The organism is Mannheimia varigena, from assembly GCF_013377235.1.
GTDB lineage: Bacteria > Pseudomonadota > Gammaproteobacteria > Enterobacterales > Pasteurellaceae > Mannheimia > Mannheimia varigena.
Genome location: NZ_CP016226.1, coordinates 460601 through 518271, shown reverse-complemented (window position 1 = coordinate 518271; position 57671 = coordinate 460601). Strand labels below are relative to the sequence as shown.

Sequence of the window (57671 nt, the reverse complement as noted above, 5' to 3'; positions counted from 1 at the left end):
GTTCCCCAACCTTTCACGATAGCAGATGGCTCAATACCTTCTTTTACTGGGTATTCGTGATTAAGCTCAGCATATAAACCTTGTGCTTTTTCACCACTGAGGTATTCGATTAATTTCACCGCATTTGCTTTGTTCGGCGAGTGTTTCGCAATGACTACGCCGCTGATGTTTTTGTGTGTGCCGTACTCACCGCTAGGGAAGTTAATTACCGCCGCTTCAGCCCACGATTTTTGTTTTTCATCATCTAACATTTTACCGTAGTAGTAGCTGTTACCGATAGAGTAATCACAGAGCCCTTCTTTGATTGCTTTTACTTGATCACGGTCGCCACCTTGCGGTTTTTGGGCAAGGTTTGCTTTTAAACCTTCTAAGAATGCTTTGGTTTTCTCGATGCCGTAGTGTTCAATCATCGCCGCAAAGAGGGATACATTGTAAGAGTTTTTACCCGAACGAACGCAAACTTTGCCTTTATATTCAGGTTTTGCTAAATCTAAGTAATCAAAACCGGCAGGTAATTTGCCTACACGATCTTTTGAGGTGTAGATTACACGAGCACGTGTGGTTAAACCAAACCATTGGTCGTTAGAATCACGGAATTGTGCAGGGATATTTTTCTCTAATACCTCAGAGTCAATTTTTTGAGCAAGACCCGCATTCACAATTTCCATTACACGAGCGATATCCACGGTTAAAAGCACATCAGCAGGGCTTAATTCGCCTTCTTGTTTCACACGATCGACTAAACCTTTGTCAGCGAAGATCACATTCACTTTAATGCCGGTGTCTCTTTCAAAGTTTTTCAGCATTGGCTCAATTAAGTAGGGTTGGCGGTATGAATAAACATTGACCTCATCAGCCGCAAGTGCAGAAGTTGAAGCAAATGTAGCAACAGCAATGGCAAGTGCAGAAAGTGTTTTTTTCATTGAGAGTCTCCTTTGATTATTGACTTTGCATAGTAATGTTGGCAATTCTAAAGGCACTTATTTTTTTAGTCAATAATGAGAACGGTTTTTGTTTAGTGTGATTTATTAATTCTCAAATCAAAGAAGAAAGTCATTGGCAAATTGTTTGTTTTTTGGCATAATACTTGCCGTTTTTTGTCTATGAAGATAGAAAACGTAAACATTTATTATTTTTTAACACTAAAACACACACATATCATAAGCTAGAAATTGGGGTGTCTTTGAATGAAGATCGATTTTCTAGGATATGTGGAGGCTAAACCCCGTTTTGCCGTTCATAAGTGGCAAAACAAACAACTTTGAAGGAAAATTCTTATGGCACAAGTTTCTATGCGCGATATGCTTAACGCAGGCGTTCACTACGGTCACCAAACTCGTTACTGGAACCCAAAAATGAAACCATTCATTTTCGGTGCTCGTAATGGTGTTCACGTTATCAACTTAGAAAAAACCTTACCATTATTCAACGAAGCATTGGCGGAATTAACTCGCATTGCATCTAACAACGGTAAAATTTTATTCGTTGGTACAAAACGTGCAGCGTCAGAAGCAGTTAAGGCAGCGGCAGTAGAGAGCCAACAATTCTACGTTAACCACCGTTGGTTAGGTGGTATGTTGACTAACTGGAAAACAGTACGTCAATCAATCAAACGTTTAAAAGATTTAGAAACTCAAACTCAAGACGGCACTTTTGACAAAATCACTAAAAAAGAAGCGTTAATGCGTACTCGTGAGTTAGAGAAATTAGAGTTAAGCTTAGGCGGTATTAAAGATATGAACGGCTTACCAGATGCAATTTTTGTTATCGGTGCTGATCACGAACATATCGCAATCAAAGAAGCAAACAACTTAGGTATTCCAGTATTTGCGATTGTTGATACTAACTCAACTCCAGATGGCGTTAATTACATCATTCCAGGTAACGATGACGCAACACGTGCGATCCAACTTTACTTAGATTCAGCAGTTGCTGCAATCAAAGAAGGTCGTGGCGTTGAAGCGAAAGAAGTTGAAGCTGAAGAAGCTGCAGCAGAGTAATCGTACTAGGCAAACGATAAGGCATAGCCCTTAATCATTTGATTATCATTTGAGAGCAGGGGTGAAAACCTCTGCTTTTATCGTATTAAAAATCATCTTAGAGGAATAGTAAAATGGCTGAAATTACAGCATCATTAGTTAAAGAACTTCGTGAACGTACCGGCGCTGGTATGATGGAATGTAAAAAAGCATTAGTAGAAGCGAACGGTGATATTGAATTAGCGATCGACAATATGCGTAAATCTGGTCAAGCTAAAGCAGCTAAAAAAGCAGGTCGTGTAGCTGCTGAAGGTGTAATCCTTGCTCGTATTGCATCAGGTTTCGGCGTATTAGTTGAAATGAACTGTGAAACTGACTTCGTAGCAAAAGATGCTGGTTTCTTAGAATTAGCAAACGAAGTTGCAGATTTTGCAGCAGCAAATAAAGGTACAAATATCGAAGCATTACAAGCACAATTTGAAGAAAAACGTGCGGCATTAGTTGCGAAAATCGGCGAAAATATGAATATTCGTCGTGTTCAATACTTAGAAGGCGAAGTAATTGCTCAATACTTACACGGTGCGAAAATTGGTGTATTAGTAGCAGGTACAGGTTCTGAAGATGAACTTAAGAAAGTTGCAATGCACGTTGCTGCAAGCAAACCTGAATTCGTAAACCCGGAAGATGTTTCTGCTGATGTAGTTGCTAAAGAACGTGAAATCCAAATTGAGATCGCAATGAACTCTGGTAAACCAAAAGAAATCGCAGAGAAAATGGTTGAGGGTCGTATGGCGAAATTCACTGGCGAAGTTTCATTAACTGGTCAGCCATTTGTAATGGATCCATCACAATCTGTAGGTGCATACTTAAAATCAGTAGGCGCTTCTGTTTCTAACTTCATTCGTTTAGAAGTGGGTGAGGGTATTGAAAAAGTAGAAGAAGATTTTGCTGCAGAAGTAGCTAAAATTACTGGCGGTAACGCTTAATCTTCATCATTAGATGTATAAAAAGCAGGCTAAAGCCTGCTTTTTTATTTTGTTGATTTATATAAATGACTTTTAGGAATTAGTACTGCAGGGTCATCAATACTACCATCAGCTTCAATCATTTTCTTCAATCCATAATCACTTGGATCATACTTATTATTAAAGAGATCAAGCTCTTTATCTAATAATGGATTTTCAATGCCAATCCAATTTGCAATACCATTAGTAAAATTCAGCCCCGATTTAAAGGTTTTATACATATTCCTTTTGATATCATCACTTGAGATTTTAAATAGTGGAATATCGTAGTGTAATTTACTTCTATCTTTACCGTTTTGAATCACAATATTATCTTTAGATATTTCGTGGGATAAACCGTGATCAGATAAATAAATCATTGAAAAAGAGCGTTGATTTGTTTCATAATTTTTCACTAGCAGATCATATACACGTTTTAGCAATTCATCTGTTTTTTTAATGGAAGAAATATAGCAATTCACATTAAAATATCGTTTAGGTAACTTTCCATCATCAAATATTTTTGGATAATCAATTAAGCGATCACAGGTAATCGGGTGTGAGCCGTATAAATGTAAGAAAATAAAACGTTTGCCTTGTGTCGGTTCTTCAATAACTTGTCCAAAATGTGGGAGTAGCTCAAAATCGCTCACATTAGTATTTAAGGAACTGCCCGATTTAGTAAAAATTTTCACATCACTTTTATTTCCAATAGAAGAAATAGGCGTATCATAATTACCTAAGTAACCTTGATTAGAAATCCAATAAGTTTTAATACCCGCCGATTTAATTAAATCAACCAGTGTTAGCCCATAATTCGCTTCCCATTTTTCCGTATCAGGTTTAGTTAGCATTAAACGTAGTGAGGCAATCGTATTTGTACCACCAGAGGTTAAACCATCAACAAGTGTACCATTTGCCGAGCTCATAAAAGGCGTGTTAGGAATAGGGTAGCCGTAGGCATGGTGATAATCCTTCCTCGCACTTTCACCCATAATTAGCACGTAATCATCATATTTTGCGTTTTCACCAAGCTTGGATTCTCCCCATTGGGATTCTAAGGTTAAATTATTTAATTGCTCCAACTCTTTTGCGACTTTGGTGCCTGAACTGACAAACTCTTGGAAAAATTTAAATGGAGCAAGTTGAACTAACATTAAAAGAGAAGCAACTATGACGAAAGTTTTATTTTTCAAAAAATGGATCTGATAAGTATTGGTAATTTTTTTGAAAAAAAAGACCGCTAGCACAATCACTATTCCTGCGAAAATATGCAAGATGGAAAGTTGAGAGAGAAACTCTTTACTCTCCATCATATCGGTTGCGAATACAGAAGCAATATATTCATAGGTCGGCTTGCCAAAATTAAGCCCAATAGGCGTGTAAAAGGCATAAGCAATACTAATTGGTAGTAGTAAAGCATAATAAGTCCATCTGGAACTGGCTAGGATAATAATTAGGAATACCCCGAACAGAATTTCAAAAAGGGTAGGTGTAGGAAAAAAGCCTGAGCCAATAAGCATTAAATAACTCGCAATAATGGCGAGTAAAAGTGCAATAATGATGCCAAAAATTTGTTTTTTTCTCATTTTTGTTAAAATTTTTCGGTTTATCGTTGGAATGGATTGTTCTATAATAACGTAATTTTGTGTTTAGTCCATACAGTTAAGAGGCAAAAAAATGAGCAAACCTATTTACAAGCGAATTCTACTCAAATTAAGCGGCGAAGCCTTACAAGGCAATGAAGGTTTTGGTATCGACCCATCGATTTTAGATCGTATGGCACTAGAAATTAAAGAGTTGCTTGAAGAAGGCGTTGAAGTCGGTGTTGTACTTGGCGGCGGTAACTTATTTCGTGGGGCGAAATTAGCAAAAGCGGGTATGAACCGTGTAGTAGGCGATCATATGGGAATGCTGGCAACCGTGATGAATGGCTTAGCAATGCGTGATGCTCTACATCGTGCAGAGGTGAATGCAAAATTAATGTCTGCATTCCAATTAAACGGAATTTGCGATACTTACAACTGGTCTGAAGCAATCAAAATGTTGCGTGAAAAACGTGTTGTGATCTTCTCAGCGGGTACTGGTAGCCCATTCTTTACCACGGATTCAGCGGCTTGTTTGCGTGGTATTGAAATTGAAGCAGATGTAGTGTTAAAAGCAACAAAAGTAGATGGTGTTTACGACAAAGATCCGGCAAAATTTGAAGATGCTAAACTGTTTAATCAATTAACCTATGCTGAAGTTATCGAGCAAGAATTACAAGTAATGGACTTAGCTGCATTTACTCTTGCTCGCGATCATGGAATGCCAATCCGTGTATTCAATATGGGAAAACCAGGTGCATTGCGTAAAGTGGTATTCGGCACCGAAGAAGGCACAACTATTTCTGAATAATTTATTTCCCCATTTTAACTCTGTTTTAAATAAAAGGATAAACAATCAATGATTAATGAAATCAAAAAAGATACACAAGATCGTATGGAAAAAAGCCTTGAAGCATTAAAAGGTCATATTGCTAAAATTCGTACAGGTCGTGCTCAGCCGTCTTTATTAGATGCTATTCAGGTAGAATATTACGGTTCTGCAACGCCATTACGTCAAGTTGCTAATGTAGTAGCAGAAGATGCTCGTACTCTTGCGGTAAATGTATTCGACAAATCATTAATTTCTGCGGTAGAAAAAGCAATTTTAACCTCAGATTTAGGCTTAAATCCATCATCTGCCGGCACAACTATCCGTGTTCCACTTCCACCATTAACGGAAGAACGTCGCCGTGATTTAATTAAAATTGTGAAAGCAGAAGGCGAGCAAGGCAAGGTTGCAATCCGTAACGTACGCCGTGATGCAAACGACCAAATTAAAGCGTTGTTAAAAGATAAAGAAATCAGCGAAAACGAACAGCACAAAGCGGAAGAAGACATCCAAAAAATTACTGATACTTACATCAAAAAAGTGGATGAAGTATTAGCTGCAAAAGAGAAAGAGTTGTTAGATTTCTAATTTGTAAAATTTCCCCAAAAAATAACCGCTTGTATCACTACAAGCGGTTATTTTTTATCAAAACTTTACAAATTATAAGTAACGTTTGCTGATCACTTTTAAGTTGTCATCCAGTTCGTACACTAACGGTTGACCGGTTGGGATTTCTAAATCCATAATGTCCGCATCAGAAATACCTTCGATATGTTTTGCTAACGCACGAAGTGAGTTACCGTGTGCAGTTACTAATACGGTTTTACCTGAAATTAACGCCGGAGCAATTTGGTCTTCCCAGAATGGTAATACACGCTCAAGGGTGATTTTTAGGTTTTCTGCATTTGGAATTAAATCTTTCGGTAAGTTTGCATAACGTCGGTCGTTATGAGCAGAATTTGGATCTTGTGGGTCTAAGTCCGGAGGAGAAATATCGTAAGAACGACGCCAGATGTGAACTTGCTCATCACCGTATTTTTCCGCAGTTTCTTTTTTATCTAAACCTTGTAATGCACCGTAGTGACGTTCATTTAAACGCCAGTTTTTGATTTGTGGAACCCATAATTGGTTAGATTCTTCTAACACTATGTTACAGGTTTTGATCGCACGAGTTAAAACAGAAGTGAATGCGATGTCAAATTCAAAACCTGCTTCTTTTAATTTTTGCCCGGCAGATTTTGCTTCTTCAATGCCACGTTCTGTTAAATTTACATCACGCCAGCCTGTAAATAAATTTTTTGCATTCCATTCACTAAAACCGTGACGGATAAAAACTAATTTCATAACAACTCCTTATTTTGAGTAAAAAAGTAATGGATTAAACTGCGTTATTTATAACAAAATTTGCTTCATTTTTAAATAGATAGTTAATTTCTTTCACTAAAAAGCTGATCTTAAGCAAATAACCGATTAGAATATAGCCTTATTGATGTTTTGGATTAAAAGGTATGTTTGTGAAACGCATAAATTCTTACGCTTGGGCGGTCATTTTCGGTGGAGTGATAGGCTCTGCCGTGCCACTTTCTTTTGCGAATAATCTCAACCAGATTCAGCAAAAAATTCAACAACAAACCTCAAAAATTAACGAGCAGAAACAAAAACGTAAAGAGCTGCAATCCACTCTTAAAACGCAAGAAGTTGAGATGGGCAAAGTGTTAGATAAACTACAAAAAACGGAAATGTCGTTAAGTGAGGTGCGTCAAACTATCAAAAATACTGAAGCTGAAATTACTCGACTTGAAAAACAAGAAACAGAACAAAAAGAACGGTTAAAAGAGCAGTTAGACTCTGCTTATCGTTCGGGCGTAAATCCATCAGTGTTAGAGCGTTTAATGTCGGAAGATGCCAAGAATGCAGAAAGAATGGCGGCATATTATGAGCATATGAATAATGTGCGACTTGATGCCATTAATGAAATTAGGAAAACACAGGATGAATTGAAGGCAAGACGTAGTGAATTAAAAGGTCAGCAAAAAGATCACCAATCTCAACTGAATGAGCAGAAAAAACAAGAGAAAGATTTAAAGAAAGTACAAAGTCAACGTGAAAGTACTTTACGTTCACTAAATAAAACCCTTGAGCAAGACGAAAGTCGTTTAGAAAATTTACGCAATAACGAAGCAGCGTTAAAACAACAATTAGAAAAAGCGCAAAGAGAAGCCTTACAAGCGGAAAAGCGAGAGCAGCAGCGTGAGAAAACATCAGGTGCTAATAAAACGCAAAAAGTTGATCGTACGCCTATTAATGCAGGTAAATATATGATGCCTGTTTCAGGTAATATCATTACTAAATTTGGTAATAACTGGCACGGTGTAGTGATTGGGGCTGCGGCTGGAACGTCAGTAAAAGCAATGGCTAGTGGACGTGTGATTATGGCACAATGGCTAGCAGGTTATGGCAATATGGTGGCGATTGATCACGGCAATGGAGATATTTCCCTATACGGTTATAACCAGTCTATTTTGGTGAGTAAAGGTAATCGTGTTATAGGTGGGCAGGCGATTGCAAAAGTGGGGAATACAGGTGGACAAAGTCGCCCGGCCCTCTATTTTGGCGTAACTCGCAAAGGTACACCAGTTAATCCGTTAAATTTGGTGAAATAGATGCTAAAACAAATTTACAAGCGGTTAAATTTTACGACTTTTTTGCAAATTACGCTGATTTTGCAACTCTTTCTGCTTTTTGCACCACTTGCACAAGCTGCAAAAATCGCTATTGTTATTGATGATGTTGGGTATCGGGTAAAAGAAGATCGGGAAATTTTATCGCTGCCTAAAGAAGTGAGTGTGGCAATTATTCCTGATGCTCCTTATGCGACAGAAAGGGCCAGAGAGTCTTATGCACAAAAGCGTGATATTCTAATTCATTTGCCGATGGAGCCTAAATCCAGACAGTTTATTGAGAAAAATAGTATCAAGATTGGTGATGGTGAAGAAAAAATTAGGAAACTTATTGGAGACTCTCGTGGTCAAGTACCTTATGCGATTGGTTTAAATAATCACACAGGGAGTGGGGCAACTGCGGATGTTGCTACTATGCAACCTTTAATGAAGGTATTGAAAGAACAGTCACTTTTCTTTTTAGATAGTAAAACGATTGGTAATAGTATAGCAGCTAAAACTGCACGTGAATTTGGCATACCAACATTAGAGCGAAATATTTTCCTTGATGACAGTGATGAGTTAGCTGATGTAAAAAAGCAATTTTCACAATCTATTCAGTATGCGAGAAGAAATGGTGTTGCGGTGGTGATTGGTCACCCTCGCAAAAATACCATTGCCATCTTGAAGCAACATTTAGCTACTTTACCTGCTGATATTGAATTAATTGGTATAGGTACTTTATGGCGTAATGAAAAAGTAGTGCCGGAAAAACCGCTTATTATGCTGTTTGAGCAAGAACCTGCATTAAGTTCTATTCCCCCTTATGAAAGTATTCCGTTATTACGTGGTATTCCAAGATAAAAGGCGATTATGAAAACAAAACTACATTTTTTAACTATTTGTTGCTTAGTGGCGTTTGCATCTATGGCTCAGGCTGAACAACCACAAACTAACGAACAAGCTCAGAATAATCAACAAGATAGAATTACTGATGTTGATCAAGAAAGAATTGGTGAATTGGAAGATACACTCTCAGACGATCTTGATGATGAAGAAAAACTGGAAGCCTTAGTAGATTTAGAAGTCAAAGGCATTCACGATAAAGAAGCAAAGAAAAATGTTGATTTGTATTTAGCCCAAATTTCGAATGAATATGCTGATGGGTCAGAACGCCATCAATATTTAGTACAGACAACAGTGGATAAAGCCCTGCGTGCGTTGGGTTATTATAATAGCCAATATCAATTTGTGCAGCTGCCGAGAAGTGGCAAGAAGCCTTTATTGGTACTGAATGTAGAGCTAGATAAAGAGACTGTCAAAATTGATGAAACCGACATTGTGTTACAAGGCGAGGCGAAAAATGATGAGGATTTTATGGCTCTTATCAAAAAAGCCCCCAAGCAAGGCTCTCGTTTAAATCATAAAACCTATGAAAACTTTAAAGGTAATATTGAAAGTAATGCCTTCAGCAAAGGTTATTTTGACGGGCATTGGCTCTATCATCGTTTAGAGGTTTACCCAACTGATCATAAAGCCGACTGGCGTTTAGGCTATGATAGTGGCATTCGCTATCGCTACGGGCAAATTAATTTTGTAGATAGCCAAATTAAGGAGGAATATTTACGCAATATTCTGAAGATTAATTCAGGAGAGCATTACTTTGCCAATGATCTTTCAAACTTAACCCAAGATTATTTATCCAGTAACTGGTTTTCATCGGTAATGGTTGAACCACATCTCAATGAACAAGATAAAACGGTAGATTTAAACGTGCTGTTCCAACCGAAAAAGAAAAATGAGGTTGAAATTGGTATCGGTTACGAAACTGAGGTAGGGCCTCGTCTTCAATTTAACTGGAAAAAACCGTGGCGAAATAAAAGGGGGCATAGTATTGATACCCGAACTTATATTTCCGCCCCTGAGCAGAGATTTGAATTCGGTTACAACATTCCACTAAAAAAAGATCCGCTTCACTATTACTATCAAATATCAGGTACGGTTGAAAATGAAGATCAGAAGGATACTAAATCAACAGCAGCAAGCTTTTCTTTACAACGTTTTTGGACTCGAACAACAGGTTGGTCATTCTCTGCTGGTGTAAGAGCTCGTTATGATTCCTTTACGCAAGCGAATGATAAATTTAAAACCTTATTAGTTTATCCAACCGCCTCATTAAACCGTACTCGTACTGATGGTAAGCCTTATCCGCTTTGGGGGGATAGTCAAAAACTTACTGTAAATTGGGGCAGCAAAATATTTGGCTCTGATGTTAACTTTTATAGCTATAAAGCCTCTACTTCGTTTGTGAGAACTTATGCAGGTAATCATCGTTTCTACTTAAGAGCAGAATTAGGTTATTTGAAAGCAAACCAATTTGAACGCATACCGCCTGCCTTACGCTTTTTTGCGGGGGGCGATATGAGTGTACGTGGTTTTGGCTATAAAGATATTTCACCAAGAGATCCGGCAAATGGAAAGCGTGTGGGTGGCTCTCATTTAGCTACTGGTACTCTTGAATACCAATACCAAGTTTACCCGAACTGGTGGGGAGCGGCATTTTATGATGTGGGCTTAGCAGCTAATAAATTTGAGACAAAGCAACTACATCACGGGACAGGTTTAGGTGTTCGCTGGGCTTCGCCTATTGGTGCAATTAAATTTGACGTGGGTATGCCTGTAAAATCGCCAGATAATAAACGTGGTTTCCAAATTTACATTGGTTTAGGCTCAGATATTTAATGCAAGCGGTACGATTTTACTAAAATTTTACCAATGATGATTTTATTACGCAGTAAATATTCAAAATGATGAATGAAAAAAAAGAAATAATAGATAGTCAAGAAATTCAAGCTCAACAAGAAAAAACTCACAAGAAACTTAAATCAAAATGGCGTTTCTTGAAATGGGGTATTTGCATTTTTTCAATACTGCTCTTGGTACTTATTTTATTTTTGTGCACAGGCGTTGGGCAGCGTAAAACCGTTCAATGGGTTGATCAATTCGTTGAACCTTTGCAAATTGGAAAAGTTGAAGGCAGCATTCAAGATGGTTTACAACTTTTTGATACGCAATTCATTACTGATGGCGTTAATATGCAAGTCGGCAAGGCAGACTTACACATTGATTTTAATTGTTTGATTAAGTACGAGGTTTGCCTAAACCATTTTAATGTGAAGGATACCAAAGTTGTTATTGATACAAGGAAGCTTCCGCCTTCTCAAGAAAAAGAAGATAACACACCTTTTACTGAGCTAAATTTACCGCTCGGCATTTCTGCGAAAAATATCACATTAGAGAATATTGATGTCAGCGTTGATGATATGGATATTCATCTCAATCATTTTACTACTTCAATTTCTGGCAAAGGGCGCGAGGTTATTGTTAATCCTACCACCTTAGATGGCTTAAAGCTGCTATTAGCTTTAAAAGTGGAGGAAGAGCTAGAACCACAAGCGGTCGATTCTGATGCAGAAAATGCAAAAGTGGCAGTAACGAGAAATCCGGCTAATGCACAAGAAGCTGTGGATCAGGTTGTCCAAGAAGCGGTAGAAAAAACCGCTGAAAAAGTGGTGGAAGAATTTCATCAATTACAAGGCAAAACCACCGCAGAAGCCGAGCAACAGCCGCATAATAAAGTGGATTGGGCAGAAATTAAAGCTCAGTTAGAGCAACCGATCTTAAATAAAGATATCCGCCTTTCTTTACCCTTAGATTTAACCATTGAGCAGATTGATATTGCCAATGTTTCAGTTGCTCAAAAAGCACAAGATGAAAAAGGCAACTTAGTTGAGCCGATTTCACTCATTAACGTCAATGCTTTACAGCTTCAAGCACAGGCGAAAGATGAGCTAGTAACTTTGCAACGCTTGGATTTTAAAAGTGATCAAGGCGATCTCACTGCAACAGGTACACTTTCCCTTAAAGATAATTATCCATTAAATTGGCAGTTAGAAGGCGTTGAGGTAAAAGATGCTAAAGTGAAATTACCCTTTAGCCATATTGATGCTACGCTTTCAGGCGAGTTGTATAATAAGACAATGCTCAATGTAAAAACTGAAGGAGCAATTAAAGCGACCTTAGATGGTCACATTGAACTTGCAACGCCAAAGGTTCCTTTTGATCTGATGCTGAAAAGTGAATCAGCGAAGTATCCTTTCGCTCCACAAGCAGGTGATGATGTTTTAACTTTAGAGAATATTGATATTCACTTAAATGGTAGTCCACTTGCTTACAATTTAGCTGCAAAAGTTAGCGCTAAAGGAATGGGCATTCCGTTAAGCGCTGCGGATTTAAAAGGTAATGGCGAATTAACGCATTTTAATATCCATGATTTATTGCTAAATACGTTGGAAGGAAATGCTCAACTGGCGGGTCTAATTGATTGGACAGAAGGGGTTGAATGGAATTCAAGATTTAAGCTAAACAATATTAATACTAAAGCCTTGGTAGCAGATTGGGCTGCGGTATTATCAGGCTCTCTTTCTACTCAAGGTTATGCGGGGCGTGGTAACACGGGGGCAGATTGGAAGGCAGATGTTTCAAATATTGATATTAAAGGCTCACTGCACAAAAAAAATCTGCAATTAACAGGGAATTTAAACGCTAACAATCAACAACTTTTAGATGTGCCAGGGTTATCGCTGGTTTATGGCGAAAATAAAATTGATCTAAAAGGGCTTTTAGGCGAAAAATCAGACTTTTATGCCGACATCAAAGCCCCAAATTTACAAGGTTTAGTGCCGAATTTAAAAGCGGGTATAAATGGTAATGTGAAATTATCAGGTAAACTTGCTGAGCCCAATGTGGATTTAGATTTAGTTGCTTCCAATGTGAGCTATGAACAATTCAAACTCCAACATTTAACCGCAAAAGGCAAAATTACGACCGAGCAGACCATTCAAGGTGATGTGGAATTAGGGCTACGCCAATTTGCCTATAATGACATTAAAGTAGAAAGTGCTACCTTATTGGCAAAAGGAAATGAAGCAAACCATAGCTTGAAATTAACCTCAAAAGGTAATCCGGCTGGAGCAGATTTGCAAATTTCCGGAAAATTTGACCGCTTGCAACAGATTTGGGAAGGGCAGTTAAGCCAAGTGGCGATTCAATCCACCGAGTTTGGCAGATTCAAAACGAACAAAGCTGTTAATGTGAAATATGACAACAAGGCGATTAATGCCAATGTATCTGCCCACTGCTGGCAAAATCCGAAAGTTCATCTCTGCTTCCCAGCGGCATTTAATGCAGGGCAAGAAGGGAAAGTCCCTTTCGATATTCACAATTTTAACTTAGCAGTGTTGCAAGATTATCTTGATAATACCAGCCAGATTTCAGGGATTGTGAATGCCAAAGGCGATGCGGCATGGTTTAAAAATAAACAGTCACAGGTTAATTTGGATCTAACTTCCAATTCCATCAAATTTGTGCAGAAAATGGGAGGCGGAAAAACCTTTCCGCTTACGGTTTCGCCGTTAAAAATTAATTTGAAAATGTCAGATAACAATTTAGCCCTTAAATCGAATTTAAGAGTTGAAAATAATGGCACACTAACTACCGATATTGTGATGCGAGATTTAAATAATGCGAGAACGCTATCGGGTAATATTAATATTGACCAATTAACCTTAAAGCTCATTCACCCACTGCTTGAGCGAGGTGATGTTGTTGATGGCAGAATTAATGCTCGTTTAACGGTAAGTGGTCAAGCAACCTCGCCATTGTTACACGGAACCTTGAATTTAACAGGCTTAAAAGCACGTTCTGTTACGATGCCATTTGATGTAACAGGTGGTAATTTAGCGATGAACTTTCACGGCGCAACTTCTACACTAAACGGTAAGCTTCAAACAAAAGAGAGTGAGCTACGCTTAGAAGGTGACGCTGACTGGCGAAATATTAATGCGTGGAAAACCAGAGTTCACGCTCAAGCAAATCGTTTCAGAGTGGATATCCCGAACTTAGCGAGAGTAGAAATTAGTCCTGATATTCAAGTTGTGGCAACCTCTACACTTTTAACCTTGAGCGGTAATATTGATGTGCCGTGGGCAAGAATTGAGGTAGAACAATTACCAGAACAAGCGGTGAGCGTAAGTGGCGATGAAGTGATTATGGATGGCTCTGCAAGAAATAAAGTGCCATTTAATCAGAGAAATATTCCAACTCAAACAGCAGGCGGAATGGCAATTGATGCGGATATTAAAATTAACATTGGCAACGATGTTAAGCTCAAAGCATACGGTTTGAATAGTAATCTAAATGGATTGCTTTCGGTACGTCAAGGAAAACAGGGGCTAGGGCTTTACGGGCAGGTTCGCTTAGATGAAGGGCGTTTTGCCGCTTATGGGCAAGACTTATTGATCCGTAAAGGTAATATCAGCTTCGCAGGCTCGCCTTCACAGCCATATTTAGACATTGAAGCAGTGAGAAACCCAGATGCCATGGAAGATCCAACTATTACCGCAGGAGTACGAGTAACAGGCTTGGCTGATGCACCAAACGTGAAAGTGTTCTCAGATCCTGCGATGTCGCAAAATGAAGCTCTCTCTTATATCTTAACAGGACGATCTCTTGAAAGCAGTGGTGATGCAGGTTCGAGCAATGCGGTGGCTGCTGCCTTGTTGAGCATGAGCTTATCAAAAAGTAGTAAGTTAGTGGGTGATGTTGGCAGTGCCTTTGGCCTAAAGGATTTAAGCGTGAGTACCGCAGGTATTGGTGATAACACTAAAGTGGAATTTAGTGCTAGTCTATCACCTCGTTTCCGAGTGAAATATGGTGTAGGCGTATTCGCCCCTTTAACCGAACTCACATTGCGATACAATTTAACCCCAAGACTCTATTTACAATGGGTTTCCAACGTAAACCAAGCGGTAGATTTAATGTACCGCTTCCAGTTTGATAAACTATTCTAATTCAAAAGGTTGTTAATCAGAGCGTTAACAACCTTTTTGCTTTATAGTAGAATGGCTACTTTCATTTACAAGCGGTCAGAAACGTCAAAAAATTTACAAATTATGGAAAAACAACGCCAACGGGAACTACAAAAATGGCTTAAAAGTCAGCAGAAGGTCATCAAAAAATATATGCATTTAAATGTTCTGCTGGGGCTGATTGGTAGCCTCGCGATGATTGCTCAAATGTGGCTGCTGGCGACAATGTTGCATAAAATGATTGTGCAGAAACAAAGCCCGAGCATGTTTCTGACGGAAATCGGGTTGCTATTCCTCTGTTTTGCTATTCGTGCTTGTGTAATTTTTATGCGTGAACGGGTTGGTTTCAAAGCAGGGCAAACGTTGCGTTTACATTTGCGTGAGCAGATTTTAGCGAAAATGGAAGCAGTCGGGCCAATGACGATTCAGCAAAAACCAGCTGGTAGTTGGGCTGCGTTGATGTTAGAACAGGTGGAAAATCTACACAATTTCTATGCTCGCTATTTGCCACAGCAGTTTTTATCGTTACTTGTGCCGTTGGTTATTCTCTGTTTTGTTTTCCCAACTAACTGGGCGGCAGGATTGATTTTATTGGCAACAATGCCTTTATTACCACTATTTATGATTTTAGCCGGGCTGAAAGCGGTGGAGGCTAATCAACGCAATATCGGTATTCTTTCCCGTATCAGCGGACAATTCTTAGATAAGTTGAAAGGCTTGGAAACTATTCGTTTGTTTGGACAGGCGGAAAAGCAAACCGAGCAAATTTACCAAAGCACGGAAGATTTCCGCACCAGTACGATGGATGTGTTGAAAATGGCGTTTTTGTCGTCTGCGGTGTTAGAGTTTTTTACTTCTGTATCCATTGCGGTGATGGCGGTGTATTTCGGCTTTATCTTTTTAGGTGAGCTGGATTTCGGCTATTACGGCACCGGCGTTTCACTGTTTATTGGCTTTTTCTGCTTAATGCTTGCTCCGGAATTTTATCAGCCGATGCGAGAGCTTGGCGTGTTTTATCACGACAAAGCGGCGGCGATTGGGGCGGCGGACAGCATCGAAAAATTTTTAAACGAAGAGGTTAAAACGCAACGCAGCCATTTGCAAAAATCAATGGAAAATCAACCGCTTGTGATTGAAGCTAATGCGTGTGTGATCCTTTCTCCGCAAGGCAAAGCCCTTACTCAACCGTTGAATTTCAAGCTAAATGCCAATCAACATATTGCTTTGGTGGGGCAGAGCGGGGCTGGCAAAACTTCATTAATGAATATGTTACTCGGCTTTTTGCCGTATGAAGGCTCGGTTAAAATTAACGGTGTGGAATTGCGTGAGCTGAATTTAACCGAATGGCGAGCCAAATTGGCGTGGGTAGGGCAAAATCCGCAGTTAATGCGTGGCAGCCTCAAAGAGAATATTTTGCTGGGCAACGCAACGGCTACTGAAGCCGAAATTGCTGAAGCCTTACGTTTATCAAAAGCGGACGAATTTGTGAGCCGCTTAGGTTTAGAACACCAAGTGCAAGACAGCAATATCGGCATTTCGGGCGGGCAGGCTCAGCGAATTGCGATTGCCCGTGCGTTGTTACGCCGTTATGAATTGTTGCTGCTTGATGAGCCGACTGCCAGCCTCGATATGGAATCCGAACAGCAAGTATTGGAAGCCTTGCACCATTTAAGCCGTGAGCAAACCACCTTGATGATCACCCACCGCGTGGAAGATTTAGCCAAATGCGATGAAATTTGGGTGATGAAACAGGGGCAGATTATTCAGCAGGGTAGCTTCGCCGAGCTGGAGCACACAGGCTTTTTCGCCGAATTATTACGTAATGAATTAGTACATCAGGGAGAAATCTAATGAAATCGCTGTTCCCATTCTTTTCTCTCTACCAAACGCATTTCGGGCGTTTGTTATTAGGTATTGTACTGGCAATTTTAGGCTTGGCTGCCAGCATTGGCTTGTTGAGTTTATCCGGCTGGTTCTTAGCGGCTTCCTTTTTAGCCGCCAATGCGATCATTTTTAACTTTTTCTACCCAGCAGGTGGCGTAAGGGGCTTGGCGATTTTCCGCACCGCTTCACGCTATTTTGAAAAATTGGTTACGCACGATGCCACCTTCCGAGTGTTGGCGAACTTGCGTGTGACGGTATTTAAAAAACTGATTCCACTTAGCCCAAGCGGTCTAAATCGTTTCAGAAATAGTGAATTGTTGAACCGTTTAGTGGCAGATGTAGACACGCTCGATACCCTTTATCTTAACCTGATTTCTCCTTTTGTCAGTGCGGTGATGATCATCACTTTTATGGCAATCGGGTTGTCGTTTGTTTCTGTACCGTTAATGCTGATTATTTGTGGCACGCTGTTGGCGTTGCTGCTGATTATTCCTGCGGTTTTTTATCGACTAGGGCTGAAGCTCGGCAAAAAGGCGGTGCAAAGTCGAGCCAATTACCGCAGCCAATTTATTGAGTGGGTGCAACTGAATGCGGAATTTTTGCTGTTCGGCAATTTACGCCAAGCGGCTGAGAAATTACAACATACCGAGCGAGAGTGGCTGAATGCACAAGGTCAGGAAAGCCGACTTTCCGGACTTTCAAGCGGCTTATTAATGCTTTCAAACGGTATTTTAACTTGTGTTGTGATCTATTTAGCTTCCACTGCAATTAATGTACCAACAGCGAAATATCCTGAAGCCTTAATAGCGTTAGTGGTTTTCTGTGTAATGGCATCGGCTGAAATACTTACGCCAATCGGCATTGCGTTTTTACATTTAGGGCAAGTGATTACTGCGGCAGAACGTATTAATGAAATAACTGAACAGCAGCCCAATGTGCAATTTAACGGTTCGGCAAAATGGCAAACTTTGAGCCAAAATCAACCGCTTGTACGTTTTGAAAATGTGGATTTTGCGTATTTGAATGGTGAGCAGCAGGTATTAAATAATCTCTCTTTTGAAGTATTAAAAGGGCAAAAGGTTGCGATTTTGGGTAAAACAGGGAGCGGAAAATCAACCATTTTCCAATTATTAAACCGCAATTATGACCCAGCAAGCGGTCAAATTTGGTTAAATAATTGCAAAATTGAAGATTTTCCGGAACAAACGTTACGCTCAAAATTAGTTACACTTAGTCAACGAGTGCATATTTTTAGCCAAACACTCAAAGATAATTTATTAATGGGCAATGCAACTGCGACCGATGAACAGATGATCGACGTCGTTCAAAAAGTGGGTTTAGGTTACTTACTCGAAATCGAAGGATTAAAACTTTGGCTCGGCGAAGGCGGAAGACCGCTTTCCGGCGGTGAACAACGCCGTTTAGGGCTTGCCCGTTTGCTATTAAGTTCAGCCGAATTAGTGTTACTAGATGAACCAACCGAAGGGCTAGATCGTGAAACCGAGCAGCAGATCTTAAATCTCATTCTAACCCACTGTGCAGAAAGAACATTGCTGATGATTACCCACAGGCAAAGCGGCTTAGATAAATTTGATGTATTTTATCGAATGGATAGTGGAAGGTTGTTGAATTAAGTTAAGCCCAAAAGCATTTATCTTTTTTCTCTCGATAAATGCCTTTTAGCATTCAAAACAGTGCTAAAAAATGCTATATTTCCCTTCAATTTCGAAATAAAGACTGATTTTATAAAATGGCAGATTATCACGATATTACCATTGCGTATGCAGGCGTATGCCAAGCGGCGAATTTAGTACAGCAATTTGCACATAAAGGCACGGCTGATAGAAATGCGTTTAGACAATCTATCCGTAGCTTATTAGTTACTCAGCCTGAATCCACGCTAAGTGTATTTGGCGATGACCTTTCCCATATCCAAATGGGGTTGGAAACGGCGTTATCTCAAACAGGTGGTGGCAATGGTAAGTTAGATACTGAAGTCGGGCGTTATTGGATAAGCCTGATTGCCCTCAGCCAAAAATTAGATAAAAATCCAGAAGCCAAGCAGCAACTGGCTCAACGTTTGCAACAAATTGAACGCCAATTGCCATTATATGAAGATGATGTTTTAGCTGATCAGATGATTGCCAATTTAGCCGCAATTTACAGCGATATTATCAGCCCATTAGGCACGAAAATTCACGTGATGGGAATGCAAGATTACTTGGTTCGCCCTGATATTCAACATAAAATTAGAGCTTCCTTGCTTGCCGGTATTCGGGCGGCAATTTTATGGCAACAAGTGGGTGGTAGTCGTTGGCAGTTTTTATTTTCACGCAAGAAAATTTTCAACCAAGCTCAACAGCTTTATCGTCAAATTTAATCGAACATTTATTATTTTGGAGAACATTAAACAATGGAACTTACTGCTTTAACTGCGTTATCCCCAATTGATGGACGTTATCAAGACAAAGTGTCTAGCCTTCGTCCGGTTTTCAGTGAATTCGGATTATTAAAATTCCGTGTAGAGGTTGAGGTTCGTTGGTTACAAAAATTGGCATCTCACGCACAAATTAAGGAAGTTCCAGCTTTTTCAGAAAAAGCAAACGATTACCTAAATCAAATTGTGGCTAATTTCTCGTTAGAAGATGCCAATTGTATTAAAACGATTGAGCGCACTACCAACCACGATGTGAAAGCAGTGGAATATTTCCTAAAAGAAAAATGTGAAGCCTTGCCAGAACTACAAGCGGTGAGCGAATTTATCCATTTTGCGTGTACTTCGGAAGACATCAATAATACTTCGCACGCCTTAATGCTAAAAACGGCTCGTGCAGAAGTGCTATTACCTGAATGGAAAAAATTGATTGATGCGATTGTGGAATTAGCGAAACGCTACCAAAGCATTCCGTTACTTTCTCGCACCCATGGTCAGCCGGCAAGCCCAACAACCATCGGTAAAGAGATGGCAAACGTTGCCTACCGTTTACAACGTCAATATAAACAGTTAGAAAATTTAGAGATTTTAGCCAAAATCAACGGAGCAGTGGGCAACTACAACGCCCATTTATCGGCATATCCTGAAATTGATTGGCACACTTTCAGCCAAGAATTTGTGGAATCTTTAGGTGTTACTTGGAATCCGTACACTACGCAAATTGAACCGCACGACTATATCGCTGAATTCTTTGATTGTGTGGCACGTTTCAATACAATCATCATCGACTTTGACCGTGATATGTGGGGCTACATTGCGTTAAATCACTTCAAACAACGTACAGTTGCCGGCGAAATCGGCTCAAGCACAATGCCGCACAAAGTGAACCCGATTGACTTTGAAAACTCAGAAGGTAACTTAGGCTTGGCGAATGCGGTAATGGCTCACTTAGGGCAAAAATTGCCGATTTCCCGTTGGCAGCGTGATCTAACAGACTCCACTGTATTGCGTAATTTAGGCGTAGGTTTAGGCTATGCGTTAATTGCTTATACCTCAACCTTGAAAGGCATTAGCAAATTAGAGGTGAACGAGCAGCATTTACGTGATGAACTCAACCAAAACTGGGAAGTGCTTGCTGAGCCAATTCAAACGGTGATGCGTCGTTACGGTATCGAAAAACCGTACGAAAAATTGAAAGAATTAACGCGTGGCAAACGAGTAGATGAAGCCGCAATGCGTGAGTTTATCGAGAAGCTCGACATTCCAGAGCACGAAAAAGCTCGCTTAAAAGAGATGGCTCCGGCAACCTATATCGGTTATGCTGTCGAGCTCGTTGATAAATTGTAAAATTTAATTAAAAAAAGACCGCTTGTAAGCGGTCTTTTTCTGATCGTTTTTTGCAAAGGAAATAATATGAAACAGGCAAATAGACATAAAAGGATTATTGATCTTGTTAATCTGCTAGGTTATGTCAGCACGGAAGAGCTAGTAGCTCAAATGAATGTTAGCCCACAAACAATTCGTCGTGATTTAAATGAGATGGCAGAGAATAATCTCATTCGTCGTCATCACGGTGGTGCAGCAGCTCCCTCTAATACTGAAAATAGTGATTATACGCATCGCAAACAGTTTTTCTCTCAAGAAAAAAATGCAATTGCTCAACAAGTCGCAAAGCTTATTCCAAACGGAGCATCTTTATTTTTAGATATTGGTACAACATCAGAAGCGGTTGCATTGGCACTACTTTCGCATAAAAATTTAATAGTAGTAACGAATAATTTGAATGCAGCACATATTTTAATGAAAAATCCGGATTGTCAAATTACCGTTGCAGGGGGGCATTTACGAAGCGATGGCGGATTAATTGGCGAAGAAACAGTACGTTTTATCAATCAATTCCGTTTAGATTTTGGTATTTTAGGTATCAGCGCAGTGGATTTAGATGGATCAATGTTGGATTATGATTATCACGAAGTTCAAGTGAAAAGAGCCTTAATGGAGTGTTCTAGACAGGTTCTATTGGTTACTGACCACTCAAAATTCAGCCGTAATGCGATTGTGCGCTTAGGAAATGTTAAAGAAGTAAATTATTTGTTTACAGATACTGATTTGCCGTTAGAATTACAAACTCATTTAAGTCAATCAGACGTTATCGTTAAAATTTGTAATGAATAAAGGCAGTTTTTTCTCTAAACAAAAATGGACGGCATACGCTCAATTAATGCGCTTCGATAAGCCCATTGGCACACTATTATTGCTTCATCCAACGTTATGGGCGTTATTTGTGGCGGCCGACGGAATGCCTCCGGTTTCTATTTTGCTGATTTTTACACTTGGCGTAATTGTAATGCGTGCAGCAGGTTGTGTAATTAATGATTATGCCGATAGAGAGATTGACGGACACGTTAAACGCACATCACAACGCCCACTTGCAACTGGCAGGGTAACTACGACAGAGGCAAAAATTATTTTTGCTGTGTTGCTGCTGTTCGCCTTTTTGCTTGATTTAATGTTAAATCGATATGCCTTTTTGTTGTCGTTTGTTGCAGTATTTTTAGCGGTGATTTATCCCTTTATGAAACGCTTTACTCATTTGCCACAAGTGGTTTTAGGAATGGCGTTTGGTTGGTCAATTCCAATGGCATTTGGTGCGGTAAGTGAAGCTCTTCCATTCGAATGCTGGTTACTCTTTTTGGCTAACCTTGCATGGACGGTCGCTTATGATACCCAATATGCAATGGTCGATCGTGATGATGATTTGCGAATTGGGGTAAAATCTACCGCGATTTTATTCGCTCAATATGATAATAAAATCATCGCACTCTTACAGTTTATTACCTTGATATTATTGAGCTTAGTTGGTGTTGTACAAGAATATAATATTGGCTATTTCATTGTATTAGCACTAAGTGCAACACTGTTTATCTATCAATGTTGGCTTACCAAGAAACGAGAGCGCAGCGAGTGCTTTAAAGCCTTTTTAAATAACCACTATTTTGGCTTAGGCGTATTTATTGCGATTTTAGTTGGGATTTATTTCTGATACAGTAGAGGCTAAAGCTTTTAGCCCTGATTTATTCTCTACAAGCGGTTAAATTTAAGAGGAAGTTTGCAAATCTCCACTGAAATTTAACCGCTTGTTTTACGATACTTTCTCGCATTTTTCTGCTATAATCGGCATAATTTTTTTGATTTTAAATTAGTAGGAATAACAATGTCTGAACAAACTCAACTAACCAGTTATGATTCTTCCAGTATTAAGGTGTTACGAGGCTTAGATGCGGTACGTAAACGCCCGGGGATGTACATCGGTGACACCGATGACGGCACGGGTTTGCACCATATGGTATTTGAGGTGGTGGATAATGCGATTGACGAAGCATTAGCCGGACATTGTAAAGACATTATTGTTACCATTCATTCGGATAACTCGGTTTCCGTGCAAGATGACGGACGTGGAATTCCGGTCGGCATTCACCCTGAAGAGGGCGTTTCTGCGGCTGAAGTAATTATGACCGTTCTTCACGCCGGCGGTAAATTTGACGATAACTCTTATAAAGTATCGGGCGGTTTACACGGTGTGGGTGTGTCGGTTGTAAACGCACTTTCCTCTAAATTGCAGTTGACCATTCGCCGAGAAGGCCACGTGCACGAGCAGTTCTATAGCCTTGGCGAAGCTGACGCTCCATTAGCGGTGATTGGTGACACGCAAAAAACCGGAACCTCGGTTCGCTTCTGGCCAAGTTTAGACATCTTCAAAAACAAAACTGAATTTGAATACAAAATCCTTTCAAAACGCTTGCGTGAGTTGTCATTCTTAAACTCCGGCGTATCGATCAAATTAATTGACGAGCGTGACGGCAAAGAAGAGCATTTTAAATACGAGGGCGGTATTAAAGCCTACGTGGAATATTTAAACGAAGGCAAAACTCACATTCACAACACGCCATTCTATCTTTCGACCGAGAAAGACGGCATTGGGGTGGAAATTTCATTGCAATGGAACGACAGCTACAACGAAAACGTGTACTGCTTCACTAACAACATTCCACAACGTGATGGCGGCACGCACTTGGCTGGTTTCCGTGGGGCATTAACTCGTGCCTTGAAAAACTATATGGATAACAGCGGTGTGCTGAAAAAAGCTGACGCCAACATTGATGCTTCAGGCGATGATGCTCGTGAGGGCTTGGTAGCTGTGATTTCGGTGAAAGTGCCGGATCCAAAATTTTCATCACAAACTAAAGATAAACTGGTTTCTTCTGAAGTGCGTGGGGCAGTGGAAAGTTCAATGAACGAAGCCTTAGCGGATTACTTGGCGGAAAACCCGGACGATGCAAAAAATATTGTGACCAAAATTATTGATGCCGCTCGTGCCAGAGAAGCGGCTCGCAAAGCCCGTGAAATGACACGCCGCAAAGGGGCGTTAGATTTAGGCGGCTTGCCGGGTAAATTAGCGGATTGTCAGGAAAAAGATCCGGCATTATCTGAGCTTTACTTAGTGGAGGGTGACTCTGCGGGTGGCTCGGCGAAGCAAGGTCGTGACCGTAAAAACCAAGCGATTTTACCGTTAAAAGGGAAAATCTTGAACGTAGAGAAAGCGCGTTTCGACAAAATGCTCTCTTCGCAAGAAGTGGCAACGCTCATCACCGCACTTGGCACAGGCATTGGGCGTGATGATTACAATATCGAAAAATTGCGTTATCACAAAATCATTATTATGACCGATGCGGACGTGGACGGTGCTCACATTCGTACGTTGCTATTGACTTTCTTCTATCGTCAAATGCCAGAGTTGATCGAAAACGGCTACATTTATATCGCTCAACCGCCGCTTTACAAAGTGAAAAAAGGCAAACAAGAGCGTTATATTCAAGATAACGATGAAATGTCGCAATATGAAATCGACATTGCGTTAGAAGGGGCAGGATTATACGTCAGCGAAGATGCACCTGCGTTGAGCGGCGTAGCGTTAGAGAACCTGATTTCGCAATACAACAACGTGCAAAAATTGATTGAACGTTTAAATCGTCGTTACCCAACGTTATTGTTGAATGAATTGATTTACTCCAAACCGCTTTCGGTGGAATTTGCAAAAAATGAAGCAAATGTCACCGTTTGGAGCGAGGCATTTGTAGCGAAATTAATGGAAAAAGAAGTGAGTGGCAGTTTCTACCGTGCAAGCGTTGAATTTAACACCGAACGTCAAATTTACGAGCCGGAAATTGTGGTAACTACGCACGGAATGGACACCACTTACCGCATCGATTATAACTTTATCAGCAGCAATGAATACGCTCGCATTGTGGCACTTGGCAACGAGTTGAACGACTTACTCACTGATTCTGCCTACGTTGTGCGTGGTGAACGCCGTCAAGAAATCAGCAGCTTTGCCGAAGCCTTGGATTGGTTGGTGAAAGAGTCTCGCAAAGGCTTAACCATTCAACGCTATAAAGGATTAGGCGAGATGAATCCGGAGCAATTATGGGAAACCACAATGGATCCGGTTGCTCGCAAAATGTTGCAGGTAAACATTACCGATGCTATCGCTGCCGACAAACTTTTCAGCACCTTAATGGGCGATGAAGTTGAACCACGCCGTGATTTCATCGAGACTAATGCGTTATATGCCCAGATTGATGTGTAGTTTAAAATTGAGATCCTCTATTGAGAAATAGAGGATTTTTTATGAAAATTATCTAAGTATCCTACAAACACTATTGTAATATATGGGTTCGCTAACCTATAGTTCTCATTAAAATTGTAGTAGGTTAGCGATTTTACTTATTCTTTTATAATCAATATGTTATAAATTTCACCTTAAATAATTCTGATTCTGTTATACTAGAGCAACTCGTTGTATAAGAGCTTAGCGAAAATGGTACTAATAGGCCTTGTAGCACAATGATTTCTTATATAGGGAGCAGCTACCTTCGCGTAGCTGTGAGTTGAAACCCCTAATGAGGACGACGATATACGTCACCACGCGTTGCAGCTACCTTCGCGTAGCTGTGAGTTGAAACCGCGGCTGGCAAGTTCCGGAAAACGAAAATCCATGCAGCTACCTTCGCGTAGCTGTGAGTTGAAACAAAGGTGAGTTCGTGGAAGACCTTAGTAAGACCGGCAGCTACCTTCGCGTAGCTGTGAGTTGAAACTCCGCATCCGTGCCGCCGACAATCTCACGCAATGGCAGCTACCTTCGCGTAGCTGTGAGTTGAAACAACCTCAATTTGAGAGCTGAAATCTATACTTTCGAGCAGCTACCTTCGCGTAGCTGTGAGTTGAAACAAACTAGACAAACTGTTGATATGGGCGGCACAAAGCAGCTACCTTCGTGTAGCTGTGAGTTGAAACTACGCAAATGCACAAATGCGATCTTTACAAGCTGCAGCTACCTTCGTGCAGCTGTGAGTTGAAACGATGACTTTTGCCTCTTTTGCGGTAACCGGACGGGCAGCTACCTTAGTGTAGCTGTGAGTTGAAACATCATAAAATGGCTGGCAAAAGTATGGCGTAAAACGCAGCTACCTTCGTGTAGCTGTGAGTTGAAACACTTTAAGTAAAGAGAGACCGGAGCAAGATTTTGCAGCTACCTTCGCGTAGCTGTAACTTAAAATTTCCTATTTCTACCCCTTCTAAAATAAAACAAGGATTTTTGTTTTTCTATCCAAAATGTTACACTTCATTGAAATGAATCACTAAGGATTTTCAAAATGAGTAGTACAGAATTATTAGTCAATGTTACTCCAAGTGAAACAAGGGTTGCGTTGGTTGAAAATGGGCTATTAAAAGAGTTGCATATTGAGCGTGAGGCCAAACGTGGCATTGTGGGGAATATTTACAAAGGGCGTGTAACTCGAGTATTGCCCGGAATGCAATCTGCTTTTGTGGATATTGGTTTAGAAAAAGCGGCTTTTTTGCACGCCTCCGATATTGTTTCTCATACTGAATGTGTTGATGAAAATGAGAAAAAGCAGTTTGTAGTAAAAGATATTTCAGAGTTAGTGCGTGAAGGGCAAGACATTGTTGTTCAAGTGGTAAAAGATCCGATTGGCACAAAAGGTGCGAGGCTAACTACTGATATCACCTTGCCTTCTCGTTATTTGGTTTTTATGCCTGAAAATAGCCACGTTGGCGTTTCACAGCGTATTGAAAGTGAGACGGAACGTGAACGTCTGAAAGCATTGGTTGAGCCTTATTGTGATGAGCTCGGGGGCTTTATAGTTCGTACTGCAGCGGAAGAGGCACATGAAGAAAGTTTAAAGCAAGATGTAGCATTTTTAAAACGTTTATGGCGTAAAGTGTTGGAACGTAAGACGAAGTATCCTGCTAAATCAATGCTTTATGGTGAATTGGCATTGGCTCAACGGGTGTTAAGAGATTTTATCGGTACACATATAAATGCAGTTTGGATAGATTCAAAAATAACCTGTGAGCAAGTCAAAGAGTTTTTAACTGAGTTTATGCCAGAGCTCACAAACTCTGTGAGTTTATACACCGGAGCAAAAACCTTATTTGATGCTTATGGCGTAGAAGAATCCATTCAGAAAGCACTCAATAAGCGAGTAAATTTAAAATCCGGCGGTTATCTGATTATTGAACAGACTGAAGCGATGACAACGATTGACATCAATACAGGGGCTTTTGTTGGGCATCGAAACCTTGCTCATACCATTTTTAATACGAATATTGAAGCAACGCAGGTAATTGCGCATCAGCTACAATTGCGTAATTTAGGTGGCATTATCATTATCGATTTTATTGATATGCAAGAGGAAGAACATCGCAATTTGGTGTTACAGTCGTTACAAAACGCATTAAAAGGCGACCGAGTTAAAACTAATGTAAACGGCTTTACCCAACTTGGTTTAGTTGAAATGACACGTAAGCGTACGCGTGAAAGTTTAGAACGCATTCTTTGCTGTGATTGTCCTGAGTGTCAAGGGCGTGGCACGGTGAAAACGGTTGAAACAGTCAGCTATGAAATTATGCGTGAGATTGTGCGAGTTCATCATCTATTCAAAGCAGAGAAAATGCATGTTTATGCATCTAAAGAGGTAGCGGATTACTTAATTAATGAAGAAAGCCACGCAATGTTAGCAGAACTTCAAGCCTTTATTGGGGCAAAAATTGAGATAAAAGTTGAGCCGTATTATCATCAAGAACAATTTGATGTAGTGGTAATGTAATGAACAGTAAGATTGAGAGTATTTAACCTCAATCTTTTTTTGCAAAATTTATCAAAAATATGACCGCTTGTTTCCTACCAAAATTGCCTAAAATAACGTATAATCGCTCAGTTTTATTTATCCAAATTTTGAAATCTAAGGTAATTCAATGTCTGCAGTAGAAAATCAAGAATTAGATCTTAATGGGGAAATGTTAGCCCGTCGTGAAAAATTAACTAAAATTCGTGAGCAGGGTAACGCTTTTCCAAATACCTTCCGCCGTAATGCGTTAGCAAAAGATTTGCATGCTCAATATGATGAAGTAGAAGGCGAAGCATTAAAAGAACAAAATATTCAAGTGAAAGTTGCTGGCCGTATTATGCTAAAACGAGTGATGGGCAAAGCTTCTTTCTTTACTATTCAAGATGTCAGTGGTGCTATTCAGCTTTACGTGGCTCGTGATAATTTGGCGGAAAGCGTTTATGAAGAAAAAGTGAGCCTTTGGGATTTGGGCGATATTATCGGCGTGGAAGGCACATTATTCAAAACCAAAACTGGTGAATTAACCGTTCGTTGTTCTGAAGTTCAGCTTTTAACTAAAGCGTTGCGTCCATTGCCGGATAAACACCACGGCTTAACCGACCTAGAAACTCGCTATCGTCAGCGTTATTTAGATTTAATTTCTAACGAAGAATCTCGCCGTACCTTTATGATTCGCTCACAAGTGGTGTCAGGCATTCGCAAATTCTTCCTAGAGAGAGATTTTATCGAAGTAGAAACCCCAATGTTACAAGTGATCCCGGGCGGTGCAGCAGCAAAACCATTCGTGACTCACCACAATGCGTTAGACGTGGATATGTATTTGCGTATCGCTCCTGAACTTTACTTAAAACGTTTGGTTGTGGGTGGTTTTGAGCGTGTGTTTGAGTTAAACCGTAACTTCCGTAATGAGGGCGTTTCTGTTCGTCACAACCCTGAATTTACGATGATCGAATACTATCAAGCCTATGCGGATTATCACGATTTAATGGATAACACCGAAGAGCTATTACGCCAGTTAGCCTTGGATATTCTTGGCACAACTGACGTGCCTTACGGTGAATACGTATTTGATTTCGGCAAGCCATTTGAGCGTATCACAATGCACGATGCGATTGTGAAATACGGCAACGGCATTAAGCGTGAAGATTTAGACAGCTTTGAAAAATCGGTGGAAATTGCGAAAGGTTTAGGCATTGAAATTCAAAAATCGTGGGGCTTAGGCTCGGTGATTAATGCGATTTTTGAAGAAGTGGCAGAACACCAGTTAATTCAGCCGACGTTCTTAATGGCACATCCTGCGGAAATTTCACCGCTTGCTCGCCGTAATGATGAAAATCCGGAAGTGACAGATCGCTTCGAGTTATTCATTGGCGGTCGTGAAATCGGTAACGGCTTCTCAGAATTAAATGATGCAGAAGACCAAGCGGAGCGTTTTGATGCTCAAGTGGCTGCGAAAGATGCAGGCGATGATGAAGCGATGTTTAAAGATGAAGATTTCGTGGTTGCCCTTGAACACGGCCTACCGCCAACAGCAGGTGAAGGTTTAGGGATTGACCGCTTAGCAATGATTTTTGCTAACGCTCCGTCAATTCGTGATGTGATTTTATTCCCTGCAATGCGTCAGAAATAATAAAATGTAAAATGACAAAAAGCACACTTCGGTGTGCTTTTTACAATGACAAGCGGTCGTTTTTATTGTAAAAAATGCAAATTACTTTTCCAGCCCTTTTCTAATCATTGGTTCGAAGAAATCGTAATCGACTAAAAAAGCATCATGCCCGAAATCAGAGTGAAATTCGTGAAAATCTAAATTTACTCCCGCTTGTTCTAATTTTTGTTTACTTTTATATACATCAACTTGCTTGAAAAGCTGATCGCTGGTTACCGTTATAAACACATAATTGGCTTTAATACGTTTTAACGCAGCTTCTTCATTTTCATATCCAAGTGCAGGGTCGTATAAGTCTAATGCACGCAATAAACGTAAGTAGGTATTGGCATCAAAGCGACCTAAAAATTTAGTGCCTTGATAGCTTAAGTAAGATTCCACTTGGAAATGGTCGCCCCAAATTTGCCCTTGTTGCTTGGTTTCTCGTCCAAAGGCTTTGGCTAATTGCATATCGGTACGGTAGGTTAGCATTCCTAACATTCTTGCGATTTTTAAGCCATTATCGGGTGCAATACCATCATAATAATCACCATTGTTAAAGTATGGATCGTTAATAATTGCCTGGCGCATAACGTGGTTAAAACCGATAGCTTCCGCACTTAATGTGAGTGATGAGCAAAGATTAATGATATTACGCACCTTATCAGGGTAGCTTATTCCCCATTGTGTGGCTTGCATTCCACCAAAAGAACCACCAATAACGGCGTGGAGAGTCGGAATTTCTAAGTAATCAATTAAGGCTTTTTGTACATTAACGATATCTTGAACTGTAATAATTGGAAATTGGCTGCCATAAGGTTTATTTGTTTTCGGATTAATTGAGGCAGGGCCTGTTGTGCCTTTGCACCCTCCCAAAACATTGCTGCAAATAAAGAAATATTTTTCGGTATCAAAGGCTAAACCTTTACCGATAAAATCTTGCCACCAACCTTTCTCTGTTGCGGTGTCATAATAAGGTTCTGCATCGCCAGTCAGGGCATGGCAGATTAAAACAGCATTGCTTTTATCTGCATTTAATACGCCGTAAGTTTGGTAAGCCACGTTAATAGGGGAAAGTTCGCCGCCTAATGAAAGGGATAAAGGCGTTTCCCTAAAAAGAGTGATATGCTGAGCCATAGAATCCTTATTTGCAAAAAAATCAGCTTTTTTGACCGCTTGTTATTGTTGTAATGGTTATAAATTAGCGATGTTCCTTTTAATTGTCAAGAAATTTTAGACGTCTAAACGTCTAGATTTTTAAACGGCTAAAAATAAGAAAGATTTATTGAACATTTTAGTTATTTTTCTTGTCTTTGAAGGGATAATTAGCATACATTAGAGTATGTAGAAATTTAGAAGAGAGTGAGTTATATTGTTATTATTTCAGCGTATTAATCGGATGGTTATAAAAGTATTTAAATGCCTATCTGTACTAGTATTATTACTTATTTTAGGCTTGTTAGCAGTAGATGCAATAACAAGCTATATTATTCGTGATAAAATTTATACTGATGTTAAGAAATTACCTCATCGTGAATATGCGGTTGTATTAGGTACAGCTAAATTTTATTCAAAAGATGTGATTAATAGGTATTATAAGTATCGACTGGATGCAGCAAAACAATTAGTGCAAAGTGAAAAAGTAGATTTACTTTTACTGAGTGGTGATAATAAAACTCCGTATTATAATGAACCTAAAACAATGACCAATGATTTACTGAAAATGGGGGTTCCTCAGCGACAAATTAAGCAAGATTATGCAGGCTATACCACTTTTGATTCGATTATAAGAGCAACTGAAGTTTATAAATTACCTCCTTTTACAATTGTGTCGCAGAAGTTTCATTGTGAAAGAGCATTATTTATTGCTAAATTTAAAAATATTGATGCGATTTGCTATGCAGCGAAATATCCTGAAGGGGCTTATCAAGTAAGATTGAGGGAGATTTTAGCTAGAGCGGTAATGGTATTTAATTTGTTAGTGGGTAAAACTCCTGAAACATTGGAAGATATTCCTTCTAAAGAAAAATAGCCAGTTTTAATGACTGGCTATCTGTTTTATAAAATAATCGTTTTATTTTTATATACGAAGACTTTATCAGAAAGGACTAATTCTAATGCTTGGCTGAGAACGGTTTTTTCTACATCTCGCCCTGCACGCATCATTGCTTCTGCGGTATAAGTGTGATCCACATTGATCACATTTTGCATAATGATTGGACCTTCATCTAATTCATCATTTACAAAATGAGCAGTTGCACCAATAATTTTTACTCCACGCTCATATGCACGTTGATATGGCTTAGCCCCAATAAATGCGGGTAAGAAAGAATGGTGGATATTTACAACACGATTTGGATAACGTGCTACAAATTCTGGGTTAAGTACACGCATATATTTAGCTAATACAATATAATCTGGAGCATATTCATCAATTTTATCTGCTAATAATTTATCATGTTCAACACGCGTTAGATTTTCATGGCTAACTAAGTGGAATGGTACATCAAAGCGTTCCGCTAATTCCTTTAATGTATCGTGATTACCAATTACAGCAGCAATTTCTACATCTAATCCACCGTAATAGTTTTTCATCAATAAATCACCTAAACAGTGTGCTTCTTTGGTAACTAAAATAATAATACGTTTTCTCTGTTTTGGTAATAATTTATAAATAGAACCCTCAGGCAAAGTAAATTCTAAATCAGCTAATAATGTATTGTCGTTAAAAATACCATTTAATTCTGTACGCATAAAAAAACGTTTTGTTTCGTTATCAACAAATTCAGAATTCTTAATAATATTTAATTGGTGTTTGTAACAAATATTGGTGATTTTTGCGACTAAGCCTGTATCATCAGGGCATTCAGTTAATAATATTTTATGTTCAATCATTTCATTTCCTATTATAAAAATAAGAGAACTCAATAGAGTTCTCTTATATCTCATCTCTATTTAAATAAAAATTAAATAGCAAAATCTTCTAATTTTTTACCTTTATCAAGTGCCTTTTGCAACGCCTTAGGTGTTCTGCCCTGACCAGTCCAAGTTTTCTCATTACCTTCTGCATCAACGAATTTATATTTAGCAGGGCGAGGGGCTACAGTTTTACGTGCTTTCGCCGTTTTACGACCTTTAATTACTTTATCAGCTAATAATTGAGCTAATTCATCAATAGAAAGCCCATCCTGCTTTAACATTTCAGTATATTTATTTAAACTTTCTAATTGCTTTGCTCTTTCTTGCTCTTCTTTTCTAATTTCTTCTTCTTTTTCAGCAATAATAGTATCTAATTTTTCAGCAATTGTTCTTAATTGCTCAAGAGCTAAATCTTTAGCTAATGCACGTAAGGTACGAATATTTAAAAGACTTTTTAAATCTGACATTTTCTTCTCCTAAATGGGGGTTGATAATGGATGAATTTTCTTCTTTTTTATAATATCTTAAAATATATTTAAGGTAAATAAATATAAATAAAAAGAGGGCTTTATATCTTCTAATATTCATGTTATCTTTACGTGGTCCTACAACTTGTAGAGGTGCAAATTCAATAAGTATTTTTTCTGAGTGGAAAACGATGAAGGAAAAGGAAAGGTGAATTTGCCGAAATCAATTAGGCGTCATCTTAATTGGTTGGGGTCGTTATCGAAAGAAACGACACTGTCGTAGTAAATGCTACGGAGTGCTACTGTTAGGGTGGGTTTTAAGTTTTTCATATTTCCTTCCTTCATATTTACTTTTGTAAATATCTCAGTACGTCTCTTGTTTGGCTGTTATTCTTATATATACAAATTATACAAAGTCATTTTAGAGGTTTTATGAATCTAGTTGATTATTCCACTTCACTTTGGTCTGTGTTACCAGCTTTAATTGCCTTAATTTTGGCGATTGTGACGCGTAAAGTGATAGTTTCCTTGAGCATTGGTATTGTTTTTGGCGCCTTTATGCTTACTAATAGTAGTTTTCTCGATGCTTTAACTTATATTAAAAATAGCGTTGTTTCATTAGTTTATAAAGGTTCTGAAGAGGGGTTAAATACGAATAATGTGAATATTATTCTATTCCTTATTTTATTAGGTGTATTAACTTCTTTATTAAGTATTTCAGGAAGTAACCAAGCCTTTGCGAATTGGGCTCAGAAAAGAATAAAAGGCAAGCGTGGTGCAAAATTAATGGCAGCAGGCTTAGTATTTTTTACCTTTATTGATGACTATTTCCACAGTTTAGCTGTAGGGGCTATTGCTCGACCTGTAACGGATAAATTCCACGTTTCTCGTGCAAAATTAGCTTATATTCTTGATTCAACCGCCGCGCCAATGTGCGTATTAATGCCAATTTCAAGTTGGGGCGCTTATATTATTACTTTAATTGCTGGTTTGTTAGCAACGCATTCAATTACAGATTATTCACCCCTTGGAGCATTCATGACAATGAGTGCGATGAATTTTTATGCAATTTTTGCAATGATTATGGTATTCTTTGTGGCTTATTTTTCATTTGATATTGGCCCAATGACTCGTTTTGAGCGCCAAGCTGAACATTTAGCTGAAGTAGAGGAAGAAACTATTGAGGTCAAAGGTCGTATGCGTAATTTAGTATTCCCGATTATTGCTTTAATTGTGGTTACGGTTGCGATGATGATTAAAACCGGTGCTGATGCATTAGCAGAATCAAACACACCGTTTTCAATTTTAGGGGCTTTTGAGAATACCACGGTAGGTATTTCGTTAGTGGCAGGTGGGATTGCAGCACTGATTGTTGCCACCATTTGCATTATGGCAAGCGGTCATATTTCACTAAAAAATTACGTCCGTGCCTATGGTTTAGGTGTAAAAATGATGTCTGGTGCAATTACCATTTTATTCTTTGCGTGGACAATTAATGGCGTAGTAAGCGATATGCAAACAGGTAAATATTTATCAGGCTTAGTGAGCGAGCATATTGCAGCAGGTTTCTTACCAGCAATTTTATTTGTATTAGCCGCATTTATGGCATTCTCAACAGGTACAAGTTGGGGAACGTTCGGTATCATGTTACCAATTGGTGCTGCAATGGCGGTTCATTCTGAGCCTGCATTAATCATTCCTTGCTTATCGGCAGTTATGGCAGGAGCAGTATGCGGAGACCACTGTTCGCCAGTATCAGATACTACTATCTTGTCTTCGACAGGAGCTCAATGTAACCATATGGATCACGTTATTTCACAATTACCTTATGCGTTATTGGTTGCTGCTGCCTCTATTGTTGGATACTTAGTGGTAGGTTTCACACAATCTGCTTTATTAGGATTTGTAACAACATCTGCTGTGATGGCAGCCTTAATTTTAATCTTTAAAGCAAAAAAGCAGAAAAAATAAAGGCTCATTTCTAAAAATGTGAAGGGAGTCACAGAATTAAATTTATTTATGGTATAGAATACAGCTTGAGATATGGATATCGAATGTTGTGTTATATAAATCTTAAAATAAGATCCTCCTATGTATTTAGCGTACCTTTATGGTACGCTTTTTTCGTTTATAGGCTATATTATTTCTTGCAATTTTTGAATTTTGTACTACTATAATAGTACATTTGTATTTTGGGAGAAGAAAATGAAAACAGCATTAGTGACTGGAGCAACTGCAGGCTTTGGGTTAGCCATTTGTAAATTATTGATTCAATCTGGCTATAAAGTGATTGGTACAGGCAGACGAGCAGAGCGTTTGGCGGAATTGCATTTGCAATTTGGCGAGCATTTTCGACCGCTTGCATTTGATATTCAAGACCCACAAGCTGTAAAAACTGCATTGGAAAGCCTTCCTCAAGATTGGCAACAGGTTGATTTATTAGTAAATAACGCAGGGTTGGCGTTAGGCTTAGAACCTGCCCACAAAGTGGATTTGAACGATTGGTATCAGATGATCGACACCAACATCAAAGGCTTAGTCACAATGACACGTCTTGTGCTGCCGCAAATGGTTGAACGCAATTCGGGGCATATTATTAATATTGGCTCGATTGCTGGTACTTATCCTTACCCGGGCGGCAATGTTTATGGCGGCACCAAAGCGTTTGTGAAGCAATTTAGCCTCAATTTACGCTCCGATTTAGCCGGCACCAAAGTGCGAGTTTCCAACGTTGAGCCGGGGCTATGCGGTGGCACGGAATTTTCCAACGTCCGCTTTAAAGGTGATGACGAAAAAGTGGCTAAAATCTACGAAAACGTGGAATTTGTCCGCCCTGAAGACGTGGCGAATATCGTGTTATGGCTCAATCAACAGCCTGAACACGTTAATATCAACCGAGTGGAGATAATGCCGGTGGCACAATCTTCGGCAGCCTTGAATGTGGCTAGAAATTTATAATTTAATACCCCTCTCCCACAAGGGGAGAGGGGTAAAATATAAAAGGAAATATTATGTCAGACACACTTCTCAACCCTTATTTTGGTGAATTCGGCGGAATGTACGTTCCCGAAATTTTAGTGCCGGTGCTCAAACAGCTTGAACAAGCCTTTGTAGAGGCTCAACAAGATCCTGAATTTCAGGCGGAATTTGCCGATTTACTGAAAAACTACGCCGGTCGCCCGACCGCACTGACCCTTTGCCGCAACCTGACCAAAGGCACGAAAACTAAACTTTACCTAAAGCGTGAAGATTTATTGCACGGCGGAGCCCACAAAACCAACCAAGTGTTAGGGCAGATTTTGCTTGCCAAGCGAATGGGCAAAACCCGTATTATTGCTGAAACCGGAGCAGGGCAGCACGGTGTGGCAACCTCACTGGCATGTGCAATGCTTGGAATGCCGTGCGTGGTTTATATGGGGGCGAAAGATGTGGAACGCCAATCGCCAAACGTATTCCGTATGCGTTTAATGGGGGCGGAGGTGATTCCGGTCGAAAAAGGATCTTGCTCTCTGAAAGATGCCTGCTGCGAAGCAATGCGTGATTGGGCAGCAAATTATGAAACTACCCACTATTTAATCGGCACGGCGGCAGGCCCGCACCCTTTCCCGACAATGGTGCGAGAGTTCCAAAAAATGATTGGCGAGGAAACCAAACGCCAAATTTTGGAAAAAGAAGACCGCTTGCCGGATGCTGTCATTGCAGCGGTTGGCGGTGGCTCAAATGCGATTGGAATGTTCGCTGATTTTATCGAAGAAAGTTCGGTGAAATTAATCGGCGTAGAACCGGCAGGCAAAGGCATTGAAACCGGCGAGCACGGTGCTCCGCTCAAACACGGTACAACCGGCATTTATTTCGGTATGAAATCGCCGATTATGCAAGACAAAGACGGACAAATTGAAGAGTCCTACTCCATTTCCGCAGGTTTAGATTTCCCCTCCGTTGGGCCGCAACACGCCTATTTGAACGCGACAGGCAGAGCCGATTATGTCTCGATTACCGACCAAGAAGCCTTAGACGCCTTCCAAGCGTTAGCCAAAAACGAGGGCATTATTCCGGCATTGGAATCTTCCCACGCGTTAGCCTACGCTTTAAAACTGATTGCACAAAACCCAGACAAAGAGCAGCTTTTGGTGGTGAACTTATCAGGACGTGGCGACAAAGACATTTTTACTGTTGATAAAATCTTAAATGGAGGCAACTAATGAGCCGTTTTGACACCTTATTCACCGCATTAAAAGCGAAAAACGAAGGGGCTTTCGTGCCATTTGTGACCCTATGCGATCCCGATTTTGATCGCAGTTTTGAAATTATCGAAACAATGATTGCAAACGGTGCAGACGCTTTGGAACTCGGTTTTCCGTTTTCCGATCCTTTGTTAGACGGCCCCGTGATCCAAGCAGCGAACAAACGTGCGTTAGATGCCGGTTACAGCACCGATGCGTGCTTTGAACTTATCGGTAAAATTCGGGCGAAATATCCCGATATTCCTATCGGCTTGCTCCTTTGTGCCAACCTGATTTTTGTGCCAACGGCGGAAGTATTCTTCAAGCGTTGTAAAGAGAGTGGGGTAGATGCGGTGCTGATTGCCGATCTCCCATTGCTTGCGGCGGAAGAGTTTGTGCCGATAGCGAAACAACACAGTATTCAGCCGGTGTTTATCTGCCCACCGAATGCTGACCAAAACACAATCGAACGTATTGCCAAGCTTACCGAGGGTTACACCTATTTAGTTTCCCGAGCAGGCGTCACCAGTGCGGAAAACCAAGCCCACGCCAGCAATTTAGACAATTTGGTGGAAGGCTTAAAGCGGTCAAATTCCGCTCCAATTTTGCAAGGCTTCGGCATCGCCAAACCAGAGCAAGTGAGAGAAGCCCTAGCGTTAGGCTGCGATGGGGCAATTTCAGGTTCCGCCATTGTGAAAATCATTGAGCGGAATTTAGCTAACCAAGCAAATTTACTGAAAGAACTGGGTGAGTTTGTTAAAGCAATGAAAGAAGCAAGCAGAAGAGAATAGCAAGCGGTTATAATTTCAAATAATTTTGCAATTATAATATTTATTGGGGCAGATAATCTAACTGCCCCAATATTTCTTAGAAATCTGACATCTATTTTTAAAGTTGAACAAATTCCAAAAAATGGTAATCTAAATGACAGAAATAACTATTTTTTAATATATTAAGGAAAACTATGAAATTAAGCAAAATTGCCCTTTCAGTAGTCACAGTTATCGGTGTAGTTGTAGTTGGTGGTAGTTGGTATACAGGTAAACAAGTTGAGGAGAAATATCAAGATTTAGTGGTACAAGCAAATAATCAACTTAAACAACTTAGTGGTGAATTTGGGGCAAATATTGAGCTTAAAGATGTGCAGATAGATCGCCATTTCTTTAGCTCTGATGCGAAATATCGTTTAGAGGTGGATTTTGGCGATGGCGAAAAATTAGATTTTATCGGTAATGATAAACTTCATCACGGGCCGTTACCACTTAATCGCTTAGCGAAACTTAACCTTGCACCTGTGATGATGAGTGCAGAAAGCAAACTCCAAGCCCCTGAGCCATTTAAAAAATTAATGGGCGAACATATTGGTTCTGGTGTGGCTAATATCAGCTATTCGGGCGATGTGAAAGGGCATTTTGATGTTTCTCCAATTAAATATAGTGATGAAACAGGTGTTCTTGAAACAACGCCAATTAAGATGCAATATAGCTATGACCAAAAAGCGAAAGGAATTGATAGCAGCGTTGAGTTAGATAATGTCAAAGTAACAGCAGAAGAACTTGATTTGCAAATTCAAGGTGTTTCTTATGAAATGCAAACCGAGAACAATGAAAACTATCCACATCTAACTTTAGGAAAAGGTAACGGTAAAGTTAAAGCCATTGAATTTAAGTCTAAAGAGGGCGAGTTATCGCAAATTAAAGATATTGTGGTTAAAGGCGATAGCTTATTAAAAGGTGATCGTGTAGTGTCTACGGGCGATTTAGAGGCAGCATCTTTTAACATTGAAGGTGTTGAAATGGGTAAGTTAAAAATGGATATGGCATACGATTTCGATGCTAAATTAACCAATGATATTACCCCACTATTATCTAGACCTGAAGGATTTGAAGATCCGCAAACAACAGAGCTTTTAATGCAGTTGCTGGCAAAATCGGTGAAGTTCCATCTTAATAACTTCTCGCTTGAAAATGGCAAAGGTAAAGTTGATTTAGCATTATTATTGAATATAGCACAAATTGATCCGCAAAATATCGGTAATACGCAAGAGGTATTAAAAGCACTTTCAACGAGTAAATTTACTTCAAATATCAACCGTCAATATGCGGAAGATATTATTCGCCAAATCTCAATGGTAAAAGAGAAATTAAGTGAAGAAGAGGCAAAAGCCGCTGCCAAACAACAAGTTGATGCCATTTTTCTCAATGCAGGGGCTGAACAGTATGGCTTAAGAAAAGTAGATGAAAATAACGTGAAGATTGAATTATCGATTAAGAATGAGAAATTAATCTTAAATGGTCGTGAATTAACTGAAGATGAAATCCAAATGGCATTATTTGTAATTATGATGGGAGCAGGTTCGCTCGGTCAATAAATCACGAAATATGAGTAAGGGGCTGTATGAAAATTCATACAGCCCCTTATTTTTTTAAATCGCTTGAGTTGGAATAATTGCTTTGGAAGCGTCCCAGAAATCGACTACAGGGTTGATAACAGGGGTAATAATACCTTTTCGGATAACAAAATCACCAAAGGCTTCGTTTGTTTCTCGCTCTTTTGCCCATTGCCCGATCAGTGGATCAAGTTCATTGAGTATTTCCGTAAGCGTGATATTTTCACGATACAAACGGGGAATTCTGGTACCCGCAATGTTACCGCCTAAATGAAGATTGTAACGCCCAACCGCTTTTCCAACTAAGCCAATTTCTGCCAACATCGCACGTCCACAGCCGTTCGGGCAACCTGTAATACGAGTAACGATGGTTTCATCAGACACACTGTGATCCGCTAAAATTTTATCCAGCTCATCAATAAAGGCAGGTAAAATCCGCTCTGCTTCTGCCATTGCTAACGGGCAAGTTGGGAATGCCACGCAAGACATCGCATTTTCACGCAGTTTAGTAATGTCTCGCATTAAGCCGTATTGGCGAGCGATATTTTCAATTTGGGCTTTATCTTCTTTTGCCACATTTGCAATAATGATATTTTGATTCGCTGTGATACGGAAATCCCCTTTATGCACTTTGGCAATTTCTAGCATACCCGTCATTAGTGGAAATTCAGGGGTATCAACTAAACGCCCACTTTCAACAAAACAAGTTAAGTGCCATTTATTGTCAATGCCTTTTACCCAGCCGATACGGTCGCCTCGCTCGGTAAATTCAAACGGACGGCTTGGCTCGAACTTAAAGCCCATTCGTTCTTCCACTTCGGCTCTAAAACCATCTAAGCTCATATTCTGCACAGTATAGCGAACACGGGCATTTTTACGATCAGCTCGGTTACCGAAATCACGCTGGGTTGTAACAACACATTCTGCCGCTTTAAGCGTATGTTCTACAGGTACAAAACCAAGTTCTAAAGCAATATTCGGGTAAGTTTTTGTGTTACCATGTTCAAACGAAAGCCCACCGCCAACTAACACATTAAAGCCTGCTAACTTACCGGTTTTTTCATCTTTAATGCCGACAAAGTTCATATCGTTACTGTATAAGTCTACATCATTGAGAGGTGGTAGAGCGACAGCAGTTTTATATTTTCTAGGTAAATAGGTTTTACCTAAAATTGGCTCATCTTCTTGCAGTTTTAATAGATCTTCAGAACTTTCAATTTTTTTACCATCAATCCAAACATCTAAATAGCCACGAGTACGGGGCAGTAAATGCTCGGAAATGCGTTTTGCCCATTCATACGCCTCTTGATGTAGTTCAGATTCCACCGGGTTGGAAGAGCAGAGTACATTACGGTTCATATCAGCCGCTGTTGCAATCGAGTCTAAACCTAATTTATGTAGCAAGCGATGAACATCTTGTAGTTTAGTTTTAGGAACGCCGTGATATTGGAAAGTCTGGCGGTTAGTTAAACGAATAGACTGATAGTGATTATGCTCACGAGCGAATTTATCAATCTCAATCCACTGCTCAGGTTTGATGATCCCACCTGGTAAACGGCAACGCAACATCATAAATTTGAGCGGTTCTAATTTCTGATCCAAACGCTCGGCACGAATATCTCGGTCGTCTTGCTCATACATACCGTGAAAGCGAATAAGCTGGAAATTATCGCCCGTAAAACCACCGCTGAGCTGGTCTTCTAAATCTTGTAAAATCGTTCCACGCAAGTAGTTACTTTCGGTTTTTAAGCGTTCGTTGTCAGACAATGGTTTAGCTTTCCACTCTAAGCCTTTTTGTTCTTTCTTCGTCATAGGTTACTCCGATAAAAAATTTAATAAATATCACGTTGGTAGCGTTTTGCTTCAGCTAATTCGCTCAGGTATTCTTCTGCATCATCACGGCTGAATTTGCCTTGCTGTTCAATCACATCAAGTAAGGCTTGTTCCACATCTTTTGCCATACGAGTGGCATCGCCACATACATAAACATAAGCCCCTTCTTGTAACCAAGCCCAGATAGCTTCTGCGTTTTCACGGATTTTGTCCTGCACATAGATTTTCTCTGCCTGATCACGAGACCACGCAAAACTATATTTGTGCAAGTAGCCATCTTTTTTAAACTGCTGCCATTCTGTTTGGTAAAGGAAATCTTTCGTGAAATGCTGATTGCCAAAAATCAGCCAATTTTGACCGCTTGCATCATCATTAGCACGTTGTTGAAGGAACGCTCGGTATGGGGCAATGCCTGTGCCAGAGCCAATCATAATAATCGGCTTGGTATTATCTTGCGGTAGGCGGAAATTATCGTTGTGTTCTACGAAAACACGAACTGTACCATCTTCTTCCACACGATCTGCCAAATAGCTTGATGCTGCACCTGAACGAACCTTGCCGTTATGTTCAAATCGCACGACTCCCACGCTTAAATGTACCTCATCACCCACTTCTGATTGTGATGAGGAAATTGAATATAAACGAGGTGTGAGTGGACGTAATAGACTAACTAATTGTTCTGCTTTTAGTGTTGTCGGATATTGCTCGATAATATCAATAATGGCTCGAGTTGCTATTAAATTAGCTACTTTGTCATTATCAGCTACAATGTCAGTTAATTCTGGGTTGTTGGCAAATTCAGCATAACTTTTTACAAATGGAAGCGATGCTTTGGTTAAATCTAAGTAGGTTAATAAGGCAGAGCGTAAACTTCTTGTTTGTTCTGCAACAATCACCTCTTCTTCGCCATTTAAGCCCACAGCATTTAAGAAGGCTTGCACTAATTCAGGATCGTTATCAAACCACACGCCTAATGCATCGCCTGCTTGATAGGTTAAATTTGAACCTGATAAATCAAACTCAAGATGGCGAACATCTTTCTGTGCAGTTGAATCCGTAATTCTCTGATTGGTTAATAATGTTGCAGGAAATGGATTTTCTTTCATAAATTTAGAGCTAACAACGGCTGTTTTTTGTGTACTTGATGTGATAGCAACGCTTTTCTGAGTCGATTTTTCTTTTAACACCGCTGTGATATGTTCAATCCAAGAGTCAGTGGTGGTTTGAAATTCCAAATCGGCATCGGTACGATCTAATAATCGGCTTGCACCCAATTTAGCTAATTGGCTATCAAAGTCCTTACCTGCTTGGCAGAAATTAGGATAGGAACTATCACCTAAACCAAGCACGGCAAATTGCAAGCGGTCTAATTTTGGTGCTTTTTTACCATTTAGGAATTTATATAGTACCATGCCTTCTTCTGGTGGCTCACCATCTCCTTGTGTAGAGGTAACTAAAATGACAATGTCTTCATCACTAATATTTTTAGCTTTATAGTTACTCAGTGAATGGTGTACCGCAGTAACCCCAGCGGTGTTCAATGTTTCCGTTAATTTATTGGCAACCAATTTTGCATTACCTGTTTGTGAAGCTGAAAGCACCGTAACTTTTAATGCCTTTGCTACCTCACTAGTTTGATTTTGAACAGGTACAGTAAAATCGTTACTACCATCTTTTGCTTTTGCCCAAGCATAGCCTGATAGCCAAGCTAATTGAAGGTTATCTAGCCCCTGAATTAAATGTTCTAAATCGGGTGATAACGGAATGTCAGTTGTGTTTGTCATTTAATATTCCCCACAGTAAAAACAGTTACTTTATCTAATGAAAATTAATCATTTAAAATCATACCCGCAGCCACAGTGTGATAAGTGGCTTCATCAATTAAAATAAATGAGCCTGTTGCAATGTTTTGCTCGTAACTGGTTGTGGTGATGGGCTTTTGTAATGAAATTTGTATTTTGCCAATATCGTTTAAGTTGAGTGTATCGGCTTCAGAAGAACGACTGAGCGTTTTAACGTCCAATACATAATCGATGCTGATTACTTTTGCGAACACGGTTTGGGTTGTGTGTTTTAGCAAATATTTACGAGCAAGGCTAAGCGGACGATGATCGAACCAGCAAACCGTTGCACTAAGTTGTTTGATAGCCGTAATAGCGTTATTTTGTGCAACAAGCGTATCGCCACGAGAAATATCAATATCATCAGTTAAGCTAATAGTTACTTGTTCGCCAACGGTAGCTTGTTCAACTAAACCATTCGGGGTATAAATTTGAGCAACTTGGGAAGTATGGCCATTCGGCTCAATACGAATCGTATCACCTACTTGTACTGAACCAGCTTCAATTCTTCCTTGATAGCCACGAAAATCATTGGCTTTGTCTTGGTCTAAGCGGCTGACTAACTGAACAGGGAAATGGAAATCTTCCGCTTTTTCTGAAATTTTCTCGACACTCGGTAGGTTTTCTAGAATAGTCAGCAACGGTTCGCCTTCATACCACGAAGTACGCTCGCTTTTATGCACAATGTTATCGCCTTGCAGGGCGGAAACCGGCACAAAAATTACATCATTTAAGCCGAGTTGTGTGGCGAGTTTGTTGTAAGCGGTCGTAATTGCCTGAAATTTTGCAAAATCGAAATCAAACAGATCCATTTTGTTTACTGCCACAATAATGTGAGGCGTGTTCAAATGCTTTAAAATGGCTGAATGGCGTTTGGTCTGTGGTAATAGCTCTAGCTCTGGCTGGCTAAAGTCAAGGCGAGTTGCATCAATCAATACAATCGCTGCATTCGCCGTTGAAGCTCCTGTTACCATATTGCGTGTGTATTGTTCATGTCCGGGCGTATCGGCAATAATAAATTTACGTTTTGCCGTTGAAAAATAACGGTAGGCAACGTCAATGGTAATGCCTTGTTCACGTTCAGCTTCCAAACCATCAGCAAAATTGAAAAATCAATAGTCTCATTATTATTTTTTGATTTATTTAGGCTTAATAATTGGTCGCTTAAAAGGGCTTTACTATCATAAAGTAAACGCCCGATGAGAGTGCTTTTTCCATCATCAACACTCCCTGCAGTAATAAAACGAAGTGGGGCAGATTGGTTAATATTGCTCATATCTTGTTCCTTACTTATCTTAAATTAGAAATAACCTTGTTTTTTACGTTGTTCCATTGCAGATTCAGATGTTCTGTCGTCCATTCGGGTTGCACTACGTTCTGAAATTTCCGCAACAGCGGTTTCTTTGATAATATCAGCAGGAGTAGCTGCCGTACTCGCAACAGGGCAAGTACAACTAATATCGCCTACAGTACGGAAACGCACCGAAACGAGCTTACTTTCTTCGCTTACCTGTTTTGGCGTAAGTGGTGTAACAGGCACTAATAAACCATTGCGTTCAACAACCTCACGTTCGTGAGCGTAATAAATACTCGGTAGTTCAAGATTTTCTCGTTCGATATATTGCCAAATGTCCAATTCCGTCCAGTTAGAGATTGGGAATACACGCATATTTTCGCCTTTATGCAATTTAGCATTGTAGAGAGACCACAATTCAGGGCGTTGAGCTTTAGGATCCCATTGTCCGAATTCATCACGGAATGAGAAAATTCGTTCTTTAGCTCGGGCTTTTTCTTCATCTCGTCGAGCTCCACCCATTAGGGCATCAAATCCTTGTGCTTCAATGGTTTCTAATAAAGTAACCGCTTGGGCAGCATTGCGAGAATCGGTCTCTTTACGCAAAACTACAGTGCCTTTCGCAATAGAATTTTCAACGTGTCCAACAACTAATTTTGCTTTTAATTTTGCGACTTGCTCATCACGAAATTGGATCACTTCTGGATAGTTATGACCTGTGTCAATATGCACTAATGGAAAAGGCAGCACCAATTCACGCCCTTCTAATTGGAACGCTTTACGAGCAAGGGCAAGCAATACCACAGAATCTTTACCGCCCGAAAAGAGCAGAGCAGGATTGCTGCACTCGGCTACAACTTCACGGATAATATGAATTGATTCTGCTTCAAGCCAATCTAAATGACCGTTTTCAATCTTATTGTTTACTGACATAGATTTCTTCCTTAATTTAAATGTTGAATTATTTATGTAATCCGCACTCTTTGCTGTCTTTGTTTTCCCACCACCAGCGACCGGCTCGAATATCTTCCTCTTGTTTTACAGGGCGAGTACAAGGCTCACAGCCAATACTTGGATACCCTTGTTCATATAAACTGTTATAAGGAATGCGATGTTTTAAGATATATGCCCAAACATCGATTTCGGACCAGTCAAAAATAGGGTTATATTTGGCAATACTGCGTTCTTTATCTTGTTCTTCAAAAGGCAAATAGGTTCTTGTTACCGATTGCTCTCTACGTTGCCCGGTGAGCCACGCATCTGCATCATTTAATGCGTGATTAAGTGGCTCGATTTTACGGATAAAACAACATTCACGGCGGCGTTCTATACTTTCGTAAAAACCATTACGCCCATTCTCTTGTTCATATTGTTCAACCTTTTTAGGATCAGGATAGTAGAGCTGAAAGTCTAAATGAGGGTAGTGCGTTTTAACCTTATCAACCAATGCAAGAGTTTCTGGGTTCAGACGTTGGGTTTCAAGGGTAAAGACGGCAATGTTCGCCTTTTGTTTGGCAATCACATCAGTAATTACCATATCTTCAACTGCCAAACTGCTGGCAAATTTAGCATTGTGATATTGCTGTGCAATCTGTTGAATACGTTCGATTAAAGCGGTCTCTTTTTCCGAAAGTTTTGCAAAATCACTTTCGCTTGGCTGTGGAATTTCCCACAAAGTCGGTTTAATAAAAAATGACATATTTTCCCCACTGAGCAAAGCTCATAAAATCAATGAATGTATTTATAAAGGGAAAATATAAAACTTAAAAATAATAACAACGCATATTTAATATTATTTTGGAATATATAAATTAAATAATTGGCTTTTTATGAGCTTTAAATGCTAAATGTTTATTTTTATAATTTTATGGAATGCTAAATAATATTTTATTATTTATTTAAGATAACAATAAATAAAAGAGCCTATTTATTAAAATAGGCTCTTTATACTATTTAGTTATTAAATAGATATTTAATTTATTTAGGCACATTTTTCTAATTGATTATTCCATAATGTTTCTTGGGTTGAAATAAATTGCTGGGCTTGTGAGCCGAACCACGCAAGTTGCGGTTGTAATTTTACTACCTCGCCAATCACAATGAGTGCAGGCGTTGGTGCATTCGCAGCAAGTTCTGGCAATTCACTTAACGTGCCGATTTGTGTGCTTTGATTTGGTAATGTACCGTTACTGACAATAGCGACTGGCGTGTCGGCAGGTTTGCCATATCTCTGTAATTGGCTTGCAAGCTCCGCAGCTTTAATTGTACCCATATAAACCACTAATGTTTGATTACTTTGAGCAAGGGCTTCCCATTTTAGGCTTGTGCCATCTGGCTTGATATGCCCTGTAATAAAGGTTGCATTTTGTGAATAATCACGATGAGTAAGCGGAATACCAGCGTATGCCGTCGCACCTAATGCGGCTGTAATACCAGGTACAACATTAAATGGAATATTCTCCGCTTTTAAAACTTCCAGTTCTTCGCCGCCACGTCCAAACACAAAAGGATCGCCCCCTTTTAAGCGAACAACACGCTTTCCTTTTTTCGCATATTTCACTAAAAGAGCATTGGTTTCTTCTTGTTTTACACAGTCTTTACCTGCTCGTTTGCCAACAAATACTCGGTCAGCATCACGGCGAACCAACTCTAATACGCTTTCAGACACTAACGCATCATAAAGCACGACATCAGCTTGCTGAATGGCTTGTAAGCCTTTAAGTGTTAGCAAGCCAGCATCGCCCGGCCCTGCTCCTACGAGTGAAACTTCGCCAATAATTGGGTTGTCAGCTTCTAATTCTTGTTCTAATAATGCTTCTGCTTGAGCTGTTTGGTGGGTTTCGGTTAAACGTTGAAAATGCAAATTAGTGAACAGCTTTTCCCAAAAGCGTCTGCGTTGAGTCATATGCGGGAATTTTGCTTTTACTGCATTTCGCCATCTGCCTGAAATACTTGCTATTTCGCCCACATTTTGTGGAATTAAGGCTTCTAATTTTTCACGCAATAGACGAATTAACACAGGGGCTGCACCACCGCTTGAAATCGCAATTTGAATCGGCGAACGGTCGATCACAGAAGGGAAGATATAGCTGCAATGCGGTTGGTCATCCACTACATTAACCAAACGCTGTGCGGCTTCGGCACTTTTAAATACAAAGTTGTTAAGTTCATTATCATCGGTGGCAGCAATAATGAGATAGGCTTGATTAACTTGCTCTGGCTCGAATTCTGTTGCGAACCATTCCACTTTTCCTTCCTCAAGTAGGTTATGCAAAGGGCTATCTAATTCACGAGCCACAATTTTCACGTTAGCCCCCACTTTTAATAACGCAGTAATTTTGCGAGTGGCAACGTGTCCGCCACCTACAACTAAAACAGGGCGTTTTTTTAAATCGACAAAAATAGGTAAATAACTCATTGCATATCCTTTTTAAATAAATGTAGTTTTATTGCGATTAGTTATAAATGAAATTATTGAAGGGTAGAAATAACGACATTTTATAGATTATTCCATTTAGGAATAAATTAATGAAAGAATAGGTTGTTTTATATGAGTTTTAGCTTTTTATTCTTTTAAAGAATATTAAAAAATTTTTGGTTCTTTTACCAATTTATATTTAACCGCTAGATTTTATGGCATTCATAAATAATAAGTTGGAGAAATGTTAAATGAGGTTATTTGCAAAAAATTTTATAAAAACGACCGCTTGTAAAGCAGTATTCATTGCAATGATGGGCAGTTTTATTTCGAGTAGTGCAATGGCTCAAACCTTATTAAATGTTTCTTACGATCCAACTCGTGAACTCTATAAAGAATACAACCCGTTATTTGAAAAGCATTGGCAATCTTTAACGGGAGATACTTCTCTTGCAGTTAAAACATCGCACGGTGGTTCGGGCAAACAAGCTCGTGCTGTGATTGATGGTTTGCAAGCTGATGTAGTTACTCTTGCTTTATCAAGCGATATTGATGCTTTAAACCGCAACCAGCAGCTTATTGATCCAAATTGGCAGAAGCGACTAGCAAATAACAGCTCGCCTTATACGTCTACCATTGTTTTTTTGGTTAGAAAAGGCAATCCGCATCAAATTTTGGATTGGCAAGATCTGTTGAAAGAGGGCGTGGAGGTTATCACGCCTAATCCTAAAACTTCTGGTGGGGCAAGATGGAATTTTTTTGCGGTATGGGTTTATGGCAAAACAGCTTTTGGTAGCGATGAGAAAGCTCTTGAATTTACTACCAACGTTTATCGCCAAGTACCAGTGCTAGACACTGGAGCAAGAGGGGCAACAATGAGCTTTATTCAACGTGGCTTAGGCGATGTTTTGCTTACTTGGGAAAATGAAGCGCACTTAGCTCTAAAAGAAGAAGGCGGCGAAAATGTTGAAATTGTAGTGCCTCCAACCTCTATTTTAGCTGAGCCACCTGTTGCAATGGTAGATAGCGTAGTGGACAAAAAAGGCACTCGCCAAGCAGCAGAAGCCTATGTGAAGCATCTCTATAGTGATGAAGCACAGCATATTATTGCGAAAAATCATTACCGACCAGTAAATCAAGCCATTTTAGAACAATATCGGGAGCAATTTCCTGTATTGAATTTACGCAAACTTGATGAAATTTTTGGTGAGAACAGTTCACAGATTCAAGCTCGCTTTTTTGATGATGGCGGTATTTTCGACCAAATATTAGAAAAAATTTACCAATAAAATGAATAACAAGAGAGCATAAAATGTCTGCAACAACACGCCTTATCCCGGGATTTAATTTAAGTTTAGGCTACACGGTTACTTTTTTAAGTTTGGTTGTGCTTATTCCATTAGCCAGTTTATTTGTCTATTCCGCCCAAATTTCAGCAGAGCAATTCTGGAAACTGATAACCAGTCGCCAACTTTTAACTGCATTGAAGCTATCACTTAGCACCGCATTTTTTGCGGCACTCATTAATGCTTTTATCGGCTTACTATTAGCTTGGGTATTAGTGCGATATCAATTTTGGGGAAAACGCTGGATGGATACCTTTATTGATATGCCGTTTGCTCTGCCAACTGCCGTTGCAGGCATTGCATTAACTGCGATTTACGCCCGTAACGGTGTTATAGGGCAGTTCTTTGATTTCAAAATTGCCTACAGTGCATTAGGCATTATGCTTGCTTTGCTCTTTGTTGCTTTGCCTTTTGTGGTAAGAACGCTACAGCCCGTGCTAGAGGATTTGCCAAAAGATGTGGAAGAAGCCGCTGAAATACTTGGGGCTTCAAGCTGGCAACGTTTTCGTTATGTGATTTTTCCAGCCATTCTGCCCGCTTGGATTACAGGCTTTACCTTAGCTTTTGCTAGAGGTTTAGGCGAGTATGGCTCGGTGGCCTTTATTTCGGGTAACTTGCCTTTTAGAACGGAGATTTTACCGCTCGTGATCGTCTCAAAACTTGATCAATATGATTATGTAAGTGCAGCAACCATTGGGGCGATGATGCTCATCATCTCATTTATCTTGATTTTTGTGATTAATTACATTCAACGCTATTTTGCAAAACGAACAGGGAAGTAGGAGAAAATATGCAAAAAATCATAAAAAAACGACCGCTTGCAGAATATTTTCTGATTGCTTCAGCGTTAATATTATTCGCATTGATTTTAGTGTTACCCCTTTTAACCGTGATTGCACAAGGATTTGCCAAAGGATTTATTTTCTTTTGGGAGGCGATTAGTGAGGAAGATACCCTCTCCGCCCTAAAATTAACCTTACTCGCTGTGAGCATTGCTGTGCCGTTAAATGTGATATTTGGCATTGCGGCGGCTTGGGTGGTAACAAAGTATCAATTTAGGGGCAGACAGCTACTTTTAACGCTGATTGATTTACCGTTTTCCATTTCGCCTATTGTGGCTGGTTTGATTTATGTGTTGCTATTTGGGGCGCAAAGTTGGCTCTATCCGCACTTACAAGCGGTCGATTTTCAAATAATTTATGCAATTCCGGGTATTATTTTAGCCACATTATTTATTTCTGTGCCTTTTGTGGCTCGTGAAATTATTCCTGTAATGGAGGCTCAAGGTGTGGCGGAGGAAGAGGCGGCTACTGTATTAGGGGCAAATGGCTGGCAGATTTTTTGTTATGTAACACTCCCTAACATCAAATGGGCATTATTACACGGTGTGGTGCTTTGTACCGCAAGAGCATTAGGCGAGTTTGGGGCGGTGTCGGTGGTGTCTGGGCATATTCGAGGAGTGACGAATACCTTACCGCTACAAATCGAAATTTTATATAACGAATATAACGCCGCAGCGGCATTCAGCGTGGCAATTTTACTGCTGTGCTTATCGTTAATTTTGCTCTTTTTGCGTCAATGGACAGAGCATAAATTAGTCCGTGAACTTGCTTAGGAATAAATTGGGGGAACAATGACAATCAGCATACATCATTTGAATAAACAGTTCGGGCAAACACAGGTACTGCACGATATCAACTTAACAATTAACAACGGCGAGCTTACGGCTTTGCTCGGGCCATCTGGCTGTGGTAAAACTACCTTACTACGCATTATTGCTGGGCTTGAAACCGCTAGTAGCGGCAAGATCTTGTTTGATCAAAATGAGGTCACGCAGTTATTTGCCAAAGAGAGAGATATTGGCTTCGTCTTTCAACATTATGCTCTTTTCCGCCATATGACGATTGCTGATAATATTGCCTTTGGATTAAGAATGAAACCCAAATCAGAGCGATTGAGCGAAGCGGAAATTCAAGCCAAAGTGAAGTACTTGCTAGAACTCATTCAGTTAGAACATATTGGTAAGCGTTACCCGGATCAACTTTCGGGCGGACAGCGACAACGGGTGGCATTAGCAAGATCGATTGCAACCGATCCTAAAGTCTTGTTACTTGATGAACCGTTTGGGGCGTTAGATGCAAAGGTGCGGAAAGATCTCCGTCGCTGGTTACGAGATTTCCATCACGAAATGAATGTAACAAGTTTGTTTGTAACCCACGACCAAGACGAAGCCTTAGAAGTCGCTGATAAAATTGTGTTGATGAATAAAGGAAAAGTTGAGCAGATAGGTTCGCCTGAACAAGTATATAAGCAACCAAGAACCGCTTTTGTGGCAGATTTTCTTGGCGATGTAAATTTACTGCAAGGCTATATCTTCAACGGCACGCTACATATTGATAAATTCCAACGTAAAGTGGATAGCTATTATTCAGCAGAAGATGTAGTGGTTTATGTTCGCCCACACGAAATCGCAATAAGCAAAAATAAAACAGATAATACGATTGTGGGGCGAATTCAACGAATTCATACCGCAGGTCCGACAGTAGAAATCGAAGTGTTATCAAACGTGAGCGATTTGCCTATTGATGTTTCTGTCAGCTACAACCAATTCCTTCAAGAAGGCTTCACATTAGGCGAAGAAGTGTATTTAGAACCTCAGTTACTCAATTTCTTTATTCAAAATGAGTTAATTGAATATATGATCTAATACTTTAAGCGTATTTTGGCTATGGCTGAAATACGCTTTTTTTGCCCCTTTCTTTCGCTATTCTTGTATAATACCGCCTATATTTCCCCGAATTTCAAGAGATTTTTTATGGCAACTATCGCAAAAAATCCACTGGTACTGGTGGATGGTTCATCTTATCTATATCGAGCATTTCACGCATTCCCTCCGTTAACCAATCGCAATGGTGAGCTGACAGGGGCGATGTATGGCGTGTTGAATATGCTCAAAAGCCTGATTTCGCAAGTTGAGCCGAGCCACATTGCTGTGGTGTTTGATGCGAAAGGCAAAACTTTCCGTGATGAACTTTTCGAGCAATATAAATCGCATCGCCCACCAATGCCCGATGAGCTTCGTTCGCAAATTCAGCCGCTGCACGCCATTATCAAAGCCCTCGGCATTCCGTTGATTTCGATTGAGGGCGTGGAGGCGGACGATGTGATCGGAACCCTTGCCGTGCAAGCTGCCAAAGATGGCAAAGACGTGTTAATCAGTACAGGCGATAAAGATATGGCACAACTGGTGAACGATCACATTATGTTGATTAACTCGATGAACAACACCCTACTTGACCGTGAAGGCGTTATCGAAAAATATGGCATTCCGCCTGAGTTGATTATCGATTTCTTAGCCCTAATGGGCGACTCGGCGGATAATATCCCTGGTGTCAAAGGCGTGGGCGAGAAAACGGCTTTAGCGTTATTGCAAGGGATCGGCTCGCTTAAACATATTTATGAAAATTTAGATCAGATTGCCACACTCTCATTTCGTGGTGCAAAAAACTTCGCACCGAAGTTAGAAGCAGAAAAAGAGAATGCAGATTTATCTTATCTGTTGGCAACGATTAAAACCGATGTGGAATTAGAGGTTACTCACGATCAGCTTTTAATGCAGCCACAAAATCGTGCAGAGCTTGCTACATTATTTGAGCATTATGAATTTAAGCGTTGGTTAAATGAAGTAAATAACAATGCGAACCCTGTTACACAAGCCTCTGCTGAAAAAGTGCCGAATAATTACCAAGCTACACAAGCGGTTAAAAAAGTGGAAAATCTTGCAAATATCATACAGATTGACCGTAGCAAATATGAAACTGTGGACAGCGAGCCGAAATTCAACGAATGGCTGGCGAAATTGCAAGCCGCAAAATTGATTGCGGTGGACACCGAAACTGACAGCCTTGAGGCGATGTTGGCAAATTTGGTAGGCATTTCATTCGGTTTGGAAAACGGTGAAGCGTGCTATATTCCACTGGGGCATAAGCAGAAAGCCCAGCCAAAACAAGCGGATATGTTTGGCGGCGATGATGAAACAGAAGGCGAAGCAGCAGACGAATTGGTAAAAAATCAGTTAAATTTGACCGCTTGCTTAAGCCAACTCAAGCCGATTTTAGAGAATGCGGAAATCCAAAAAATCGGACAGAACATCAAATACGATTTAACCATTTTCGCCAACCACGGTATTGAACTGCAAGGCTTGGCGTTCGATACGATGATCGAATCCTACACACTCAACAGCACCGGTCGTCATAATATGGACGATTTGGCGGATCGCTATTTAGGGCATAAAACCATTCCGTTTGAAGAGCTGGCTGGCAAGGGCAAAAATCAGCTGACTTTCGATAAAATCGAGATCGCCAAAGCGGCGGAATATGCAGCGGAAGATGCGGATGTCACAATGAAGCTCCACCAAGTGCTTTGGGAAAATTTAGCCCAAGAGCCGGAGTTGGTGAAATTATTTAATGAAATCGAGATGCCGCTTGTGGGCGTGCTTTCTCGCATTGAACGCAACGGCGTGCTGATTGACCCGAAAAAATTACTGGCTCAATCGGCAGAAATTGAACAACGTTTAGCGGAAATTGAGCAAGCTGTTCACGCTGAGGCTGGGCAGGTGTTCAATTTGGCGTCCACCAAGCAGCTGCAAGAAATTCTATTTGATAAATTAGGCTTGCCTGTGCTGAAGAAAACCCCGAAAGGAGCTCCATCAACCAATGAGGAAGTGCTAGATGAACTGGCTCAACAAGGTCATCTTGTGCCGAAATTATTAATGGAGCATCGTGGCTTAAGCAAGCTGAAATCGACTTACACGGACAAACTACCACAGCTTATTAACAAAAAAACAGGGCGAGTGCATACCTCTTACAACCAAGCAGTAACAGCAACGGGGCGGCTTTCCTCCAGCGATCCGAACTTACAGAATATTCCGATCAGGAATGAAGAGGGCAGACGCATTCGCCAAGCCTTTGTGGCTCGTGAGGGCTACAAAATTGTTGCCGCCGACTATTCGCAAATTGAGCTACGCATTATGGCTCACTTAGCCGATGACGAGGGAATGATCAAAGCGTTCGCAGAGGGCAAAGATATTCACCGAGCCACCGCTGCAGAAATTTTCGGCGTGGCGTTAGAGGACGTGACTAGCGAGCAACGCCGCAGTGCTAAGGCGATCAACTTCGGACTGATTTACGGAATGTCGTCATTCGGACTTTCCAACCAACTGGGCATTGGACGTACGGAAGCTCAAAAATATATGGATCTCTACTTCCAACGTTACCCGGCAGTACAGCAGTTTATGACGGATATTCGTGAAGTTGCCGCAGGAAAAGGCTATGTAGAAACTTTATTCGGTCGTCGTTTATATTTACCTGATATTAAATCAAGCAATGCTATTTTGCGTAAAGCGGCAGAACGAGTGGCAATTAATGCACCAATGCAAGGCACGGCGGCGGATATTATCAAAGTTGCGATGATTGGCATTGATAAAGCTATTCACGGCGATGATGAAATCAAAATGATTATGCAAGTACACGATGAATTGGTGTTTGAAGTGAAAGCAGACAAAATCGAGCATTACAGCCAGCTAATTAAAGCGGAAATGGAAAAATCGATCTCGCTCAAAGTGCCGCTCATTGCGGAAGTCGGCGTAGGTGATAACTGGGACGAAGCTCATTAATCTAACGCTATACAATTCCCTCTTTTTATTGTATTGTTGTAGCAGTTCATCAATATGAAACTTTTAACTATTTCGTTGTCAAAGAAACACAAATCTTCTTTGAACAATAAGGAAAACAGATGAAAACATTATTCAAAAAATCAGTATTCGCTTTAACATTATTAGGCTTTGCAGGCACAGCGTTTGCTGATGCACAATCAGTTGCCGAATTACAACGCCGTTTAGAGCAAGTCAGCCAATACAGTGCTGATTTCGACCAAACTGTCCGTTCAAGCAAAGGGAAAGAGATCCAAAAAGGCAAAGGTAAATTCCAAGTAAAACGCCCGAATTTATTTAGAATGGATACCAAATCGCCACAGGAAAATTTAATTGTGTCGGACGGTAAAGATTTATGGTTTTACGATCCGTTCGTTTCGCAAGTAACAGTGAATACGGTGCAAGATGCGGTGAATAATACGCCGTTTGTGCTATTAACCAGTAGCGATAAAAACCATTGGAATCAATATGATGTGACACAAAATGCGGACACTTTCGTATTAAAGCCAAAATCGAAAAAAAGCAATTTAAAACAGTTTGATGTGCGAATTGACTCAAACGGCTTACTCAAAGGCTTCAGTACGATTGAGCGTGATGGGCAGAGTAATTTATATGTATTGCGTAACATTACCACAGGCGGTGTTTCAAACGATTTATTCAAATTCAGCGTGCCAAAAGGGGCGGAATTAGACGACCAACGTGGTGGCAAGAAATCGAAAAAATAATTGAATAACAAGCGGTCTTTTTCTTGCAAATTTTTGCAAAAAATCTACCGCTTGTTTATTGAGAGGGCGTGATGAAAACACTTTATAACCAACGAGATCCAAAAGAATGGGAACAATTCTTAGATTTACTCAAACAAGCAGTAAGTGAAGATAAGTTAGAACCTCTGTTCTCTATGTTTCTGACAGCGGATGAACGAGGATCATTAGGATTACGCTTGCAGATTGTGCAGTCATTATTAAAAGGTGATGTATCCCAACGTGAGATTCAGCAAAATTTGAACACCAGTGCGGCAACTATTACTCGTGGCTCAAATATGCTCAAAACACTAGACCCGAATTTCTTGCAATGGGTGAATGCGAAACTTAACGGTATGAAGTAAATGGCAAAGCATAAGAACCGTTTTCTAAGCTCTCTTTTGAAGAAAATAGGGCTTTTTTTTATTCCTCGAAAAATAAGAACAAAATCAAGCTGGTTTTGGTTTGGTTTTAGTCGTTTATTTACTTTTTTCGGAAGTTTATTCTTGATAGGCACTTTACTTTTTTCTGTTTTGCCTGTGCCGTATTCAGCTTATATGCTACAGAAAAAAGTAGAGAATACACTAAAAGGCAATTCATATAGCATCAAGAAGAAATGGGTAAGCCTTGAGGATATTTCTTGGCAAATGCAAATGGCGGTAATTGCTTCGGAAGATCAAAATTTTGAGAGTCATTTTGGTTTAGATCTTGGTGCAATAGAAAAGGTGTTAAAATTAAATGCGAAATCAAGAAAAATACGTGGTGGCTCTACGATTTCTCAACAAACCGTAAAAAATCTTTTTCTATGGCATGGGCAGAGTTGGGTGAGAAAAGGTATTGAAGCCCCCCTGACTATTTTGGTTGAGCATATTTGGACGAAATCACGCATTCTTGAGGTGTATCTTAATATTGCAGAATTTGGGCAGGGGATTTTTGGTGTTGAAGCCGCAGCTCAACATTTTTTCAAGAAATCCGCAAAAAATTTGAACTTGCAAGAAGCTGCATTATTAGCCGCCTCCTTACCTAACCCTCTAGTCTTTAAAGTTGATAAGCCCGGTTCAAGCATGCGAAAACGGCAAGCGTGGATTATCCGACAAGTTAATTTGCTAGATGGTAAGCATTATTTAGATAAACTTTAAAAGAGCATTAATATGAAAATACAAAGCAAAGCAACACTTGACACGATATTATCTCATCGTTCTATTCGTAAATTTAGCGAACAACCTATTTCAGAAGAGATTTTCCAAACCTTAATTCATGCTGGAAAAGTGGCGTCTAGCTCGAATCACTTACAATGCGTAAGCGTTATCCGTGTCACGGATAAACAAATTCGTGAAACCTTAAGAGAGGTTTCAGGTATGCAATATGTGGTGGACTGTGCAGAGTTTTTAGTGTTTTGCATTGATTTTAATAAACACAAACAGCTTGTACCAGAATCCCAATTAGAATGGGCTGAAGTGTCGATTATTGGAGCGGTTGATACGGGAATTTTTGCTCAAAATGTACTGTTAGCAGCAGAGTCTTTAGGGTTAGGTGGTGTTTATATTGGTGCATTGCGTAATGATATTAAACGTGTATCCGAAGCATTAAATTTGCCTGAATACTGTGTACCATTAGTCGGAATGTGTTTGGGCTATCCTGCACAAGATCCTGATTTAAAACCTCGTTTACCAAACACTTTGATTTGTCATACTAATCAGTATCAGCCTTTTGATGAGCTAGAATTTGCAAAATATAACGAAAATTTGACCGCTTACTACCAAGCGAGAATTGGCGAACCTCAGCAATGGCAAGTCGCAATTCATAAAACTTTAGACAAACCCGTTCGTCCACATATTCTGCCGTTTTTTAATCAGAAAGGATTATTGAAAAAATGAGATGGCTAATGCTATGCCGTGAGCCTCGCTTATATAGTTGCAAACGAATTAAAGAAGCCTGTGTAGAAAGAGGGATCGAACTGGATATTTTAGATCCTAACAGAATGCTACTTTCTCTAAAAAATGGGACCTTTGAGATTTTTTACCAAGAAGGAGAAAGCTACGAGAAACATCGCCCAGAGCCTGTTTTATTGAAGGATTACGATGGTATTTTGCCTCGTTTTGGTACAAGTAGTACGGAAATGGGCTGTGCTGTGCTACGCCATTTTGAAGCGAAAGGTATTCCTGTTTTGAATCACTCTGAAGCATTTGCTTTAGCCCGAAACAAATGGCGATCGTTGCAAAAATTATCCGAACATACTTTACCTATACCACATACCAATTTTGCAGGGAATTTAGTTTCGGTTAAATCGCAATTAGATCATTTCTCTTTCCCTACCATTTCAAAAGT

44 protein-coding genes, 1 pseudogene, 1 CRISPR repeat array and 1 riboswitch (2 of these 47 running past the window's edge) are annotated in these 57671 nt (G+C 40.0%); of the genes and pseudogenes, 33 read left to right on the top strand and 12 right to left on the bottom strand.

The annotated features are described in order from the left end of the window. Positions 1 to 923, bottom strand: the 5' portion of a protein-coding gene (locus A6B40_RS02260) for a Fe(3+) ABC transporter substrate-binding protein (RefSeq protein ID WP_176671427.1). The gene continues 106 nt to the left of window position 1, outside the view; 923 of the gene's 1029 nt are visible here — the first part of the coding sequence; its start codon is at positions 921 to 923; its stop codon lies off the left edge, out of view. Positions 924 to 1277: 354 nt separating this feature from the next. Here A6B40_RS02260 and rpsB point away from each other — a divergent pair, with 354 nt between their 5' ends. Both rpsB and tsf read left to right on the top strand, forming a co-directional pair. Next, complete coding sequence (gene rpsB, locus A6B40_RS02255; RefSeq protein ID WP_025247832.1) at positions 1278 to 2000, top strand: 30S ribosomal protein S2; 723 nt, start codon at positions 1278 to 1280, stop codon at positions 1998 to 2000. Between the two features lie 113 nt (positions 2001 to 2113). Continuing rightward, positions 2114 to 2965, top strand: coding sequence for a translation elongation factor Ts (gene tsf, locus A6B40_RS02250; protein WP_138317040.1), 852 nt, complete (start codon positions 2114 to 2116; stop codon positions 2963 to 2965). 44 nt (positions 2966 to 3009) lie between these two features. Here the strand turns inward: tsf and A6B40_RS02245 are convergent, their stop codons facing one another. Continuing rightward, a complete protein-coding gene (locus tag A6B40_RS02245; protein ID WP_176671426.1) occupies positions 3010 to 4572 on the bottom strand; it encodes a phosphoethanolamine transferase in 1563 nt (520 codons plus the stop codon). Between the two features lie 91 nt (positions 4573 to 4663). On the opposite strand from A6B40_RS02245, the gene pyrH reads away from it, so the two are divergent. Both pyrH and frr read left to right on the top strand, forming a co-directional pair. Then, the gene (pyrH, locus tag A6B40_RS02240) at positions 4664 to 5380 is read left to right on the top strand and encodes a UMP kinase (RefSeq protein WP_025247829.1); all 717 of its coding nucleotides are present in this window, start codon (positions 4664 to 4666) and stop codon (positions 5378 to 5380) included. A gap of 48 nt (positions 5381 to 5428) precedes the next feature. Further along, positions 5429 to 5986, top strand: coding sequence for a ribosome recycling factor (gene frr, locus A6B40_RS02235; RefSeq protein WP_025217486.1), 558 nt, complete (start codon positions 5429 to 5431; stop codon positions 5984 to 5986). 72 nt (positions 5987 to 6058) lie between these two features. Here the strand turns inward: frr and A6B40_RS02230 are convergent, their stop codons facing one another. Beyond that, positions 6059 to 6742, bottom strand: a complete 684-nt coding sequence (locus tag A6B40_RS02230; protein ID WP_025217485.1) for a 2,3-diphosphoglycerate-dependent phosphoglycerate mutase — start codon at positions 6740 to 6742, stop codon at positions 6059 to 6061. A gap of 164 nt (positions 6743 to 6906) precedes the next feature. Here A6B40_RS02230 and A6B40_RS02225 point away from each other — a divergent pair, with 164 nt between their 5' ends. The 13 genes from A6B40_RS02225 (at position 6907) to lysS (ending at position 29145) form a co-directional block, all read left to right on the top strand. Further along, positions 6907 to 8061, top strand: coding sequence for a murein hydrolase activator EnvC family protein (locus tag A6B40_RS02225; protein ID WP_025217484.1), 1155 nt, complete (start codon positions 6907 to 6909; stop codon positions 8059 to 8061). Next, positions 8062 to 8922, top strand: coding sequence for a divergent polysaccharide deacetylase family protein (locus A6B40_RS02220; protein ID WP_025217483.1), 861 nt, complete (start codon positions 8062 to 8064; stop codon positions 8920 to 8922). It begins immediately after the preceding gene. Between the two features lie 9 nt (positions 8923 to 8931). Further along, positions 8932 to 10800, top strand: coding sequence for an autotransporter assembly complex protein TamA (gene tamA / locus A6B40_RS02215; RefSeq protein WP_025247827.1), 1869 nt, complete (start codon positions 8932 to 8934; stop codon positions 10798 to 10800). 68 nt (positions 10801 to 10868) lie between these two features. Continuing rightward, the gene (tamB, locus tag A6B40_RS02210) at positions 10869 to 14969 is read left to right on the top strand and encodes an autotransporter assembly complex protein TamB (protein ID WP_418887715.1); all 4101 of its coding nucleotides are present in this window, start codon (positions 10869 to 10871) and stop codon (positions 14967 to 14969) included. Between the two features lie 102 nt (positions 14970 to 15071). Then, a complete protein-coding gene (cydD, locus tag A6B40_RS02205) occupies positions 15072 to 16838 on the top strand; it encodes a heme ABC transporter permease/ATP-binding protein CydD (protein ID WP_176672306.1) in 1767 nt (588 codons plus the stop codon). Next, positions 16838 to 18505 (top strand): heme ABC transporter ATP-binding protein/permease CydC, encoded by a 1668-nt coding sequence (cydC, locus tag A6B40_RS02200; RefSeq protein ID WP_176671424.1) that lies wholly within the window; start codon positions 16838 to 16840, stop codon positions 18503 to 18505. The genes cydD and cydC overlap by 1 nt, the downstream gene beginning before the upstream one ends. A 116-nt stretch (positions 18506 to 18621) precedes the next feature. Continuing rightward, complete coding sequence (hflD, locus tag A6B40_RS02195; protein WP_176671423.1) at positions 18622 to 19251, top strand: high frequency lysogenization protein HflD; 630 nt, start codon at positions 18622 to 18624, stop codon at positions 19249 to 19251. A 33-nt stretch (positions 19252 to 19284) separates the two neighbouring features. Beyond that, positions 19285 to 20652, top strand: a complete 1368-nt coding sequence (gene purB / locus A6B40_RS02190) for an adenylosuccinate lyase (RefSeq protein WP_176671422.1) — start codon at positions 19285 to 19287, stop codon at positions 20650 to 20652. 66 nt (positions 20653 to 20718) lie between these two features. Beyond that, on the top strand, positions 20719 to 21480 hold the full coding sequence (locus A6B40_RS02185; RefSeq protein WP_025217476.1) for a DeoR/GlpR family transcriptional regulator: 762 nt from the start codon (positions 20719 to 20721) through the stop codon (positions 21478 to 21480). Continuing rightward, entirely contained in the window at positions 21473 to 22348 is an 876-nt protein-coding gene (gene ubiA / locus A6B40_RS02180) for a 4-hydroxybenzoate octaprenyltransferase (protein WP_176671421.1), read from the top strand. The genes A6B40_RS02185 and ubiA overlap by 8 nt, the downstream gene beginning before the upstream one ends. Positions 22349 to 22519: 171 nt before the next feature. Then, positions 22520 to 24952, top strand: a complete 2433-nt coding sequence (gene gyrB / locus A6B40_RS02175) for a DNA topoisomerase (ATP-hydrolyzing) subunit B (RefSeq protein WP_176671420.1) — start codon at positions 22520 to 22522, stop codon at positions 24950 to 24952. Positions 24953 to 25228: 276 nt separating this feature from the next. Next, a CRISPR array of direct repeats spans positions 25229 to 25922; the repeat unit is 32 nt; unit sequence GCAGCTACCTTCGCGTAGCTGTGAGTTGAAAC. Between the two features lie 96 nt (positions 25923 to 26018). Then, the gene (gene rng, locus A6B40_RS02170) at positions 26019 to 27494 is read left to right on the top strand and encodes a ribonuclease G (RefSeq protein WP_025217473.1); all 1476 of its coding nucleotides are present in this window, start codon (positions 26019 to 26021) and stop codon (positions 27492 to 27494) included. Positions 27495 to 27642: 148 nt separating this feature from the next. Continuing rightward, positions 27643 to 29145: a lysine--tRNA ligase gene (gene lysS, locus A6B40_RS02165; RefSeq protein WP_025217472.1), complete on the top strand. Its 1503-nt coding sequence runs from the start codon at positions 27643 to 27645 to the stop codon at positions 29143 to 29145. A gap of 81 nt (positions 29146 to 29226) precedes the next feature. Here the strand turns inward: lysS and metX are convergent, their stop codons facing one another. Further along, a complete protein-coding gene (gene metX, locus A6B40_RS02160) occupies positions 29227 to 30300 on the bottom strand; it encodes a homoserine O-acetyltransferase MetX (protein WP_025247817.1) in 1074 nt (357 codons plus the stop codon). 262 nt (positions 30301 to 30562) lie between these two features. Between metX and A6B40_RS02155 the strand changes: the two genes are divergently transcribed. Beyond that, positions 30563 to 31195, top strand: coding sequence for a SanA/YdcF family protein (locus A6B40_RS02155; protein ID WP_176671419.1), 633 nt, complete (start codon positions 30563 to 30565; stop codon positions 31193 to 31195). A 26-nt stretch (positions 31196 to 31221) separates the two neighbouring features. Here the strand turns inward: A6B40_RS02155 and purU are convergent, their stop codons facing one another. Both purU and A6B40_RS02145 read right to left on the bottom strand, forming a co-directional pair. Beyond that, entirely contained in the window at positions 31222 to 32058 is an 837-nt protein-coding gene (gene purU / locus A6B40_RS02150) for a formyltetrahydrofolate deformylase (RefSeq protein ID WP_176671418.1), read from the bottom strand. A 71-nt stretch (positions 32059 to 32129) separates the two neighbouring features. After that, a complete protein-coding gene (locus A6B40_RS02145; protein ID WP_112111064.1) occupies positions 32130 to 32549 on the bottom strand; it encodes an H-NS family histone-like protein in 420 nt (139 codons plus the stop codon). A 140-nt stretch (positions 32550 to 32689) separates the two neighbouring features. Beyond that, positions 32690 to 32859, top strand: a riboswitch (Lysine riboswitch). Positions 32860 to 32981: 122 nt separating this feature from the next. Between A6B40_RS02145 and A6B40_RS02140 the strand changes: the two genes are divergently transcribed. The 5 genes from A6B40_RS02140 to A6B40_RS02120 all read left to right on the top strand — a co-directional run bounded on the left by A6B40_RS02140 (position 32982) and on the right by A6B40_RS02120 (position 39143). Beyond that, entirely contained in the window at positions 32982 to 34520 is a 1539-nt protein-coding gene (locus tag A6B40_RS02140) for a Na+/H+ antiporter NhaC family protein (protein WP_176671417.1), read from the top strand. Positions 34521 to 34754: 234 nt separating this feature from the next. Beyond that, a complete protein-coding gene (locus A6B40_RS02135; protein WP_176671416.1) occupies positions 34755 to 35507 on the top strand; it encodes an SDR family oxidoreductase in 753 nt (250 codons plus the stop codon). A 53-nt stretch (positions 35508 to 35560) separates the two neighbouring features. Continuing rightward, complete coding sequence (trpB, locus tag A6B40_RS02130; RefSeq protein WP_025217466.1) at positions 35561 to 36751, top strand: tryptophan synthase subunit beta; 1191 nt, start codon at positions 35561 to 35563, stop codon at positions 36749 to 36751. Next, complete coding sequence (gene trpA, locus A6B40_RS02125; RefSeq protein WP_176671415.1) at positions 36751 to 37563, top strand: tryptophan synthase subunit alpha; 813 nt, start codon at positions 36751 to 36753, stop codon at positions 37561 to 37563. The genes trpB and trpA overlap by 1 nt, the downstream gene beginning before the upstream one ends. A 173-nt stretch (positions 37564 to 37736) precedes the next feature. Beyond that, on the top strand, positions 37737 to 39143 hold the full coding sequence (locus tag A6B40_RS02120; RefSeq protein WP_176671414.1) for a YdgA family protein: 1407 nt from the start codon (positions 37737 to 37739) through the stop codon (positions 39141 to 39143). Between the two features lie 54 nt (positions 39144 to 39197). On the opposite strand, the gene cysI is transcribed toward A6B40_RS02120, so the two are convergent. The 6 genes and pseudogenes from cysI to cysG form a co-directional block, all read right to left on the bottom strand. Further along, a complete protein-coding gene (gene cysI / locus A6B40_RS02115; protein WP_176671413.1) occupies positions 39198 to 40973 on the bottom strand; it encodes an assimilatory sulfite reductase (NADPH) hemoprotein subunit in 1776 nt (591 codons plus the stop codon). A 20-nt stretch (positions 40974 to 40993) separates the two neighbouring features. Beyond that, positions 40994 to 42778, bottom strand: coding sequence for an assimilatory sulfite reductase (NADPH) flavoprotein subunit (locus A6B40_RS02110; protein ID WP_176671412.1), 1785 nt, complete (start codon positions 42776 to 42778; stop codon positions 40994 to 40996). 44 nt (positions 42779 to 42822) lie between these two features. Continuing rightward, positions 42823 to 44111, bottom strand: a pseudogene (locus A6B40_RS02105) (sulfate adenylyltransferase subunit 1). A gap of 24 nt (positions 44112 to 44135) precedes the next feature. After that, positions 44136 to 45062 (bottom strand): sulfate adenylyltransferase subunit CysD, encoded by a 927-nt coding sequence (gene cysD, locus A6B40_RS02100; RefSeq protein ID WP_025247809.1) that lies wholly within the window; start codon positions 45060 to 45062, stop codon positions 44136 to 44138. Positions 45063 to 45090: 28 nt separating this feature from the next. Further along, positions 45091 to 45828: a phosphoadenylyl-sulfate reductase gene (locus A6B40_RS02095; protein WP_025247808.1), complete on the bottom strand. Its 738-nt coding sequence runs from the start codon at positions 45826 to 45828 to the stop codon at positions 45091 to 45093. Positions 45829 to 46110: 282 nt separating this feature from the next. Further along, entirely contained in the window at positions 46111 to 47547 is a 1437-nt protein-coding gene (gene cysG / locus A6B40_RS02090) for a siroheme synthase CysG (RefSeq protein WP_176671411.1), read from the bottom strand. Between the two features lie 251 nt (positions 47548 to 47798). Between cysG and A6B40_RS02085 the strand changes: the two genes are divergently transcribed. From A6B40_RS02085 to A6B40_RS02040, 10 genes are all read left to right on the top strand, one after another. Next, positions 47799 to 48836 (top strand): sulfate ABC transporter substrate-binding protein, encoded by a 1038-nt coding sequence (locus A6B40_RS02085; protein WP_176671410.1) that lies wholly within the window; start codon positions 47799 to 47801, stop codon positions 48834 to 48836. Positions 48837 to 48859: 23 nt separating this feature from the next. Then, positions 48860 to 49675, top strand: coding sequence for a sulfate ABC transporter permease subunit CysT (cysT, locus tag A6B40_RS02080; protein ID WP_176671409.1), 816 nt, complete (start codon positions 48860 to 48862; stop codon positions 49673 to 49675). Between the two features lie 8 nt (positions 49676 to 49683). Further along, the gene (gene cysW, locus A6B40_RS02075) at positions 49684 to 50508 is read left to right on the top strand and encodes a sulfate ABC transporter permease subunit CysW (RefSeq protein WP_176671408.1); all 825 of its coding nucleotides are present in this window, start codon (positions 49684 to 49686) and stop codon (positions 50506 to 50508) included. Between the two features lie 18 nt (positions 50509 to 50526). Beyond that, positions 50527 to 51600, top strand: a complete 1074-nt coding sequence (locus A6B40_RS02070) for a sulfate/molybdate ABC transporter ATP-binding protein (protein WP_176671407.1) — start codon at positions 50527 to 50529, stop codon at positions 51598 to 51600. Between the two features lie 108 nt (positions 51601 to 51708). After that, the gene (polA, locus tag A6B40_RS02065; RefSeq protein WP_176671406.1) at positions 51709 to 54567 is read left to right on the top strand and encodes a DNA polymerase I; all 2859 of its coding nucleotides are present in this window, start codon (positions 51709 to 51711) and stop codon (positions 54565 to 54567) included. A 119-nt stretch (positions 54568 to 54686) separates the two neighbouring features. After that, a complete protein-coding gene (gene lolA, locus A6B40_RS02060) occupies positions 54687 to 55328 on the top strand; it encodes an outer membrane lipoprotein periplasmic chaperone LolA (RefSeq protein ID WP_176671405.1) in 642 nt (213 codons plus the stop codon). Positions 55329 to 55399: 71 nt separating this feature from the next. After that, positions 55400 to 55708 carry a trp operon repressor gene (gene trpR / locus A6B40_RS02055; RefSeq protein ID WP_025247800.1) on the top strand — a complete coding sequence of 103 codons (309 nt, stop codon included), beginning with the start codon at positions 55400 to 55402 and terminating at the stop codon, positions 55706 to 55708. Next, on the top strand, positions 55709 to 56482 hold the full coding sequence (gene mtgA, locus A6B40_RS02050) for a monofunctional biosynthetic peptidoglycan transglycosylase (RefSeq protein ID WP_025247799.1): 774 nt from the start codon (positions 55709 to 55711) through the stop codon (positions 56480 to 56482). A gap of 18 nt (positions 56483 to 56500) precedes the next feature. After that, positions 56501 to 57220, top strand: coding sequence for an oxygen-insensitive NADPH nitroreductase (gene nfsA, locus A6B40_RS02045; RefSeq protein ID WP_138317201.1), 720 nt, complete (start codon positions 56501 to 56503; stop codon positions 57218 to 57220). Further along, on the top strand, positions 57217 to 57671 hold the 5' end (the start) of the coding sequence (locus A6B40_RS02040; RefSeq protein ID WP_138317018.1) for a RimK family alpha-L-glutamate ligase. The gene runs 472 nt beyond the window's last position; 455 of the gene's 927 nt are visible here — the first part of the coding sequence; the start codon lies at positions 57217 to 57219; the stop codon falls past the right edge of the window. The genes nfsA and A6B40_RS02040 overlap by 4 nt, the downstream gene beginning before the upstream one ends.

Coding starts and splice junctions, on each gene's coding strand:
- rpsB (WP_025247832.1), top strand. CDS start 1,278: ATGGCACAAGTTTCTATGCGCGATATGCTTAACGCAGGCGTTCACTAC.
- tsf (WP_138317040.1), top strand. CDS start 2,114: ATGGCTGAAATTACAGCATCATTAGTTAAAGAACTTCGTGAACGTACC.
- A6B40_RS02245 (WP_176671426.1), bottom strand. CDS start 4,572: ATGAGAAAAAAACAAATTTTTGGCATCATTATTGCACTTTTACTCGCC.
- pyrH (WP_025247829.1), top strand. CDS start 4,664: ATGAGCAAACCTATTTACAAGCGAATTCTACTCAAATTAAGCGGCGAA.
- frr (WP_025217486.1), top strand. CDS start 5,429: ATGATTAATGAAATCAAAAAAGATACACAAGATCGTATGGAAAAAAGC.
- A6B40_RS02230 (WP_025217485.1), bottom strand. CDS start 6,742: ATGAAATTAGTTTTTATCCGTCACGGTTTTAGTGAATGGAATGCAAAA.
- A6B40_RS02225 (WP_025217484.1), top strand. CDS start 6,907: ATGTTTGTGAAACGCATAAATTCTTACGCTTGGGCGGTCATTTTCGGT.
- A6B40_RS02220 (WP_025217483.1), top strand. CDS start 8,062: ATGCTAAAACAAATTTACAAGCGGTTAAATTTTACGACTTTTTTGCAA.
- tamA (WP_025247827.1), top strand. CDS start 8,932: ATGAAAACAAAACTACATTTTTTAACTATTTGTTGCTTAGTGGCGTTT.
- tamB (WP_418887715.1), top strand. CDS start 10,869: ATGAATGAAAAAAAAGAAATAATAGATAGTCAAGAAATTCAAGCTCAA.
- cydD (WP_176672306.1), top strand. CDS start 15,072: ATGGAAAAACAACGCCAACGGGAACTACAAAAATGGCTTAAAAGTCAG.
- cydC (WP_176671424.1), top strand. CDS start 16,838: ATGAAATCGCTGTTCCCATTCTTTTCTCTCTACCAAACGCATTTCGGG.
- hflD (WP_176671423.1), top strand. CDS start 18,622: ATGGCAGATTATCACGATATTACCATTGCGTATGCAGGCGTATGCCAA.
- purB (WP_176671422.1), top strand. CDS start 19,285: ATGGAACTTACTGCTTTAACTGCGTTATCCCCAATTGATGGACGTTAT.
- A6B40_RS02185 (WP_025217476.1), top strand. CDS start 20,719: ATGAAACAGGCAAATAGACATAAAAGGATTATTGATCTTGTTAATCTG.
- ubiA (WP_176671421.1), top strand. CDS start 21,473: ATGAATAAAGGCAGTTTTTTCTCTAAACAAAAATGGACGGCATACGCT.
- gyrB (WP_176671420.1), top strand. CDS start 22,520: ATGTCTGAACAAACTCAACTAACCAGTTATGATTCTTCCAGTATTAAG.
- rng (WP_025217473.1), top strand. CDS start 26,019: ATGAGTAGTACAGAATTATTAGTCAATGTTACTCCAAGTGAAACAAGG.
- lysS (WP_025217472.1), top strand. CDS start 27,643: ATGTCTGCAGTAGAAAATCAAGAATTAGATCTTAATGGGGAAATGTTA.
- metX (WP_025247817.1), bottom strand. CDS start 30,300: ATGGCTCAGCATATCACTCTTTTTAGGGAAACGCCTTTATCCCTTTCA.
- A6B40_RS02155 (WP_176671419.1), top strand. CDS start 30,563: ATGGTTATAAAAGTATTTAAATGCCTATCTGTACTAGTATTATTACTT.
- purU (WP_176671418.1), bottom strand. CDS start 32,058: ATGATTGAACATAAAATATTATTAACTGAATGCCCTGATGATACAGGC.
- A6B40_RS02145 (WP_112111064.1), bottom strand. CDS start 32,549: ATGTCAGATTTAAAAAGTCTTTTAAATATTCGTACCTTACGTGCATTA.
- A6B40_RS02140 (WP_176671417.1), top strand. CDS start 32,982: ATGAATCTAGTTGATTATTCCACTTCACTTTGGTCTGTGTTACCAGCT.
- A6B40_RS02135 (WP_176671416.1), top strand. CDS start 34,755: ATGAAAACAGCATTAGTGACTGGAGCAACTGCAGGCTTTGGGTTAGCC.
- trpB (WP_025217466.1), top strand. CDS start 35,561: ATGTCAGACACACTTCTCAACCCTTATTTTGGTGAATTCGGCGGAATG.
- trpA (WP_176671415.1), top strand. CDS start 36,751: ATGAGCCGTTTTGACACCTTATTCACCGCATTAAAAGCGAAAAACGAA.
- A6B40_RS02120 (WP_176671414.1), top strand. CDS start 37,737: ATGAAATTAAGCAAAATTGCCCTTTCAGTAGTCACAGTTATCGGTGTA.
- cysI (WP_176671413.1), bottom strand. CDS start 40,973: ATGACGAAGAAAGAACAAAAAGGCTTAGAGTGGAAAGCTAAACCATTG.
- A6B40_RS02110 (WP_176671412.1), bottom strand. CDS start 42,778: ATGACAAACACAACTGACATTCCGTTATCACCCGATTTAGAACATTTA.
- cysD (WP_025247809.1), bottom strand. CDS start 45,062: ATGTCAGTAAACAATAAGATTGAAAACGGTCATTTAGATTGGCTTGAA.
- A6B40_RS02095 (WP_025247808.1), bottom strand. CDS start 45,828: ATGTCATTTTTTATTAAACCGACTTTGTGGGAAATTCCACAGCCAAGC.
- cysG (WP_176671411.1), bottom strand. CDS start 47,547: ATGAGTTATTTACCTATTTTTGTCGATTTAAAAAAACGCCCTGTTTTA.
- A6B40_RS02085 (WP_176671410.1), top strand. CDS start 47,799: ATGAGGTTATTTGCAAAAAATTTTATAAAAACGACCGCTTGTAAAGCA.
- cysT (WP_176671409.1), top strand. CDS start 48,860: ATGTCTGCAACAACACGCCTTATCCCGGGATTTAATTTAAGTTTAGGC.
- cysW (WP_176671408.1), top strand. CDS start 49,684: ATGCAAAAAATCATAAAAAAACGACCGCTTGCAGAATATTTTCTGATT.
- A6B40_RS02070 (WP_176671407.1), top strand. CDS start 50,527: ATGACAATCAGCATACATCATTTGAATAAACAGTTCGGGCAAACACAG.
- polA (WP_176671406.1), top strand. CDS start 51,709: ATGGCAACTATCGCAAAAAATCCACTGGTACTGGTGGATGGTTCATCT.
- lolA (WP_176671405.1), top strand. CDS start 54,687: ATGAAAACATTATTCAAAAAATCAGTATTCGCTTTAACATTATTAGGC.
- trpR (WP_025247800.1), top strand. CDS start 55,400: ATGAAAACACTTTATAACCAACGAGATCCAAAAGAATGGGAACAATTC.
- mtgA (WP_025247799.1), top strand. CDS start 55,709: ATGGCAAAGCATAAGAACCGTTTTCTAAGCTCTCTTTTGAAGAAAATA.